Source organism: Streptomyces roseolus, from assembly GCF_014649855.1.
In the GTDB taxonomy this organism is placed as follows: domain Bacteria; phylum Actinomycetota; class Actinomycetes; order Streptomycetales; family Streptomycetaceae; genus Streptomyces; species Streptomyces roseolus.
In genome coordinates this window covers 72,658-129,237 of sequence record NZ_BMTV01000025.1, presented here as the reverse complement: position 1 = coordinate 129,237, position 56,580 = coordinate 72,658, and the positions used below count along the sequence as shown (strand labels likewise).

General features: G+C 74.2%; 47 protein-coding genes, 1 tRNA gene and 4 pseudogenes (1 of these 52 only partly in view). 18 read left to right on the top strand and 34 right to left on the bottom strand.

Features of this window, described 5'->3' with window-relative positions:
- Positions 1 to 227: 227 nt before the first annotated feature.
- Positions 228 to 872, bottom strand: coding sequence for a ScbR family autoregulator-binding transcription factor (locus IE245_RS27350; protein WP_229851559.1), 645 nt, complete (start codon positions 870 to 872; stop codon positions 228 to 230).
- Positions 873 to 1,014: 142 nt separating this feature from the next.
- Between IE245_RS27350 and IE245_RS27345 the strand changes: the two genes are divergently transcribed.
- Positions 1,015 to 1,947, top strand: coding sequence for a ScbA/BarX family gamma-butyrolactone biosynthesis protein (locus IE245_RS27345; RefSeq protein ID WP_189952220.1), 933 nt, complete (start codon positions 1,015 to 1,017; stop codon positions 1,945 to 1,947).
- 80 nt (positions 1,948 to 2,027) lie between these two features.
- Positions 2,028 to 2,100, top strand: a tRNA-Arg gene (locus tag IE245_RS27340).
- 68 nt (positions 2,101 to 2,168) lie between these two features.
- Here the strand turns inward: IE245_RS27340 and IE245_RS27335 are convergent.
- The 16 genes from IE245_RS27335 to IE245_RS27260 form a co-directional block, all read right to left on the bottom strand.
- The gene (locus IE245_RS27335; RefSeq protein WP_189952218.1) at positions 2,169 to 3,425 is read right to left on the bottom strand and encodes an ATP-grasp domain-containing protein; all 1,257 of its coding nucleotides are present in this window, start codon (positions 3,423 to 3,425) and stop codon (positions 2,169 to 2,171) included.
- A gap of 55 nt (positions 3,426 to 3,480) precedes the next feature.
- Positions 3,481 to 4,710: an ATP-grasp domain-containing protein gene (locus IE245_RS27330; RefSeq protein WP_189952216.1), complete on the bottom strand. Its 1,230-nt coding sequence runs from the start codon at positions 4,708 to 4,710 to the stop codon at positions 3,481 to 3,483.
- Positions 4,711 to 4,713: 3 nt separating this feature from the next.
- Positions 4,714 to 5,214, bottom strand: coding sequence for a flavin reductase family protein (locus tag IE245_RS27325; protein WP_189952214.1), 501 nt, complete (start codon positions 5,212 to 5,214; stop codon positions 4,714 to 4,716).
- A complete protein-coding gene (locus IE245_RS27320) occupies positions 5,211 to 6,647 on the bottom strand; it encodes an LLM class flavin-dependent oxidoreductase (RefSeq protein WP_308436633.1) in 1,437 nt (478 codons plus the stop codon). Before IE245_RS27320 ends, IE245_RS27325 begins: the two co-directional genes overlap by 4 nt.
- 178 nt (positions 6,648 to 6,825) lie before the next feature.
- Entirely contained in the window at positions 6,826 to 7,785 is a 960-nt protein-coding gene (locus tag IE245_RS27315) for a D-2-hydroxyacid dehydrogenase family protein (protein WP_189952212.1), read from the bottom strand.
- A 1-nt stretch (position 7,786) separates the two neighbouring features.
- Positions 7,787 to 8,794: a dipeptide epimerase gene (locus IE245_RS27310; RefSeq protein WP_189952211.1), complete on the bottom strand. Its 1,008-nt coding sequence runs from the start codon at positions 8,792 to 8,794 to the stop codon at positions 7,787 to 7,789.
- Positions 8,791 to 10,167, bottom strand: coding sequence for a DUF6025 family protein (locus tag IE245_RS27305; protein WP_189952209.1), 1,377 nt, complete (start codon positions 10,165 to 10,167; stop codon positions 8,791 to 8,793). Before IE245_RS27305 ends, IE245_RS27310 begins: the two co-directional genes overlap by 4 nt.
- Positions 10,164 to 12,704 carry an aconitate hydratase AcnA gene (gene acnA / locus IE245_RS27300; protein WP_189952207.1) on the bottom strand — a complete coding sequence of 847 codons (2,541 nt, stop codon included), beginning with the start codon at positions 12,702 to 12,704 and terminating at the stop codon, positions 10,164 to 10,166. The genes IE245_RS27305 and acnA overlap by 4 nt, the downstream gene beginning before the upstream one ends.
- Positions 12,701 to 14,167 (bottom strand): citrate/2-methylcitrate synthase, encoded by a 1,467-nt coding sequence (locus IE245_RS27295; RefSeq protein WP_189952205.1) that lies wholly within the window; start codon positions 14,165 to 14,167, stop codon positions 12,701 to 12,703. Before IE245_RS27295 ends, acnA begins: the two co-directional genes overlap by 4 nt.
- A gap of 85 nt (positions 14,168 to 14,252) precedes the next feature.
- Positions 14,253 to 15,815: an amino acid adenylation domain-containing protein gene (locus IE245_RS27290; protein ID WP_189952203.1), complete on the bottom strand. Its 1,563-nt coding sequence runs from the start codon at positions 15,813 to 15,815 to the stop codon at positions 14,253 to 14,255.
- A 205-nt stretch (positions 15,816 to 16,020) separates the two neighbouring features.
- On the bottom strand, positions 16,021 to 17,247 hold the full coding sequence (locus tag IE245_RS27285; RefSeq protein ID WP_189952201.1) for an MFS transporter: 1,227 nt from the start codon (positions 17,245 to 17,247) through the stop codon (positions 16,021 to 16,023).
- A 63-nt stretch (positions 17,248 to 17,310) separates the two neighbouring features.
- A complete protein-coding gene (locus IE245_RS27280; protein ID WP_189952199.1) occupies positions 17,311 to 17,988 on the bottom strand; it encodes a response regulator in 678 nt (225 codons plus the stop codon).
- Positions 17,985 to 18,776 (bottom strand): sensor histidine kinase, encoded by a 792-nt coding sequence (locus IE245_RS27275; protein WP_189952197.1) that lies wholly within the window; start codon positions 18,774 to 18,776, stop codon positions 17,985 to 17,987. The genes IE245_RS27280 and IE245_RS27275 overlap by 4 nt, the downstream gene beginning before the upstream one ends.
- Positions 18,777 to 18,873: 97 nt before the next feature.
- On the bottom strand, positions 18,874 to 19,602 hold the full coding sequence (lepB, locus tag IE245_RS27270; RefSeq protein WP_229851558.1) for a signal peptidase I: 729 nt from the start codon (positions 19,600 to 19,602) through the stop codon (positions 18,874 to 18,876).
- A 121-nt stretch (positions 19,603 to 19,723) separates the two neighbouring features.
- Positions 19,724 to 21,703 (bottom strand): DUF8823 domain-containing protein, encoded by a 1,980-nt coding sequence (locus IE245_RS27265; RefSeq protein ID WP_189952193.1) that lies wholly within the window; start codon positions 21,701 to 21,703, stop codon positions 19,724 to 19,726.
- A gap of 139 nt (positions 21,704 to 21,842) precedes the next feature.
- Positions 21,843 to 24,305, bottom strand: coding sequence for a D-alanyl-D-alanine carboxypeptidase family protein (locus IE245_RS27260; protein WP_444545745.1), 2,463 nt, complete (start codon positions 24,303 to 24,305; stop codon positions 21,843 to 21,845).
- Positions 24,306 to 24,467: 162 nt separating this feature from the next.
- Between IE245_RS27260 and IE245_RS27255 the strand changes: the two genes are divergently transcribed.
- The 3 genes from IE245_RS27255 to IE245_RS27245 all read left to right on the top strand — a co-directional run bounded on the left by IE245_RS27255 (position 24,468) and on the right by IE245_RS27245 (position 26,751).
- Entirely contained in the window at positions 24,468 to 25,166 is a 699-nt protein-coding gene (locus tag IE245_RS27255) for a GOLPH3/VPS74 family protein (RefSeq protein ID WP_189952191.1), read from the top strand.
- A gap of 226 nt (positions 25,167 to 25,392) precedes the next feature.
- Positions 25,393 to 26,253, top strand: a complete 861-nt coding sequence (locus IE245_RS27250; RefSeq protein ID WP_189952189.1) for a helix-turn-helix domain-containing protein — start codon at positions 25,393 to 25,395, stop codon at positions 26,251 to 26,253.
- Between the two features lie 297 nt (positions 26,254 to 26,550).
- Positions 26,551 to 26,751 (top strand): DUF397 domain-containing protein, encoded by a 201-nt coding sequence (locus tag IE245_RS27245; protein ID WP_189952187.1) that lies wholly within the window; start codon positions 26,551 to 26,553, stop codon positions 26,749 to 26,751.
- 136 nt (positions 26,752 to 26,887) lie between these two features.
- On the opposite strand, the gene IE245_RS27240 is transcribed toward IE245_RS27245, so the two are convergent.
- The 3 genes from IE245_RS27240 to IE245_RS27230 form a co-directional block, all read right to left on the bottom strand.
- Entirely contained in the window at positions 26,888 to 27,982 is a 1,095-nt protein-coding gene (locus IE245_RS27240; RefSeq protein WP_189952185.1) for an ADP-ribosylglycohydrolase family protein, read from the bottom strand.
- Between the two features lie 142 nt (positions 27,983 to 28,124).
- A complete protein-coding gene (locus tag IE245_RS27235) occupies positions 28,125 to 30,755 on the bottom strand; it encodes a bifunctional FO biosynthesis protein CofGH (protein WP_189952183.1) in 2,631 nt (876 codons plus the stop codon).
- 53 nt (positions 30,756 to 30,808) lie between these two features.
- Entirely contained in the window at positions 30,809 to 31,642 is an 834-nt protein-coding gene (locus IE245_RS27230) for a TIGR03619 family F420-dependent LLM class oxidoreductase (protein WP_189952181.1), read from the bottom strand.
- A 353-nt stretch (positions 31,643 to 31,995) separates the two neighbouring features.
- Here IE245_RS27230 and IE245_RS27225 point away from each other — a divergent pair, with 353 nt between their 5' ends.
- The gene (locus tag IE245_RS27225; protein WP_189952179.1) at positions 31,996 to 32,769 is read left to right on the top strand and encodes a GNAT family N-acetyltransferase; all 774 of its coding nucleotides are present in this window, start codon (positions 31,996 to 31,998) and stop codon (positions 32,767 to 32,769) included.
- On the opposite strand, the gene IE245_RS27220 is transcribed toward IE245_RS27225, so the two are convergent.
- Positions 32,735 to 33,052, bottom strand: coding sequence for a GNAT family N-acetyltransferase (locus tag IE245_RS27220; RefSeq protein ID WP_229851557.1), 318 nt, complete (start codon positions 33,050 to 33,052; stop codon positions 32,735 to 32,737). The genes IE245_RS27225 and IE245_RS27220 overlap by 35 nt on opposite strands.
- A gap of 148 nt (positions 33,053 to 33,200) precedes the next feature.
- Between IE245_RS27220 and IE245_RS27215 the strand changes: the two genes are divergently transcribed.
- Positions 33,201 to 33,416: a hypothetical protein gene (locus IE245_RS27215; protein WP_189952174.1), complete on the top strand. Its 216-nt coding sequence runs from the start codon at positions 33,201 to 33,203 to the stop codon at positions 33,414 to 33,416.
- An 88-nt stretch (positions 33,417 to 33,504) separates the two neighbouring features.
- On the opposite strand, the gene IE245_RS27210 is transcribed toward IE245_RS27215, so the two are convergent.
- The 5 genes and pseudogenes from IE245_RS27210 to IE245_RS27190 form a co-directional block, all read right to left on the bottom strand.
- Positions 33,505 to 35,070 carry an APC family permease gene (locus IE245_RS27210; RefSeq protein ID WP_189952172.1) on the bottom strand — a complete coding sequence of 522 codons (1,566 nt, stop codon included), beginning with the start codon at positions 35,068 to 35,070 and terminating at the stop codon, positions 33,505 to 33,507.
- Between the two features lie 293 nt (positions 35,071 to 35,363).
- Positions 35,364 to 35,754, bottom strand: a pseudogene (locus IE245_RS27205) (aldehyde dehydrogenase family protein); the annotation flags it as partial.
- Positions 35,755 to 35,964: 210 nt separating this feature from the next.
- On the bottom strand, positions 35,965 to 36,882 hold the full coding sequence (locus IE245_RS27200) for a TIGR03619 family F420-dependent LLM class oxidoreductase (RefSeq protein ID WP_189952170.1): 918 nt from the start codon (positions 36,880 to 36,882) through the stop codon (positions 35,965 to 35,967).
- Between the two features lie 202 nt (positions 36,883 to 37,084).
- Positions 37,085 to 38,398 (bottom strand): hypothetical protein, encoded by a 1,314-nt coding sequence (locus tag IE245_RS37285; protein ID WP_229851556.1) that lies wholly within the window; start codon positions 38,396 to 38,398, stop codon positions 37,085 to 37,087.
- 177 nt (positions 38,399 to 38,575) lie between these two features.
- Positions 38,576 to 39,800: pseudogene (locus IE245_RS27190) on the bottom strand (amidohydrolase family protein).
- A gap of 155 nt (positions 39,801 to 39,955) precedes the next feature.
- Between IE245_RS27190 and afsR the strand changes: the two are divergent.
- From afsR to IE245_RS27175, 3 genes are all read left to right on the top strand, one after another.
- Entirely contained in the window at positions 39,956 to 43,009 is a 3,054-nt protein-coding gene (afsR, locus tag IE245_RS27185) for an SARP-family global regulator AfsR (RefSeq protein WP_189952168.1), read from the top strand.
- 222 nt (positions 43,010 to 43,231) lie between these two features.
- On the top strand, positions 43,232 to 43,426 hold the full coding sequence (locus tag IE245_RS27180; protein WP_189952166.1) for a hypothetical protein: 195 nt from the start codon (positions 43,232 to 43,234) through the stop codon (positions 43,424 to 43,426).
- 305 nt (positions 43,427 to 43,731) lie between these two features.
- The gene (locus IE245_RS27175; protein ID WP_189952164.1) at positions 43,732 to 43,920 is read left to right on the top strand and encodes a hypothetical protein; all 189 of its coding nucleotides are present in this window, start codon (positions 43,732 to 43,734) and stop codon (positions 43,918 to 43,920) included.
- Positions 43,921 to 43,967: 47 nt separating this feature from the next.
- Here the strand turns inward: IE245_RS27175 and IE245_RS38145 are convergent, their stop codons facing one another.
- Positions 43,968 to 44,411 carry a hypothetical protein gene (locus tag IE245_RS38145; RefSeq protein WP_189952162.1) on the bottom strand — a complete coding sequence of 148 codons (444 nt, stop codon included), beginning with the start codon at positions 44,409 to 44,411 and terminating at the stop codon, positions 43,968 to 43,970.
- A gap of 68 nt (positions 44,412 to 44,479) precedes the next feature.
- Here IE245_RS38145 and IE245_RS37280 point away from each other — a divergent pair.
- From IE245_RS37280 to IE245_RS27155, 3 genes and pseudogenes are all read left to right on the top strand, one after another.
- Positions 44,480 to 44,638 (top strand): annotated as a pseudogene (locus IE245_RS37280) (DUF397 domain-containing protein); the annotation flags it as partial.
- Between the two features lie 387 nt (positions 44,639 to 45,025).
- A complete protein-coding gene (locus IE245_RS27160; protein WP_373305407.1) occupies positions 45,026 to 45,850 on the top strand; it encodes a hypothetical protein in 825 nt (274 codons plus the stop codon).
- A 28-nt stretch (positions 45,851 to 45,878) separates the two neighbouring features.
- A complete protein-coding gene (locus IE245_RS27155) occupies positions 45,879 to 46,202 on the top strand; it encodes a DUF2079 domain-containing protein (RefSeq protein ID WP_189952160.1) in 324 nt (107 codons plus the stop codon).
- Positions 46,203 to 46,230: 28 nt separating this feature from the next.
- On the opposite strand, the gene IE245_RS27150 is transcribed toward IE245_RS27155, so the two are convergent.
- Together IE245_RS27150 and IE245_RS27145 are read right to left on the bottom strand one after the other, a co-directional pair.
- On the bottom strand, positions 46,231 to 46,905 hold the full coding sequence (locus IE245_RS27150; RefSeq protein ID WP_189952158.1) for an LppU/SCO3897 family protein: 675 nt from the start codon (positions 46,903 to 46,905) through the stop codon (positions 46,231 to 46,233).
- 132 nt (positions 46,906 to 47,037) lie between these two features.
- Positions 47,038 to 47,211 (bottom strand): annotated as a pseudogene (locus IE245_RS27145) (AMP-binding enzyme); the annotation flags it as partial.
- On the opposite strand from IE245_RS27145, the gene IE245_RS27140 reads away from it, so the two are divergent.
- Positions 47,174 to 47,869 carry an enoyl-CoA hydratase/isomerase family protein gene (locus IE245_RS27140; RefSeq protein WP_229851555.1) on the top strand — a complete coding sequence of 232 codons (696 nt, stop codon included), beginning with the start codon at positions 47,174 to 47,176 and terminating at the stop codon, positions 47,867 to 47,869. The pseudogene IE245_RS27145 and the gene IE245_RS27140 overlap by 38 nt on opposite strands.
- On the opposite strand, the gene IE245_RS27135 is transcribed toward IE245_RS27140, so the two are convergent.
- On the bottom strand, positions 47,835 to 48,455 hold the full coding sequence (locus IE245_RS27135) for a hypothetical protein (RefSeq protein WP_229851553.1): 621 nt from the start codon (positions 48,453 to 48,455) through the stop codon (positions 47,835 to 47,837). The two genes, IE245_RS27140 and IE245_RS27135, sit on opposite strands and share 35 nt — an antisense overlap.
- 136 nt (positions 48,456 to 48,591) lie before the next feature.
- Between IE245_RS27135 and IE245_RS27130 the strand changes: the two genes are divergently transcribed.
- The gene (locus IE245_RS27130) at positions 48,592 to 49,236 is read left to right on the top strand and encodes a hypothetical protein (RefSeq protein ID WP_189952156.1); all 645 of its coding nucleotides are present in this window, start codon (positions 48,592 to 48,594) and stop codon (positions 49,234 to 49,236) included.
- On the opposite strand, the gene afsK is transcribed toward IE245_RS27130, so the two are convergent.
- Positions 49,233 to 51,605, bottom strand: a complete 2,373-nt coding sequence (gene afsK / locus IE245_RS27125) for a protein serine/threonine kinase AfsK (protein WP_189952154.1) — start codon at positions 51,603 to 51,605, stop codon at positions 49,233 to 49,235. The two genes, IE245_RS27130 and afsK, sit on opposite strands and share 4 nt — an antisense overlap.
- Before the next feature lie 125 nt (positions 51,606 to 51,730).
- The gene (locus IE245_RS27120) at positions 51,731 to 52,621 is read right to left on the bottom strand and encodes a VOC family protein (protein ID WP_189952152.1); all 891 of its coding nucleotides are present in this window, start codon (positions 52,619 to 52,621) and stop codon (positions 51,731 to 51,733) included.
- 244 nt (positions 52,622 to 52,865) lie between these two features.
- On the opposite strand from IE245_RS27120, the gene IE245_RS27115 reads away from it, so the two are divergent.
- The gene (locus tag IE245_RS27115; RefSeq protein ID WP_189952150.1) at positions 52,866 to 53,513 is read left to right on the top strand and encodes a TetR family transcriptional regulator; all 648 of its coding nucleotides are present in this window, start codon (positions 52,866 to 52,868) and stop codon (positions 53,511 to 53,513) included.
- Positions 53,514 to 53,627: 114 nt separating this feature from the next.
- Here the strand turns inward: IE245_RS27115 and IE245_RS37275 are convergent, their stop codons facing one another.
- The gene (locus tag IE245_RS37275; RefSeq protein ID WP_229851551.1) at positions 53,628 to 54,047 is read right to left on the bottom strand and encodes a nitroreductase/quinone reductase family protein; all 420 of its coding nucleotides are present in this window, start codon (positions 54,045 to 54,047) and stop codon (positions 53,628 to 53,630) included.
- Between the two features lie 91 nt (positions 54,048 to 54,138).
- Here IE245_RS37275 and IE245_RS27105 point away from each other — a divergent pair, with 91 nt between their 5' ends.
- Positions 54,139 to 54,801, top strand: coding sequence for a pyridoxal 5'-phosphate synthase (locus tag IE245_RS27105; protein WP_189952147.1), 663 nt, complete (start codon positions 54,139 to 54,141; stop codon positions 54,799 to 54,801).
- A gap of 31 nt (positions 54,802 to 54,832) precedes the next feature.
- On the top strand, positions 54,833 to 55,081 hold the full coding sequence (locus IE245_RS27100; protein ID WP_189952145.1) for an SCO4226 family nickel-binding protein: 249 nt from the start codon (positions 54,833 to 54,835) through the stop codon (positions 55,079 to 55,081).
- Between the two features lie 32 nt (positions 55,082 to 55,113).
- Here the strand turns inward: IE245_RS27100 and IE245_RS27095 are convergent, their stop codons facing one another.
- Positions 55,114 to 56,580, bottom strand: partial view of an AMP-dependent synthetase/ligase gene (locus IE245_RS27095; protein ID WP_189952237.1) — the 3' portion only. 417 nt of this gene lie beyond the right edge of the window; 1,467 of the gene's 1,884 nt are visible here — the last part of the coding sequence; its start codon lies beyond the right edge, outside the window — the gene reads right to left on this strand; its stop codon occupies positions 55,114 to 55,116.

Sequence of the window (56,580 nt, the reverse complement as noted above, 5' to 3'; positions counted from 1 at the left end):
CGGCACCGAAGAGCTCCGCGAGCTTCTCGTCCCACTGATCGGGAACGACCCCGCGGACGTCGTACGCCTTCACGATCGCGGCCAGCGAGGCAGCGGGGGACGACAAGACCTTCGACACGTCGAGCTCCTTCAGGCGGAGGGGAGGGACGCCGCCGGACGCTACCCGCGCTTCCATCCCACCCGCCCGCAGACCGCCGATTCACACGACGGCTATGGCACCTCGCGGCTCACCCCCCGACACGGACCTCACCCGACTCCGAATCCGACCCCGAATCCGTGTCCGTGTCCGACTCGGGAAGATCGAACCGCAGCGAGTCCCGGATCTCGGGCGCGGCCACCGCGGGCAGCAGGTATCGCCAGAGGGAGACGACCCGCTGGGGCAGGTCGCGCCGCTCGGACGACACCTGGGAGAACAGCTGCGCACCGGTGAAGGAGCTCACGAGCACCCAGGCGAAGTCCTCGTCGTCGAGGCCGGGCAGGAGCTCGCCCCTGGCGCGGGCGAACCGGAGCTGCTGCCGGAACTCCAACACCCAGGCCTGGTAGGCAACATCGTCCCGCAAACCGAACTCGCCCTGCTCGACGGCGAGTCGGACGCCGGCCCGCAGCAGCGGATTGCGCCGAAGCTCGACGGCCAGGTACAGGGTGATGTCGATGAGCCGCTGGAGCCCGTCCTCCCCCTTGGGGAAGTCGAGCCCCTCGCCCTGGCTGACCATCACGGAGTAGGCGAGCTCCTCCTTGGAGCCGAAGTGGAAGTACATGCCTCCCTGGGTGACTCCGGCCCGCTTCATGATCTTGCTGATGCTGGCCCCGCTGAACCCGAACTCGTCGAAGACCTCGGCCGCGGCGCGCAGGATCACCGCTCGGGTCTGCACCGCCCTCGGTTGCGGCGTCCTCTGCCGGTTCCCGTCTGCCACGTCCCGCTCCCCTCTCGACAAAAAAAACGAACATCCTCTATTTTAGGGCGTGTGCCCGGTCAGGGCCATCCACACAGCGCACGACACCTGGGGGAATCCGATGACTCCATACGTCGATCACACCGTCTTCGCGAACCACGCGGGTCTGAGCAGCGCGTTACCGAGGGAGTACGTGCACAAGAGCGCGCACTCCGAAGTCCTCCTCACCGGCTGGAAGACGGAAGGCCCCGACACCTTCACCGTCACCGCCCAGTGGCCCCGCACCCACGCGTTCTACGCGCCCACCGACGGCCGCCACGACCCGCTGCTGCTCGCGGAGACCGTCCGCCAGGCCGTCCCGCTGCTGAGCCACGTCGCCTACGACGTGCCCTTCGGCCACCGCCAGATCTGGAACACCTTCTCCTTCACGCTCGACCCCGACGCCCTCGCCGTCGGCGCCACTCCGGCCGAGGTCGACATGCACGTCAGGTGCACCGACGTCACCCGCCGCGCCGGCCGCCTGCACGGCCTCACGATGCACGTCGAGCTCACCCGCGACGGCGCCCCCCTCGGCACCGCCGAGGCCGCGTTCACCAACCAGCCGCCCCACCTCTACCAGCGGCTCCGCGGACCGTACGCCGACACGGCCCGCGCCCTCTCCACGGCCCTCCCCGCGCCGTCCCCGCTGCCTCCCCACCACGTCGACCGCGACCGCCGCACCGACGTCGTCCTGGCCCCCACCCCGGCGCCCCACCGGACCCAGCTGCGCATCGACCCGACGCACCCGGTGCTCTTCGACCACCCCGTCGACCACGCCCCCGGCATGCTCCTCATCGAAGCCGCCCGCCAGGCCGCCCACCACACCACCCCCGACGGCCACCCCACCGCCGTCCTCACCGGCCTCCACACCACGTTCCACCGCTACATCGAACTGGACGCCCCCTGCTACATCACCACCCGCCCGACCCCCACCCACACGGTCGAGATCCAGGCCACCCAGAACGACCACCTCTCCTTCGCCGCCGCCGCCACCCTCACCCCCCGCACCACCTGATCACCCCGCCTCCCCCCACCCCCCACAAACCGAGGCGCCCCCACCACCCCCCATCCGCTAGGCTGTGACCGGCCATCCCCGCCTCCGTAGCTCAGGGGATAGAGCACCGCTCTCCTAAAGCGGGTGTCGCAGGTTCGAATCCTGCCGGGGGCACACGGCGTGAGGACCCCTACCGGGCTCGGTAGGGGTCCTCGTCGTTTTCTCGGGGCGGCCGGGAGGGGTCAGATCGCCTCGGGGCGGTAGGGGGCGATCTTGAGGGTGAATTCGAGGTGTTCGGCGGCCGCCCTGGCCACGCGGGTGGCTTCTTCGGGGGTTTCCGCGACCGCTCGGGCGAAGGCCACGCGGGATTCGGAGGAGGTCAGGCCGCCCGCTTCGGTGCCGGGCTTGGCGAGGAGGGTGACCTGGGTGACGCCGGGAAGGGCGCGGGCCTCTTCGAGGCGGGCGACGTGGTCGAGGACGCCGGTGGTCTCCAGGGCGACGAACCAGACCGCCGAGCAGCGGGGCGGGCGGGGCTCGGCCAGGGTGGCGCGGACGGCCGGCAGGACGCTCTCGCCCAGGGTCTGGCGGGCCGCGCAGTCGTCGATGTCGACGCCGGTGGCGTCCCGGACCAGGGCGGGGATCTCGTCGCCGCCCATGCGCACGTGCGTCTCGATCAGGCGCGGGCCCTTCTCCGTGAGGCAGATCTCGGAGTGGGTGGGGCCGAACTCCACGCCGAGGGCGTCGAGTACGGCGCCGACGTAGGCGTGGATCCGGTCGCGGTCCCCGGCGGCGAGCGGTGCGGGCGTGACGTGGCCCAGTTCGACGAAGGTGGCCGGGTCGGAGAACTTCGCGGTGATCGCGACGACCTGGTGCTCGCCAGCCTCCGAGACGGCCTCGACGCTGAACTGCGGCCCGTCGAGGAACTCCTCGACGAGGACGCCCGCGTTCGGCAGGTCCCCGTAGCTGCCGTCGGCCCGGGCGAAGGCCTCCGCCAGTTCGCCCTCGTCGGTCACCTTGGTGATGCCGGCGCTGCCGGAGTTGGAGACCGGCTTCACCACGCAGGGCAGGCCGTGGCGGTGGACGAACGCGCGCAGTTCGTCGACGTCGGCGACGCGGGCGCCGGCGGTGGAGTCCACGCCCGCCTCGCTCAGCCGGGCCCGCATGGCGCGCTTGTCGTGCACCAGGTGGACGGTGTCCGGGTGGTGCGCGGTGAGCCCCAGCGCCTCGGCGATGAGGGCGTAGTGGTTCTGGTTGCGCTCGCCGAAGGTGCCGATCCGGGTGAACGGGTCCCGGGCGTGGACGGCCGCCGCCAGGTCGACCCACTCCTGCTCGGGGGCGTCGTCCCGGAGCCCCAGGACGCGGGCGTTGTCACCGGGGGTACGGACCCGGCCGACGGAGTCGAGGCGGCAGAACACCGTCGTGCGGGCACCCGGGTGGGCGGCGCGGATGCGGGCGGGGAAGTCGCGGCCGGTGCCGACGATCAGGACGTGCTCGGACAAGGCGGCTTGTCCCTTCCGGGTGGGAGGTGAAAGGGGAACGGGGGACGGGAGCGGGTCACTCCCAGCGGGCGTGGTGGTTCCACCACTCCGTCGCTTCGGCCAGGCGGGACTCCACGTCCTCCGTGGTGTCGGCCTCGACGAAGGCGCTGGCCACCGCGTCCGCGGCGGACTCCACGCCCCGGCCCGGCGTCCCGGCCTCGCGCAGCAGGGTCAGCTCCACGCCGGGGACCGGGCACGGGTCGGCCGGCGGGACGAAGACGCCGTGGCCGGGCGACAGCAGGACGTGGCCGACGGCCCGGGCCGGGGCGGCCGGCTGGGTGGTGAGGGTGAGGGGCAGCCCGCACTGCGCCCGGAGTCCTTCGCGCGCCAGGTGGACGCCGAAGGCCCTGATGTACTGGTCCGCGATGAGCCCGCCGCCGGCGCGGCTGGCGATCTCGCACAGCACGGGGACGCCGTCGGGGCCGACCCAGGCCTCCAGGTGGAAGGCCAGGGGGTGCGGCGCCGGGGGCAGGGCGGCGACGACGTCGGCGGCCAGGCGCTGGAGGGCGTGGGTGGCGGGGGCGTCCGGGGCGAGCAGGACGCTGCCGGTGTGGAGGTCCTCGCGGACGCGTTCGGCGAGGCCGCCGGCGTAGCGGGAGGGCCAGGAGTGGACGATCCGGCCGTCCCGCATGATGCCGTCCACGTGGTGGAAGTCGCCGTGGGCGAGGCTCTCCACCATCCACTGGCCGGGCAGGTACGGCACGTCGGAGCCGCGTTCGCGGGCGAAGAAGGCCGTGACGTCCGCGGGCTCGCGCAGGAACGCCACCCCTTCGGCGCCGGCGCCGGAGCGCGGCTTGACGACGACGGGCAGGCCGTGGGCGTCGACGAAGTCGAGGAGGTCCCGCGGGCTGTCGACGGCGGCGAAGTCCGGGACCCGGATGCCCGCGGCCCGCGCGAGCTCCTTCATGACGACCTTGTCGCGGTAGGCGGTGGCCGAGGCGACGTCCTGTCCGGGCAGGCCGAGCCGGGCCCGGAGGCGGGCGGACCGCAGGACGTCGCTCTCGCTGGTGCTGGCCACCAGGTCCGCCCCGTACGCGCGGGCGGCCTGCTCCGCGATCTCCTCCGTGACCCAGCCGTGGTAGTCGTCGACCAGCCGGTGGCGGGGGAAGGAGGCGGCCAGGACGTCCTCGGCGCCGGCGACCGCCTTGGGGGTGGTGATCAGGACGGCGTCCTCGGGACGGTCGAGCCACTCCTGGAGCGGGCGGCCGGTGAGCGGCTGGCGCGAGAACAACAGAACGGTGGGCATGTGTCAGGTCCTTGCTGGAAGAGGGGTCGTGACCGGCTGCAGGTCCCCGTGGCGGTGGACGAGGCCGTCGCCCCGCTCGCCGTGCTCGGCCTGCTCGACGGCGCCCACCAGCAGGTGGTGGTCGCCCAGGCGCACGGTGCTGTGGCGCGAGCACAGCAGCCGGCCCAGGCAGCCCGCCAGGTACGGGACGCCGTACGGACCGGGGTGCCAGGCGGTCGGCGGGGCGAAGCGGTCGGCGCCCGGGGTGGCGAAGCGGACGGCCGTGTCCGCCTGGCCGGCGCCGAGCAGGTGGATCGCGAAGTGCTCGCTGTGCGCCATCTTCCGCCAGGTGGAGGAGGTGTCGGCGAGGGCGACGGCGACCAGGGCGGGGTCGGCGCTGAGGGAGGTGAAGGAGGTGACGGTCACCCCCACCGGGGCGCCGCCCGGCCCGGCGGCGGTCAGGACCGTGACCCCCGACGGGTGGGCGCGCAGGACGGAGCGCAGGGCCGTCCCGTCGACGGTCATACGGCGCTCGCCGGGGCCGCGGAGGAGCCCGACGCGCCCGAGGATGAGCCCGCCGGGACCGGAGGGGCGTTCGTCGCCGCCGGGGAGGCGCTCGCCGGGGCCGGCGGGAAGGCGGGACGGGGCAGTCCGAGGTTGTCCCGGAGGGTGGTGCCCTCGTAGCGGGTGCGCACCAGGCCGCGGCGCTGCAGTTCGGGGACGAGGAGCTCGACGATGGCGTCCAGGCCGCCCGGGTGGTAGTCCGGCATGATGTTGAAGCCGTCGGCGGCCTCGTTGACGAACCAGTCCTCCAGCTCGTCCGCGATGGTCTCCGGGGTGCCGAGGAGGAAGCGGTGGCCGCGTCCGGCGGCGACCGCCAGGTACAGCTCGCGGATGGTCAGGCCCTGCCTGCGGGCCTGTTCGTAGATGACCTGCTGCTTGCTGGTGCTGCCCTCGATGGCGGGCAGTTCCGGCAGGGGGCCGTCCAGCGGGTGTCCGGTGAGGTCGACGTTGCCGAGCTGGTACGAGAGCATCCCGAGGCCGACCACCGGGTCGACGAGGGACTGGAGGGTCGCGTACTTGTCCTCGGCCTCCGCCAGGGTGCGGCCCACCACGATGAAGGCGCCCGGCAGGATCTTGACGTGGTCGGGGTCGCGGCCGTGGTCGGCCACCTGCTTCTTCAGGCCGCGGTAGTAGACCTGTGCCTGGTCCAGGGTCTGCTGGACGGTGAAGACGACCTCCGCCCAGCGGGCGGCGAAGTCCTGTCCGTCCGGGGAGGAGCCGGCCTGGACGATGACCGGGTGGCCCTGCGGCGGGCGGGCGACGTTCAGCGGGCCCCGCACGGAGAAGTGCTCGCCCTTGTGCCCGAGGATGTGCAGCTTCTCGGGGTCGAAGAAGCGGCCGGACTCCTTGTCGTAGAGGAAGGCGTCGTCCTCCCAGCTGTCCCACAGGCCGGTGACGACCTCCATGAACTCCCGGGCGCGGTGGTAGCGGGCCGCGTGCTCGGGTTGCCGGTCCAGGTGGTAGTTGCGCGCCTCGGCGTCCGTCGCGGAGGTGACGACGTTCCAGCCGGAGCGGCCGGCGCTGAGGTGGTCGAGGGAGGCGAACTGCCGCGCCAGGGTGAAGGGTTCGTTGTAGGTGGTGGACGCGGTCGCGGTGAGGCCGATGTGCCGGGTGTGCACGGCGAGCGCGGACAGCAGGGTCAGCGGCTCGAAGTGGACCATGCGGCCCTGGCGGCTCAGCTCGTCGGCGTCCTTGTACCTGGTCCGCACCCCCGCCCCGTCGGACAGGAAGACCATGTCGAACATGCCGCGCTCGGCGGTCTGCACCAGCGAGCGGTAGTAGTCGAAGTCCAGGCCGCCGTCGGGGCGGGCCTCGGGATGCCGCCAGGCGGCTATGTGGTGCCCGGGCGCGGGAAGGAAGGCGCCGAGCTTCATCATGCGGCGGTGCGGACTCACCAGGGGTTCTCCACGGTCGGCAAAGCAGGGGCGGGTGGGACGGGTGGGACGGGTGGGACTGGGACGAGCGGGACGGAAGGGAAGCCGCCTCGGCCGAGGAGGCGGAAAGACCTCGGCCGAGAAGGCGGAAGCGCTCCCGGCCGGGGCAGCGGCGGTGCTCCCGGCCGCGGCAGCGGTCTCAGCCGAGGAGGCGGACCGGCGCGCCGGCCAGGTAGGCCTCGATGTCCTCGACGGCGTGCGTGTAGTAGGTGCGGTAGTTGTTCTGGGAGACGTAGCCCAGGTGGGGGGTGGCCAGGAGCCGGGGCGTGGTGCGCACCGGGTGGTCGGCGGGCAGCGGCTCGACGTCGTACACGTCCAGGCCCGCGCCGGCGATGCGGCCCTCCCGCAGGGCCTCCAGGAGGGCGTCCTGGTCGACGAGGCCGGCCCGGGAGGTGTTGACCAGGTACGCGGTCGGCTTCAGGAGCGCGAGTTCGGCGGGGCCGATCAGGCCGCGGGTGCGGTCACCGAGGACGAGGTGCAGGGAGACGAAGTCGCTGGTGGCGAGGAGTTCCTCCTTGGAGGCGGCCCGTCGGACGCCGACCTCGGCGGCGCGCTCGTCGGTGAGGTTCTGGCTCCAGGCCTGGACGTCCATGCCGAAGGCGAGCGCGACCTGGGCGACCCGGCTGCCGATCTTGCCGAGGCCGAGGAGGCCGAGGGTCCGGCCGTGGAGGTCGGCGCCGACGGTGGACTGCCAGGGGCCGCCGGTGCGCAGCGCCGTGTTCTCGGTGACGATGCCCCGGGCCAGGCCGAGGAGGAGGGCCCAGGTCAGTTCGACGGGCGGGGTGGAGGTGCTGGCGGTGCCGCAGACGGTGACGCCGTTGCGTGCGGCGGCCGCGTGGTCGATGACGCTGTTGCGCATGCCGGAGGCGACGAGGAGGCGCAGGCGGGGCAGCCGGTCGAGGAGGGAGGCGGGGAAGGGGACGCGTTCGCGCAGGGTCACGACGATGTCGAAGTCGGCCAGCGCGGCGGCGAGTTCGTCCTCGGTGGCGAAGTGTTCGGGGAAGCTGACGACCTCCACCCGGTCCTTGAGGGGGCTCCAGTCGGCGGCGGTGGTGGCCACCTGCTGGAAGTCGTCGAGTACGGCGCAGCGAAGGCTCATGTCAGTCCTTGTCCCAGGTGATCGGGGTCGGATGGAGGGTAGCGGCGCCGATGCCCGGGCCGGTGGGGAGGGCGAGGGTGCCGTCGTCGACGCGTATCCCGGTGAAGGGGTCGTCGCGCAGGCCGACGGGGCCGTCCAGGTCGAGGTGGTCGGCGAGCGGGGCGAGCTGGGCCATGGCGGAGACGCCGAGGGCGCTCTCCACCTTGCAGCCGAGCATGGTCCGCAGGCCGCAGGCCCGGGCCAGCAGGATCATGCCGTGCGCCTCGGCGAGGCCGCCGCAGGTGACGAGTTTGATGTTGACGCCGTCGACGTGGCCGCGCAGGCGCAGGACGTCGTCGGCGGTGGCGCAGTCCTCGTCGGCGAAGACGGGGACGGGGGAACGCTCGTGGACGTGGCGCAGGTCGTCGAGGCGGCCGGGGGCGACGGGCTGTTCCAGGAGTTCGACGTCGTGGCGGTGGAGCTCCTCGGCGACCCGGAGGGCCTGGTCGCGGTCCCACGAGCCGTTGCCGTCGACGCGGATGCGGCCGGGGTAGACGGAGCGGAGGACCCCGGCGCGGCTGCCGTCGTCGCCCGGGGTGAGCTTGAGCTTGAGGACCGGCCAGTGGGCGAGCGCGCGGCCCCGGCGGGCCAGTTCGTCGTCGGGGCAGGCGCCGATGGACAGGGCGGTGGGCGGCACGGGCAGGCCGTCGAGACCGAGGAGGTGGCGCAGCGGGCGGCCGGTGGCCTTGCCGAGCAGGTCGTGCAGGGCCATGTCGACGGCCGAGCGGGCCGCCGGGCCGATGGCGGGCAGCGCGTCGAGGGCGGCGCGCAGCCCGTACGGGGAGGCGCCGGCGAGGGCGGGCGCGCAGGCGTCGAGTTCGTCGGGGTCGGCGTCGCGGGCGGTGCCGAGGCCGCGCAGTCCGCCCCAGGCGAGTTCGACGACGCGCTGGCGCACTTCGGTGGTGACGCCGGTGTTGCTGACGAACGGCTCGCGCAGGGCGATGACGATCTCGTGGTGGGCGAGCCTCATCCGAGGACCTCCTCGAACGCGGCGACCGCTCCGCACGCCTGACGGAAGGTCAGAGTCCGGAATCCGTCGGGTTCGACGGGGACGGCGGGTTCCCGGACGGTGCCGTCGGCCGGTACGCCGCTGCCGCCGGCGAACCGGCCGCGCAGGTACGGCGACAGCAGCTCGGCGTGGCCGTCCAGCCAGCGCAGGGTCGTGTCGTGGGCGTCCGCCGGGTCGGCGGCCGCGAGCCGGGCGAACAGGCCGGCCATCAGGTCGACGTCGCGGGGCGAGGTGCTGGGCGGGCAGAGCATGAAGGTCTGGGCGGGCAGCAGGACGAACGCCACGGGGCGGGCGGCCTCGAAGTGCTCGACCAGCGGGTCGGTGATGGCGCGCAGGGACCGCACGGTGGAGCGGCGCGTCAGGTAGCCGTGGCGCCGGGGCGGGCAGCCGGCCATGGCGCGGGCGCCCCAGTGCAGGTGGGTGATGAAGGGCTGTTCCGGCGGGCCGGGCGGGGCGTCGGGGTGGTGCATGTCGAGGAGCGCGAAGAGGACGTTGGTGAGCTGGAGCGACATCACCGGCAGCAGCGGCGGCAGTCCGGGCAGCCGGGCGAAGAACGCGGCCGGGTCGACGAGCGCGTGGACGGTCACCATGACCGCCTCGGCGAGCGCGCGGGCCGACGGGTAGTACTGGTCCTCCAGGAGGTAGCCGGGGCCTTCCGGGCGCACCCGGCAGCGGGCCACCTCGCCGTCCGCGCGGACCGCCTGGCTGATGAGTTCGGCGAAGGCCTGGTTGCGGCCCTGGGCGGCGGCCTGCTCCAGGAGCAGGGTGAGCATGTCGGTGACGAGGCCGGCGCGGTCGGTCAGGGCGGTGGCCCAGTGCCGGAAGCGGTAGCCGGGCAGGGCCTCCATCCGCTGCCGGTGCAGGTCGACGAGGGGGACGAGCTCCCCGTCGACCTCGGCCTGCACCAGGGGGCAGAACAGCGGGGCGGAGCGGTCGCGGCGCGCGTAGCGGGAGCCGTCCCAGGTGTGCAGCGGCAGGACGTGCCGCTTGCCCTGGTCGATGAGGGAGCCGGGCTGGTAGGCCTCGTCGCCGCCCTCGGTGTCGGCCTCGGTGCGGGTGAAGCCGTAGATCAGCGGGTAGCCGTGGCCGCCGCCGCAGATGGCGGTGTTGAAGTCCATCGGCCCGGCGCGGCCGGCCGCGATGTCCTCCCAGTTGCCCAGGTGGCCGGTGCGCGGCGGCAGCAGCGACAGGTCGTCGGCGAGGGCGTCCAGGAGGGTGCCGACGGGCAGGTCGTGGGTGCCGGTGTGGACGGGGACGAAGGTCTTGGCGCCCGCGGCGAGGGCGTCGGCCTCGACCGCGGCGCGCAGGCCCAGGGTGTCCAGGATGTGCGTCACGCGGGGTCCTCCGGTCGTGCGCCCATGGTCCGCAGGAGGTGGGGCAGGGTGCCGCCGGCGAGCAGGACGTCCCATTCGCCGGCCGACCGCACGTCGGCCCGTACGGCGAAGGCGGTGCCGTCGGCGGTGACGCGGGCCTCGCCGCTGTCGCGGACCCGCGACAGGTCGACGTCGAACTCCTCGCGGCCCGTCAGGCCGAGGTCGCGCCAGCTCCGCCCGGCGGGCAGGAGCAGCGGCAGGATGCCCATGGCGCACAGGTTGGCGCGGTGGATGCGCTCGAAGTCCTCGGCGAGGACCGCGCGGACGCCGAGCAGCCAGGGGCCCTTGGCGGCCCAGTCGCGGGACGAGCCCATGCCGTAGCCGCGCCCCGCCAGGACGATCAGGGGGGTGCCGCTCTCGGTGTAGCGCCGGGCGGCGTCGTACACGGGCAGCCGTTCGCCGCCGGGCAGGTGCAGGGTGGTGCCGCCGCTGTCGCCGTCGCCGACGAGCAGGTTGCGCAGGCGCGGGTTGCTGAACGTGCCGCGGGCCATCACCTCGTGGTTGCCGCGCCGGGAGCCGTAGGAGTTGAAGTCCCGTACGCCCCTGGCCCGCAGGTACTCCCCTGCCGGGGAGGCCGCCGGGACGGCGCCGACGGGAGAGATGTGGTCGGTGCTGACGTGGTCGCCGAGGGCCACCAGGGCGCGGGCCCCGGTCAGGACGGGCAGCCCGCCCTCGGAGTCGACGTACGCGGGCGGCCGGATGTAGGTGGAGGCGTCGTCCCACGCGTACACCTCGCTGTCGGGGGCGGTGATCGCCTCCCAGGCGGGCTGCGGCGTGGCGTCGGGCGCGAACACCTCGGGGGTGACGTACCGCTCCTCCAGTTCGCGCAGCTCGGCGGCGTGCGGCCACAGGTCCCGCAGGTGGACGGGGACGCCGTCGCGGTCGACGCCGAGCGGCCGGCTCTCCAGGTCGGTGCGGACGTCGCCGACGAGGGCGAGCGCCACGACCAGGGCGGGCGAGGCGAGGTAGCCGGCGCGGACCTGGCCGTGGACCCGGGAGGCGAAGTTGCGGTTGCCGCTCAGGACGGCGGCCACCGTCAGGTCGCCGCGGTCGACGGCCTCGCCGACGCCCTCGTTGAGGGGTCCGCTGCCGCCGTTGCAGGTCATGCAGCCGTAGCCGGCGACGTGGAAGCCGAGGGCCTCCAGGTCGGTGAGGAGCCCGGCGTCGGCCAGGTAGCGGGTGACCGCCCGGGAGCCGGGCGACAGGCTGGTCTTGACGTGGGCGGGGACCCGCAGGCCCCGCTCGACGGCGCGCTTCGCGAGGAGGCCGGCGGCGAGCATGGCCTTGGGGTTGGAGGTGCTGGTGCAGGAGGTGATGGCGGCGATGACGAGGTCGCCGTCCTGGACGCCGCCCTCGCTCCGCGGACCCTCCGGGCAGAGCGCGGCCAGCGAACCGGGCAGTTCGCCCAGGGAGATGCGCTGGTCGGGGCGGCTGGGGCCGGCGAGCCCCGGGCCCACCTCGCTCAGGTCGAAGGCGATGGTCCGCCCGAAGACGGGCTCGGCGGCCTCCCTGAGCAGGCGCTGCTCCCGGCAGTACTCCCGTACGCGGGTCACCGCCGGCTCGTCGCGGCCGGTGCGCCGCAGGTAGGCGAGGGTCTCCTCGTCGACGGGGAAGAACGCCGACATGGCGCCGTACTCGGGGGCCATGTTGGCCACGGTGCAGCGGTCGGGCGCGGAGAGTTCGTCGACGCCGGGGCCGGTGAACTCCACCATCAGGCCCTGGACGTCCTCCTCGCGCAGGCGGCGGGTGAGCGCCAGGACGACGTCGGTGGGCGAGGTCCCGGGGCTGGTGGTGCCGGTCAGCCGCACCCCGACGATCGCGGGGATGCGGATGGCCTGCGCCAGGCCGAGCATCTGCGCCTCGGCCTCCAGGCCGCCGACGCCCCAGCCGAGCACGCCCAGGCCGTTGACCATGGTGGTGTGGCTGTCGGTGCCGAGGACGGTGTCGGGCACGAGGGAGCCGTCGGGGGCCTCGGTGACGACGGTGGCCAGCTGCTCCAGGTTGACCTGGTGGACGATGCCGCGGCCCGGCGGGATCACGCGCACGCCGTCGAAGACGCCTTCGGCCCACTTGAGGAAGGCGTAGCGCTCGCGGTTGCGGTCCATCTCCAGGGCCTCGTTCAGGCCCAGGGCGTCGGGGCGGCCCGCCCAGTCGGTCTGCACCGAGTGGTCGACGACCACGTCGACGGGGAGGGCGGGGTTGACGCGGCCCGGCTCGGCGACCCGGTCGCGGAGCACGGCCAGGTCGACCAGGAGCGGGATGCCGGTGTAGTCCTGCACCAGGATGCGGGCGGGGCGGAACGGCATCTCCAGGGCCGGGTCCTCGCCGAGCGCCAGGCGCTTGCCGAGGACGGCGGCCTGCGCGGGGTCCCCGGCCCGCAGCAGCGATTCCAGCAGGACGCGGCCGGTGTAGGGGACGGCTCCGAGGTCGAAGCCGTGCGCGGCGGCGAAGTCCGGCAGGCGCGCCGGGGAGGGGGAGGGTACGGACGCGGGGCTCATCGCGCTGCTCCCGAGGGGTGGGTGAGGCCGCGCGGGCCCGCGTAGGCGAGCAGCGGGCGGATGAGGACGTTGTTGGCGTGCTGTTCCAGGGCCTGGGCCACCCAGCCGGCTGTCCGTCCGATGACGAACAGGGCGACGGCCAGGTCGTCCGGGAGGCCGAGGAGGCGGTAGGAGAGGCCGGCGTAGAGGTCGACGTTGGGGGCGACGCCGTGCCGCTGCCGGGGCCGCATCGCGGCGGCGACCGCGTCGAGGACGTCGAGGCCGGTGCGGTCGCCGCGCTCCTCGCTCAGCTCGACGACGCTGGCGCGCAGGTGGCGCATGCGCGGGTCCTCGGTGCGGTAGACGCGGTGGCCGAAGCCCATGACGGGCTCGCCGCGGCTCTGCAGGGCGGCGACGTGCGCCTCGGCGTTCTCGGGGGTGCCGACCTCGTCGACGAGGGTGATGGCCCGTTCGGCGGCGCCGCCGTGCACCGAGCCGGAGAAGGCGGCGATGGCCGCGGTGAGGGCGGCGGTGATGTCGGCGCGGCAGCCGATGGCGACGCGGGCGGTGAACGCGGAGGCGTTGGAGCCGTGGTCGGCGTGGACGACGAAGCCCTTGTCGATGACGCGGACGGCGGCCGGGGTGGGCTCCTCGCCGAGGAGCACGGTGAGGAACGCCTCGGCGTGGCCGGCGTCCTCGCGGGGCCGGAGCGGTTCGCGGCCGCTGCGGAAGGCGTGGTGCGCGGCGACGATCATCGGTACGCGGGCGATGAGTTCGATGCCGGCCTCGCGGGCCTCGGTGAGGCTCTCGTCGGTGCCGGCCGCCCGGCGGGGGGCGAACGCGCCGAGCGCCGAGACGCAGGTGCGCAGCGCCTCCATCGGGTGGGCGTGCGCGAGGGCGCGGGCGAGGTCCAGGACCGGTGCGGGCAGGGTGCGGGCCGCGCGCAGCTGCTTGGTGAAGATCTCCAGGGCGGCCGCGTCGGGGAGGTGGCCGTGGACCAGCAGGTGGGCGACCTCCTCGAAGGAGGCGTGCTCGGCGAGGTCGTGGATGCTGTAGCCCCGGTACTCCAGGGTGCCTTCGGCGCCGTCGATGAGGGTGACGGCGGTGTGGTCGAAGGTGACGCCCTCCAGGCCCCGGTGGACGGTGACGGCGGCCGCGGGCGCGGCGTCCCCGGAGGCGGTACCGGGCGCGGTGACCCCGGCGGCCGTACCGGGCGCGGAGACCCCGGCGGCCGTACCGGGCGCGGGGGCGCCGGCGGCCGGGTCGGCCAGGCCGTCGGCGAAGGCGCGCACCGCGTCGAGCGTGCGCAGTTCCAGCATGAGGTCGTCGTCGACCTCGACGCCGTACTCCTGCTCCAGGGCGACCATCAGCGCGACGTGGCCCAGCGAGTCCCACTCGCGGACGGACTGGTAGGCGAGGTCCGCGGTGAGGCGGTCCTCGGTGATGCCCAGGGTGCGGGCGACGAGCTGGTCGACTGTGCTCACGATGGGCTCTCCTCGGGTCGCGGATCGCGGGTCGGGATCGTCGGGGTCGTCGGGGTCGTCGGGGTCGCGGACAAGGGGGCGGCGGTCACAGGCCGGCCCGCAGGAGGTCGCGGAGCGCGCCCCGGTCGGTCTTGCCGTTGCCGTTGAGGGGCATCTCGGCCAGCACGTGGATCCGGGCGGGCGTCATGTAGGGCGGCAGCGCGGCCTCGCAGGCGGCGGTGAGCGCCGCGGGGTCGGCGTCGCCGCAGACGACGGCGGTCACGGTGTGGTCGTCGGGCCACCGCAGGGCGACCGCCTCCACGGCGCCGGCCCGCCGCAGGACGGCCTCGATCTCGCCGAGTTCGACGCGGTGGCCGCCGATCTTGACCTGCTGGTCGTTGCGGCCCAGGTGGACGTAGGCGTCGCCCTGCAGGCGCACCAGGTCGCCGGTGCGGTAGTAGGTGCGTCCCTCGTACGGGAAGTAGCGCTCGGCGGTGAGTTCGGGCGCCCGCCAGTAGCCGGGGGTGGTCTGCGGGCCCGCCATGCACAGTTCACCGGTCTCGCCGTCCGTGACGGGGGCGCCGTCCTCGCCGACGACCAGCGGGTGCAGGCCCGGGTAGGGGCGGCCGATCGGCACGTTGTCGTGGACGCAGGACGCGGGGCCGGTCACCGGGTCCCAGCGGTGGACCGTACAGGCGATGGTCAGCTCGGTGGGCCCGTACAGGTTCTCCACCACCGACCGCGGGGCGGCCGCCTGCCAGGCCTCGGCGGTCTCGCGGGGCAGCGCCTCGCCGCAGAACAGGCTCCAGCGGAGGGTGGGCATGGTGCCGGGGAGGAGTTTCCCGCGCCGCCGCAGGACGGCGGCGGCGGACGGCACGGAGAACCAGACGGTGATCCCGTTGCGCTCCAGGTACCTGAACGGCGACAGCAGCTCGATGGGGTCCATGGAGCAGACCCGGGCGCCGTTCTCCCAGGCCATGAAGAGGTCGAAGACCGACAGGTCGAAGGTCTGGTCGAAGGTCTGCGTCAGCCGGTCGTCGGGGGTGAGCCGGTAGCGCTCCTGGCTGGCGTCGAGGAACGCGCGGACGTTGCCGTGGGTGACGGGCACGCCCTTGGGCACGCCGGTGCTGCCCGAGGTGAACAGCAGGTAGGCGAGGTCGTCGGGCGCGACCGGCGGCAGCTCCTCCAGGGGCGCGGCGGCGGCCAGGTCCCGGGCGTCCAGGACCCGGACGTCGCCCAGGTCGCCCGCCTCGGCCCGCTCGGCGTCGGGGAGGAGCACGACCGGCTTGCGCGGCAGTCCCCGCAGGAGGCCGGCGAGGCCGGGCAGGGAGGCGGCGTCCACGACGAGCGCGTCGACGTCGGCGCGCTCCAGCATCGAGCGGGTCCGCTCGGCGGGGAACCTGCGGTTCAGCGGGACGAACGCGGCGCCCGCGTACAGCGCGGCGACGACTCCCAGGTAGGAGGCCTCGCTGCGGTGGGCGAAGACCCCGACCCGGGCGGGCCGGCCGCCCGCGGCCTCGACCAGCGGGGCGGCCCAGCGGCGCGCGGTGGCCGCGGCCTCGGCGTAGCTCACCTCACGGCGCCCCAGGGTCAGCGCGGTGCGGTCCGGCTGGACGAGCGCGTGCTCCAGGAGGCCCGCGCCCAGGCGTACGTCCGTTGCTGTGGTCATGTCTGTCCGAACTCGTCGACGGCGGATTGGCTCGAAGCTATCGACGGCCCGGGGGGCCGGTCCCGGTTGTGCGCACTGCCGCGCTAAACACCCTTGACCGGGGAAAAACGCGTTCTGCTCGTTTTCCCCGACGGAGGCCGGCCGACGACGCGACGGCGACGCGCCCCCGGCCGGGGGCGCGTCGCCGCGGGAAGTACAGGGGCGCTCAGACGGTGGCGGCGGCGTCCTTCGCCGGGGCCTCCGCCCTGCGGGCGCCGAGGGAGACGACGGCCGGGACGACGGCGCCGAGCACCGCGTAGGCGACGGCCAGGACGACCCAGCCGACGGCGCCGTGGCCGATGACCAGCCAGGCGAGGACGGCGGGGGCGAACATCTTGCCGATGTCCTGGCCCATCTTGTACGTGCCCTGGTACTGGCCCTGCGCGTGGTCGGGCGCCAGGTCGAAGACGATGGTCCAGCTGCCCGCCGCCTGCCGGATCTCCCCGAACGCGTGCAGCAGCGCGCCGGCGCCGAGGAGCAGGCAGGCGGCGACGACCTCCGCGCCGTCGGTGAGGGCGAAGAGCAGGCAGGCGGCCGCCACGCAGCCGGCGCCCTGGAGGCTCGCGAAGGACGCGGACCTCGGGCCGTCGACGCCGCGCGCGGCCCGGGTCTGGAAGGCCACCACGAGGATCGTGTTCAGCAGGAGCAGGGCCGCGCTGGTCCAGCGGGGCGCGTCCGTGTGGTGGACGACCCACAGGGGCAGGACGAGGTCGAGCAGCAGGGCGTGGGTGGCGAGGGCGCCGTCGAGGACGGTGAACGCCAGGAACGGCGTGTCCCGCAGCACCGAGAAGGCGGCGCCGGGCGTGGCGGGCGCCGGGGGCACGGGGCGCTCCTTGAGCGTGAGGAGTCCCGTGACCAGGAAGCACAGGGCGGTGAAGAGGACGGCGCTCTGGTAGCCGACGCGTTCGTCCCACACCAGGACGAGGCCGGCCAGGCAGGCGCCGACCGCGAGGGTCGCGTTGACCGCGGCCCGGATGTACGCCATGACGTGGACCCGCTTCTCCCGGGGCACGTTGGCCGCGATCATCGCCTTGCGGGCGTTGTTGCCGGCCCGGTAGGCGAGGCCCTGCACGGAGGTGACGACGAGGTACGACCAGAAGCCCTGCGCCGCGACCAGGGCCGCGGTCAGCGGGGCCAGGGCGAGGAACGACCACAGCTGCACGGTGCGGGGTCCCGCGCGGTCGGCGAGGTGGCCGAGCGGGATGCTGGACACCAGGACGAGGACGGCCGTCACGCCGAGGGCGACGCCCAGCTCGCCGGGCGACATGCCGACGACCGTCACCGCGTAGAGGGCGCTGAGGGCCATCCACAGCCCCTGCCCCAGGCTCATCACCATGGTGATGAAGGTCAGCAGCCGGGTGGGGCCGGGCTCGGGAAGTATGCGGATCGGCACGGTCGGCTTCCTGTCGCGTGGTGGGTGGTGCGGGGGACGTGCGGAAGGGGGCGGACCGCCGCTTCACGCCCGGGAGTAGAGGTGCTCGGGCCGGCCGCTGGTGCCGTACCTGAGGGTGAGCCGCAGCCGCCCGCTGTCGGCGAGGTGCTTCAGGTACCGCTGGGCGGTCGAGCGGCTGATGCCCGTCAGCTCGGACACCTCCTGGGCGGCGAGCTCCCGCCCGGCTCCGTGCTCCTCGACCATGCGGGAGACGAGGTCCGCGGTGCGCTCGGAGAAGCCCTTGGGCAGGTCCCGCGCCGCGTCCGGCGGGGAGCCGCCGCCGAGGGTCCGGTCGACGGCGTCCTGGTCCATCTCCGTGGCGTCGGTGAGCGCGGCGCGCGTCCGGGCGTACGACTCCAGGCGTTCGCGGAGGCTCTCGGGGGTGAACGGCTTGACGAGGTAGTGCAGGACGCCCGCGCGGCGGGCCGCGCGGACCGACTCGGGCCTGCGGTCGGCGGTGACCATGAGGACGTCGACGTCCAGGTCGAGGGCGCGGAGGCGGCGGGTGACGGAGAGTCCGCTCTCGTTGGGGAGGTGCTGGTCGAGCAGGACGAGGTCGATGCCGCCGCGCTCGACGGCCGCCAGGGCCGGGGCCGCGCTGTGGGCGATGCCCGCCACCCGGAAGCCGGGCGTCTCGGACACGTAGTGGGCGTTGATCCTCGCCACGTAGAAGTCGTCGTCGACGACGAGCACGTCGATCACCGGCCCTCCCGCGGCCGGCCCGGCGTGTCCGCCTCCCCCTGGCACGCCGTCCGTCGGCGGGCGTCCCGGCGCTGTTCGCCGGCGCGCATCCGGACGGTGAAGACGGCGCCGCCGCCCCGCCGGTCCCGCACCTCGACGGAGCCGTCCCGCGCCTCGGCGACGGCCCGGACGAGCGCGAGGCCGATGCCCCGGGGGCGTTCGGGCGAGGCCGGTTTCGTCGAGGTGCCCCGCTCGAAGACCCAGCCGCGCAGATGGGGTGCCACGCCGGGCCCGTTGTCGTGCACGGAGAGGTCGACGGTGCCCCGCTCGTACCGGAGCGCGACCTCCACGCGGGGCTCCGGCCGGCCGGCGCCGGCGACGGCGTCCAGGGCGTTGTCGACGAGGTTGCCGAGGACGGCGCCGATCTCCCCCGCCCCCTCCAGGCCGTCGGGCAGCCGGGAGGCGGGACAGAGCCGGAGGTCCACGCCGCGCTCGGCGGCGGCGATGAGCCTGCCCACGGCCTGGGCGCGGACCAGGGGGTCGGCGATCCGGCGGGTGATCGCCTCGACCGTGGCGACCGGCACCCCGTGGGAGGCGGCGAAGGCGTCCGCCCGCTCCTCCGCGAACCGGGCGAGCACCTGGAGGCCCCTCAACGTGTGGAGCGCGTTGCGCCGTTCGTGCCGCCGCACCTCGGCGTCGACCAGATGACGGGCGCTCTGGAGGCCGGCGAGCCAGGCGCGCTCCGCCGCCGTGGGAAGCGCGACCCGGGGCTGCGGGGCGGTCGCGTACATCTGGCTGGGGTGGGTCATGACGGACTTTCCGTGGTCCTCGCACCGGTGAAGGTGAACCATTGGACCCGATCAAGCCGAACACTTCAACGAATGTGGCGTGAATAGATCACCTCGCTCACTTCTCCGGTGTGAAGGCGTCCGGGACCGGCAGGGTCGACCAGTTCGTCAGCGGCCAGGCCACGACGACGGCGCGGCCCACCACGTCGTCGAGGGGGACCATGCCGGCGTGCGGGTCGTCCTGGTGGTAGCGGGAGTCCTGGGAGGCCTGGCGGTGGTCGCCCATGACCCAGAGGTGCCCGGCGGGGACGGTGACCTTGAACCGGCCGCCCTCGTCGTCGCTGCACGGGGTGTTGCCCGCGTACACGTACGGCTCCGTGAGCGGCTCGCCGTTGAGCCTGAGCGGCCCGGTGCCGGAGCATTCGACGGTGTCGCCGGCGACGCCGATGACCCGCTTGATCAGGTGCTGTTCGTCGGCCGCGGGCATCAGGCCGACGAAGCCGAGGGCCTTCTGGACGGTGCTCGGGGGCTTCGCCTCGTGGCCGGCGAGCCAGTCGGCGGGGTCGCGGAAGACGACCACCTCGCCCCGGTCGGGTTCCGAGCCGAACCACGGGGTGAGCTTGTCGACGAGGACCCGGTCGTCCTCCTGGAGGGTGTTCTGCATGGAGCCCGAGGGGATCAGGAACGCCTGGAGCAGGAAGGTCTTGATCAGGAAGGCGAGGCCCAGGGCGACCACGGCGAGGAGGGGGTACTCCAGCCACGGGGAGAGCTTGCGGCGCTTCCGGGGGGACTCCTCCGGTTCCGGGGCCGGCCTCGTCTCCGTCGACACGTCCGTGCTGTCCGTCATCTCCGCCCGCCCCGATTCAGTTGGTTCCTGCCGCATGGGTCGACCCTAGGGCCCGTACTCCCCGGCGAGCAGTCCCCCGGCGGGTTCGCCCTCCTTACGGGTGACCCGCCGGGGGACGGGCTCAGCGCAGTTCCTCCGGGCAGGCCGTGCCGCGCGGGAAGAGCTTGTACGGGGCCGCCAGGCGGTAGGTGCCCGCCTTCGGGGCGACCAGTTCCGTCCACTCGTCGCCCTGTTCGTCCGGCTCGGCCTTCACCAGGCAGCCGTTCTCGTTCGCGAAGACCTTCGGGAGCTCCGTCTCGGACTCCTCCCGCGCCCGCTTGGACTCCTCCGTCTCCTGCGGGGGCTCCAGCTTGCCGCCGTTCTCGTCCATCAGCGCCAGCCACGGCGAGTAGGGGACGCGGATCCTCACCCGGGCCGGCCGGTCCAGGCGGAGGACGACCTCGTTCTCGGCGGCGCGCTCGACCTGCGCCGGGGCGTCGGCGAGCGGGGTGGCGCCGGCGACCTCGTACAGCCGCCAGTTCGCGTCGGACCACACCTGGTTCAGGTACGGCAGGCCCTGGCCGACCAGCTCGGCCTCGCGGGCGGCGCCCGAGTCGGGGGCGCCGGTCGGGAGGACGACGTACCGGACGGCCCAGCGGTGGAGCCATTCGCGGTAGTTCACGGCGTTGAGGGTGTCGTCGTAGAAGAGCGGGTTGCGCTCCATGTCCGCCTGGCGGTTCCAGCCGCGCGCGAGGTTGATGTACGGGCTGAGCGCCGAGGACTCGCGGTGGCTCGACGCCGGCACGACCTCGACGCGCGCCTTCCGCGCCTCCCGGACCTGGAGCTGGTTGATCAGCGGCGCCACCTCGAAGGCCCAGGAGGCGTCCGGGCGGGTGCGGATCACGTCGTCGACGCCCTTGAAGCCGATCCAGAAGTTGAGGCCGAGGAAGGCGACGGCCAGCGCGTACCAGCGGCGCGACCGCGGGCGCGTGTAGGGCAGCGCCGCGAGCAGCGCCACGCCCGCGAAGAGCATCGGGAGCCGCGAGATGTTCGACCCGATCTGGGAGTCGATCAGCCAGGTCAGGAACGTGCCGACGGTGTAGCAGGCGGCGGCCGTGCGGACGGTGCGCCAGTCCCTCGGCACGAGGACGAGGACGAGGATCCCGAAGAGCAGCGGCAGCGACGTCGACCCGAAGGACATCGGCTGGGTGCCGGAGAAGGGGAAGAGCCAGGAGGAGAGCGCGACGACCGCGACCGGGGCGAGGCCGATGGCGTACGCGCCCGGCCTCCGCTTGTTCAGGAAGAGCGCCGCCGCGACGACGCCGAGGAACAGGCCGGCGACCGGGCTGCACGCCGTCGCGAGCCCGGCGAGCGGCGCCGCGACCGCGGCCTTCGCCCACCGTTTGCGGCGCCAGCGGTGCGGCCAGCAGAAGACGGCGGCGACCGCGCCGAGCGCGAACATCATGCCGAGGCCGAAGGTCACCCGGCCCGACAGCGCGTTGCAGAGGAAGGCGAAGACGCCCGCGAGCGAGCAGGCCATCGGGTTCCGGACGGCCGGCACCCGCACCAGGATCAGCGCGGTCAGCGCGGCGGAGAGCGTCCCCGCGATCATCATCGTGGAGCGGACGCCGAGCACCGACATCACGTACGGCGACACGACGCTGTACGAGACCGGGTGCATGCCCCCGTACCAGGCGAGGTTGTACGCCGAGTCGGGGTGCCGTCCGACGAACTCCGCCCAGGCGTCCTGCGCCGCGAGGTCGCCGCCGCTGTTCGCGAACCAGAAGAACCAGAGGACGTGGAGCAGCGCGGCGACGCCCGTCGCCACCATCACGGGGTAGCGGCGCTTGCGGCGCCGCGGCGGCGGCGCGGCGGCGGCCGGGGGCCGCTCGGGGGCGGAGCGCTGGTTCGGGAGCACGATGCGCGGCGGTGGACCGGGGGTGGGGGGCGGGACGGTGCCGGGGGCCGGGGAGGCCTCCTGGTCGCCATCCTGCGCGACGGGCGGCCCGGCGTCCTGCGGAGGGCGCGGCCGGGGGTCCGGACGCGTGGCGGTACGGTCCGTGGCGGCCCCGTCCGCGGCGGCCTCGCCGCGGCCCGCGCGTGTCGGCTCGACGGTGGTCACTGCGGCCCTCTCCCGTGCTGCTTCCGTGCTGTCCTGTGTGGGTCGTCCCTCTCGCGGGGGCGCGGCCGGCACCCCGAAGACGCTAACAGCAGGGCGCCCCGGTCGTCCGGGGCGCCCTGCTGTCCGTGCGGCCGGGGGCTCAGCCCACGCGGGTCAGCTTCTTGTCGAAGCCGGGCTCCACCAGGTCGGACCGGAGCGCCACCGGGGCGCTGATCCTGCCGGCGCCCTCGCCGACCGAGACCGTGCCGACGACGTCCCCGGCCCTGCCGGAGTGGGGGACGGCCTTGCCGCCGTCGGTCAGCTCCAGGTCGACCTTCAGTCCCGGCCAGCCGACGGCCTTGATCTCCTTCGTCGCCACGACGGGTGTCTGCCCGCCGAGGCCGTCGTCGATGTATCCGACGACCTGGCCCTTCTTCACGACGACGGCGGAGGTGGCGTCGGCCTGCGCCTTCTTGATCAGCTCGTAGCTGTAGTCCAGCGACAGCTCCAGCTTCTTGTTGAGCGACTCGGCGTTCTGCGCGCCCATCACGATGCCCAGGATGCGGTGGACCTTGCCGTCGACGATCGTGTTCGCCGACCAGAGCAGGTTGCCGCCCGCGGGGGTGGAGGAGCCGGTCTTGATGCCGCTCACGCCCGGCTTGAGCAGGAGGCGGCTGTTGTTGTTCTCGATGTAGCCGACGCCCTCGATGGTGGCGTTCGGCATGTCCACGATCTCGCGGAACACGTCGAACTTCATGACCGCCTTCGCCAGCTTCAGCTGGTCCTGCGGCGTGGAGACGGTGGAGTCGAGCAGGCCGGACGGGTCGGTGTACCGGGACTGGGTCATGCCCAGCTCCTTGGCGGCGGCGTTCATCTTGTCGACGAACGCCTGCTCCGAGCCGGCGTCCCAGCGCGCGAGCAGCCGGGCGACGTTGTTGGCCGACGGGATCATCAGGAGCTGCAGCAGCTCCTTCTCCGTGTAGGTCTGGCCCTTCTTCACCGGCGCCGTCGACTCGTGCGCCGCCTTCGCCTGGTCGGCGGCCTTCTGGTCGATGGTGATCTCCGGCCCCTTCTGCTTCCCCTTGAGGGGGTGGTCGCGGAGGATCACGTACGCGGTCATCGTCTTCGTCACGGACGCGATGGGGGCCGGCTTCTGCGCGCCGTACGTGCCCATGGAGCCGACGCCCTCGATCTCCACCGCGCCCTGGCCCTCGCCGGGCCACGGCATCTTCAGCGGGCCGCCCGCGAAGGTGTACGTCGGCGTCCCGGAGAGCTTCAGGGCGGGCGCCGGCAGCGGGCGGACCATCTGCGCGATCGCGAAGACGATCAGGAGGAGCAGGACCAGCGGGGTCCAGATCCGGATCCGGCGCAGGGTCGTGCGCCAGGCGTTCGGCGGCGGGGGCGGGGTGTTCGTCAGCTCGGCGAGCAGATCGAGCGGCGGCAGCGGGGGCAGGGGCTGCTGCCGCGTCCGCTCGGGCTCGGCGAGGGCGGGGGACGGGGCGGGGGCGGGGGTCTCCGCCTTCGGCTGGGGCTCGGGGGCGGCGGCTTGGGCCTTCGCCGCCTTCCGGTCGGCCGGGACGTCCGGACGCAGCGGCACGAAGGTGCTCGTCCGCTCGCTGTCGGAGTCGGGGCCCGCGAGGTCGCGCGGCAGCTTGAGCGCGGTCGTCGGCTGGTCCACGACCGGCGGCCGCACGGCCCGGAACATGGTGGTGGGCTGGTCGACGGGCCCCTCGGAGGCGGCCGGCTTCGACGCGGCGGCCTTCGGCGCCCCGGCCTCCGGCGCGGCGGGCCGGGGCACGTCGGCCTGGGGAGCGCCGGACGTGGAAGCGTCCGCCTCGGGCGCGGCGGACTTCGGCGCGGCGGGCGCCGGGACCTCGGACTTCGGGGCGTCGGGCTTCGACCCCTCGGACTTCGACGCCTCGGGCGCGGACGGCGCGGGCTCCGACGCCTCGGCTTCGGCGGCACCGGACGTCGCCGACGCCGACCCGGGAGCCTCGGACCGCGGCTCGGCGGGCTTCTTGGCGGCGAACCACGACGGCTCCACCGCCTTCGGCGCCCCCGCGGCCGCCCCAGGGGCCGCCACGGGCTCGTCGGCGGCCTCGGCGGCCTCCGAGCGCTCCTCGGGCCCGGAGGGCGCGGAGACGGGCCCCTCGGCCTCCGAGCGCTCCTCGGACACCTCGTCAGCCTCAGGCGTCCCGTCGCCCTCAGGCGTCCCGTCGCCCTCGGGCGTCCCGTCGCCCTCGGGCGTCTCGTCATCGGTCTCGGGCGACTCGTCGACGGGACCGGCGGGACCGTCTTCCTTCTCCGCCGTGGCGACCCACGCCGCGACGGCCTGCTTCAGGCGGTCGCCCTCGGGCGCGGCGCCCTCACCGGACTCCGGAATCGATTCATCAGCCCGGCCGGCCGGCTCCGCCGGCTCCGCGTCGTCCTCCGGGACGCGCGGCGCCAGGGTCTTGAAGACCGCCGTCGGCTGGTCCACCGGCGTCGGCGCGGACGCCGCGGACGCCGGGGAATCCGAGGAGGCAACCGCCGACGAGCCCGACGGCGTCCTCCCCTCCGACGACCCCTGCTGCTCCGCCCTGTCGGGGGACTCGCCCGCCACCGTGCCTCCTCCATGCGTCATGCGTACGTCCGAACCGTCTACCAGTGTCCTGTGTGAACCCCTTGGCTCCCGTGCTAGACGAGAACGACATACCTACCGGTTCCCGGACGAACCGCACAGGCACTCTCGACAGATGAATGTGAGAGGGGTCACCCTGTCATTCATCCACGCGGGGAGGCATGGATGGGCAGGAGCCGCAGAACACTTCCGGAGGAGCTTCTGCTGCTCGCTCTGGACCCGACCACGGGTACCACAGCGCAGCCGCAGTCGCTCGATCTGGGCCTGGCCGGAGCACAGCTAGTAGAGCTGGCCCTGGCAGGACGGATAGCCCCTGACGGGGATCGTATCGCCGTGGTGATGCCACGGCCGACCGGAGATCCGACTCTGGACTCCGCACTGGAACTGCTGCGCAGGCGCGGCAGTCCGGTCCGGGCCGTCCACTGGATCGGCGGACCCCGACTGGGGCTCCGCCAGACGTATCTCTCGCATCTGGAGCGATGCGGCATGGTGCATGCCGTGGAGGGCCAGATGTGCGGGGTGCTGCCGACGACTCGCTACCAGGCGACGGACACGGCGATCAGCCGGGAGATCAGGGCCCGGCTGGACAGTGCGATCCGCACCGGGGTACCCCCGGACCCGCGGACCGCGGCGCTCGCCGCACTGGCCCACGCGGTCGGTCTCGGCAAGCACCTGTACCCCGGCAACGAAGGACGGTCGTCGCGGTCCCGGCTGCGCGACCTGATCCGGCACGACCCCATGGGCGGTCTCGTGGCGCACGCCGTGATGGACGTCCAGAACGGCGCGGCCGCACAGCCGCGCCGCGGCGGTCAGGGCGTACCCGCCCAGCCGCGCGGCCCCATGGCCCGCGCCGCCGTCCACTGAGGCGGACGCACGGCCCGGGGCACCGCACCACACCGCACCACCGCACCACGACCCTTCCGGGAGCCGCACCAGGTGTGCGGGGCGCCTCCGGGCGTCCCGCACATCGGCGTCCCCGCCCCCGGGTTGTCGGGTTTTCCCAGCGCACCCGGCACCTTTGGTGGCAGTCTGCCAAGCAGTAGGTACTCACAGCTACGCATCGCAGACAGCAGCCGGAGGTGCAGTTTCCGTGGCGTCCAGTGTCAACCCCACCGTCAGGCGACGCCGATTGGGGCAGGAGCTGCGCAAGCTCCGCGAGGGCAAGGGCATGACGGCCGAGCAGGTCGCCGAGCGCCTCCTCGTCTCCCAGTCCAAGATCAGCCGGCTCGAGAACGGCCGCCGTTCCATCAGCCAGCGCGACGTGCGCGACCTGTGCGGGGTGTACGAGGTCGAGGACGAGGCGATGGTCAACTCCCTCATGCAGATGGCCAAGGACTCGCGGCAGCAGGGCTGGTGGCACGCCTTCGGCGACATCCCCTACAGCGTCTACATCGGCCTGGAGACGGACGCGCAGAGCCTGCGCGTCTACGAGCCGCAGATCATCCCCGGACTGCTGCAGACCCGTGCGTACGCCACCGCCGTCATCTCCGGCGCGCTGCCCGAGTCGACGGCGGCCGACATCGAGAAGCGGGCCACCGTCCGCACCCGCCGCCAGGAGCGGGTCCGCGACGAGGAGCGCCCGCTGCGGCTCTGGGCGGTCATCGACGAGGCCGCGCTGCGCCGGGTCGTCGGCAACCGGCAGGTGATGGCCGAGCAGTTGGAGCACCTCGTCGAGCAGTCGCACCTGCCGCACGTGACCGTGCAGGTGCTGCCCTTCGACACGGGCGCGCACCCCGGCATCAGCGGCCAGTACTCGATCCTGGAGTTCCCGGACGCCTCCGACTCCAGCGTCGTCTACATCGAGGGCGTGACGAGCGACCTGTACCTGGAGAAGGGGCCGGACGTCGCGAAGTACAGCTACATGTACGAGCACCTGCGGGCGCAGGCGCTGGGCGTGGAGCAGACGCGGGAGTTCGTCGCCGGCATCGCGAAGCGGTACGCGGAGGGCTGAGCCCCCCGGCGGGCGCCGCCCGCCGGCCGCGGCGCGGGCAGGCCGGAAACGGCCGTCGGGCCCCGACGGATCCGACAGATCCGGCGCGTCCCGCGGACCTGACAGGTCCGCGCCACAGGGGGAAGGCACGGTACACCCCCGTCTCGACCTGACGGAAGCCCAGTTGGAATATGCCACCCGGTCGTGTGAACGCCGGTCCCGCCGCTCGGGACCGGCGAGTAGCGTCGATCAGGCCGGTGGAGATCACGCCGGCACCGACTCTCACGCCCTTCGGGCAGAACCGGAGCTGAGCACATCATGGCCATCATCCAGGGTGCCACCGAAAACTGGACCAAGTCCTCCTACTCCGGCGGCAACGGCGCCTGCGTCGAGGTGAAGTCCCCGGTCGTCGCCACGATCGCCGTCCGCGACTCCAAGGCCCCCGAGGGTCCGTCCCTCTCTTTCGGACCGGGCTCGTGGAACGCCTTCGTCGGCCGGGTGAGCGACGGGGCCCTCTGAGCCCCGCAGCACCGCACGCAGTACCCGCAGAGCGCCCTCTCGTCCGGTCCGCCGTCCTGGCCGAGAGGGCTCCCTCATGTCCGGGCCGGGACGCGCAGCGGAAGCGACCGGCTACCGCCCCGGCCGAAACGCGGCGTCAGGGCGTGGGGTAGCGGGTGTGCCAGGTGGGGGTGTGGAGGGTGGGGGACTGGGTGAGCTCCATGGCGAAGTCGTCGGCGAGTTCCAGGATCGTCCCGCGCCCCTCCACCGCCGCCAGCCACGCCGGCGGCAACGCCGTCTCCCCGTGCTGCGCCCCCAGCAGCGCCCCCGCCACCGCCCCCGTGACCGCGGACGGCCCGTCGTGGTTGACGGCCAGCCGCAGCCCGTGCCGGACGTCCTCGCCGACGAGCGCGCAGTAGACGGCCGCCGCCAGCTGCCCCTCCGCCCGGTCCTCGTCCGCCCCGAGCGCCGTGACGCGCTCCGCGTCGGGGACGCCCTCGCGGACCGCCGCCAGCGCGCGCGTCAGCGCCTCCGTCACCGGCTCGTGGCCGGGACGCGCGGCCAGCAGGCCCAGGGCCGTACCGGCGGCGGCCTCGACGGAGGCGCCGCGGGCCACGCCGTGGACGGTGACGGCGAGCGCGCCGGCCGCGAGCGTCGCGGCGGGCGCGCCGTGCGTCTGGGCGGCGCACTCGACGGCCAGCTGGCAGACGAGCTGCGGCTCCCAGCCGACGAGCAGCCCGATCGCGGCGGAGCGGGCGAGCGTGCCGGAGTCGTCCGCCTCGGGGTTCTTGGGCCGGTCGGGCGTGCCGAGGCGTTCGTCGCCGAGGCCGGTGAGGCAGGCGCGGGGCGCGTCGCGGCGGGCGTACAGCCACTCCTGGCGGCCGAGCCAGCCGTTGTCGTGGCGGCGTTCGTCGGGGCCCCAGTCGCGCTGGGTGGCGGCCCAGCGCAGATGGGCGCGGTGGATCTCGGTGGGCGGGTGCCAGACGCCGCCGTCGCGGCGGACGTGGGCGCGGATGAGGCCGTCGACGGTGAACAGGCCCATCTGGGTGGCGGCGGTGACGGGCAGGGTGCCGTCGGGGGGTTCGACGAGGCCCGTGTCGCCGTGCTCCGTCCGGATCTCCTTCAGCGTCCGCCGGTGGACGCCGGCGCCGAGCGCGTCGCCGACGGCCGCGCCGAGCAGACAGCCGCGGACGCGCGCGCGGAAGTCCTGTTGTTCGGTGCGGCCCCACACGGCCGCGGCAGTGGTGGTCACGACGTGCCCTCCCCCGTCCGAGGTCCTGCTCTCTCGCCGTTCTGACACCGGTCTGCGCAGCACTCTAATCGACGGGGTGTGTCCGTTCGGGGGTCGATTCCTTATGTGATCGGACGCCCTTCAGGCCGCTTTTGACCACAGTTCAGTCGCCGATCACCGGCAGCAGTTCCGGCAGGTGGCCGTCCGAGGCGCGGGCGGCCGCCTGCCGCTCGGCGGGCACCCGCCCGTACAGGGTGGTGCGGGGGCGGGACGGGCGGCCGGCGGCCTCCGCGATCGCCTCCAGGTCGCGGATCGACCGGTACGAGCCGTAACTCGACCCGGCCATGCGGGAGATGGTCTCCTCCATCAGCGTCCCGCCGAGGTCGTTCGCGCCGGAGCGCAGCATCTCCGCCGCGCCCTCCGTGCCCAGCTTCACCCAGCTGGTCTGGATGTTCGGGATGTGCGGGTGGAGGAGGAGACGGGCCATCGCCGTCACCGCGCGGTTGTCGCGGACCGTCGGACCGGGGCGGGCGATGCCGGCGAGGTAGACGGGCGCGTTGGTGTGGATGAACGGCAGGGTGACGAACTCCGTGAAGCCGCCCGTCCGCCGCTGGAGGGAGGCGAGGGTGCGGAGGTGGCCGAGCCAGTGGCGGGGCTGGTCCACGTGCCCGTACATCATCGTCGAGGACGAGCGCAGGCCCAGCTCGTGCGCGGTGGTGACCACCTCGATCCAGGTGGCGGTGGGCAGCTTGCCCTTCGTCAGCACCCAGCGGACCTCGTCGTCGAGGATCTCGGCGGCCGTGCCGGGGATCGAGTCGAGCCCGGCCTCCTTCGCCGCCGTCAGCCACTCGCGGATCGACAGGCCGGTGCGGGTGGCGCCGTTGACGACCTCCATCGGGGAGAAGGCGTGCACGTGCATGCCGGGGACGCGTTCCTTCACGGCCCGGGCGATGTCGAAGTACGCCGTGCCGGGCAGGTCCGGGTGGATGCCGCCCTGCATGCACACCTCCACCGCGCCGACCTCCCACGCCTGCTGGGCGCGGTCGGCGACCTGGTCGAGGGAGAGGGTGTACGCGTCGGCGTCGGTGCGGCGCTGGGCGAAGGCGCAGAAGCGGCAGCCGGTGTAGCAGACGTTGGTGAAGTTGATGTTCCGGGTGACGATGTACGTCACCTCGTCGCCGACCGCCGACTTCCGCACGTCGTCCGCGACCGCGCACAGCGCGTCGAGCGCCGGTCCGTCGGCGTGGAAGAGGGCGAGGGCCTGCGCGTCGGTGAGGCGCGTCGGGTCGTCGGCGGCGACGGCGAGCGCCGCGCGGACGTCGGCGTCGATCCGCTCGGGGACGGCGTCGGGCACGAGTCCGGGCGCGGCGGCCTCCCGCAGCGCCTCCCAGTCGCCGTACACCTCGTCGAAGTCCTCGCGCCGGTCGCCCGTACGGCCCTCGGTGTCGATGGTCGCGTGCAGGTCGGTGCGGCCCGAGGCGGTGAAGGACTCGTCCGGCTCCTGCCACGGCAGCCCGCGGACGACCGCGTCGGGGTTCGCGAGACCGGTCTCCGGGTCGGCGAGGGCCCGCACGTGCGGCACGATCCGCGGGTCCAGCCACGGCTCGCCGCGGCGCACGAACTCCGGGTACACGCAGAGCCGTTCGCGCAGCTCGAAGCCCGCGGCGCGGGAGTGGGCGGCGAGCTCGTCGATCCGCGGCCAGGGGCGCTCGGGGTTGACGTGGTCGATGGTGAGCGGGGAGACCCCGCCCCAGTCGTCGACGCCGGCCGCGATCAGCCGCCCGTACTCGGCGTCCACGAGGTTCGGCGGCGCCTGGAGGCAGGCGGACGGGCCCATGACGAGCCGGGCCACGGCCACGGCGGCGACCAGGTCGTCGAGCTCGGCGTCGGGCGCCGCGCGCATCGCCGTGTCCGGCTTGGCGCGGAAGTTCTGGATGATGAGTTCCTGGATGCCGTGGTACGCCCGCGCGACCCGGCGCAGCGCGAACAGCGACTCGGCCCGCTCCTCGTACGTCTCCCCGATCCCGAGGAGCAGCCCGGAGGTGAAGGGCACGGAGGAGCGCCCGGCGTCCTCCAGGACCCGCAGCCGCACCGTCGGCTCCTTGTCCGGGGAACCGTGGTGCGGGCCGCCGGGCTCGGACCACAGCCGGGTGGCGGTCGTCTCCAGCATCATCCCCATCGACGGCGCGACCGGCTTGAGCCGCTGGAAGTCCGTCCACGACATCACGCCCGGGTTCAGGTGCGGCAGGAGCCCGGTCTCCTCCAGGATCCGCACCGACATGGCCCGTACGTACGCGAGGGTGTCGTCGTACCCGTGCGCGTCCAGCCACTCGCGCGCCTCGGGCCACCGGTCCTCCGGCTTGTCGCCGAGCGTGATCAGCGCTTCCTTGCAGCCGAGCGCGGCGCCGCGCCGGGCGATGTCCAGGACCTCGTCCGGCGACAGGAACATCCCGTGCCCCGCGCGCCGCAGCTTCCCCGGCACGGTGACGAAGGTGCAGTAGTGGCACTTGTCCCGGCACAGCCGGGTCAGCGGCACGAACACGCTCTTCGAGTACGTGATCACCCCCGGCCGCCCCGCCGCCTCCAGGCCGGCGTCCCGCACCCGCCCCGCGACCGCCACCAGCTCGTCCAGGTCCTCGCCCCGCGCCCGCAGCAGCACCGCGGCCTCGCCGACGTCGAGCGCGACCCCGTCCCGCGCCCGCCGCAGCGCCCGCCGCATCGCGTTCCGCGTCGGGGGCGCCGTCGAGCTCTCGGCCTGCTGGTCGGCCTCCCGGCCGGTCTGGTGGTCCGTCATGCCCCGAGCATACGAGCGACGGCGGCGCGCGGAGGACGGGTCCCCGCCGCTCGTCACCGCACGTGCTCCGCGTACGCGTCGAGGACCCGCAGCACCTCGTCCTCCCCCGCCGGCGGGAGCTGGAGGACGGTCTCCGCGCAGCCGAGGTCCGCGTAGTGGGCGAGCTTTCCGGGGTTCGGCAGGACGCCGTACGGGACGACCTGGAGGGCCTCGGGGTCGCGCCCCGCGTCCTCCCAGGCCCGGCGCAGCACCGGCAGGTGCTCGGTGAGGCCGCGGCCGCCGATCGGCATCCAGCCGTCGGCCCGCCCGGCGACCGCGGCGAACAGCTTCGGCCCCGCCGCGCCGCCGAGGAGGACGCGCGGCGCCCCGCCGGCGGGCTTCGGCCAGGCCTCCGAGGCGCGCACGGAGTACCCGAACCGGCCCTCGTACGCGGTCGGTTCCGGCGCCCACAGGGCCCGCATCAGGGCGAGCCGGTCGTGCACGAGGTCCCGGCGGGTGGCCCAGGCGACGCCGTGGTCGGCGGCCTCCTCGCGGTTCCAGCCGTAGCCGACCCCGAGGGTGAAGCGGCCGCCGGAGAGGTGGTCGAGCGTCGCGATCCGCTTGGCGAGCGCGATCGGGTCGTGCTCCGCGAGCAGCGAGATGCCGGTGCCGAGCCCGAGCCGCCCGGTGACGGCGGCGGCCTGCGCGAGCGCGACGTAGGGGTCCAGGGTCCGCCCGTACTCCCGGGCGGCCTCGCCGCCCGCCGGGTGCTCGGTGTCCCGGGAGACGGGGAGGTGGGTGTGCTCCGGCAGGTACAGCCCGTCGAAGCCGCGCGCCTCCAGCTCGCGGGCGAGCCGCACGGGGGAGATGGTCTCGTCGGTCAGGAAGATCGTGGTCGAGATCCGCATGACGGCACGGTAGGGGGCGCGGCGCGGGATTCCGAGGGCCACGGCACCGCCGCGCGGCCACGCGTCGGCACGGCGTCGGGACGCGGCCACGCGAGGGGGCACGGCGTCGGCACGCGGCCACGCGTCGGCACAGCGTCGGCACGCGGGAGCACGGCGTCGGCGACCACGCCACCCTGCTCGGCGACCGGCTCTCCGCCCGCGTCCTCGCGGGCGACGGCGGCCTGTTCGTCTCCGGCGGACGGACGGAGACGAGTCCGTCCGCACCGCCGACGGACGGCGGCTGACCCGGGCCGACCCTCGCGTCGCCCGGAAGCGGGGAAATCCCCCGGTGCTCCCGTGGCCGGCCTGCTTGGATGGCCCGCGTGCTGACGCGAATCGAGACGTACTACGACGCCGTGCCCCGCTCCGCCGCCCGCGCGGAGGACTTCGGCCCGCTGACCTTCTTCGTGCGGGAGGGCGCCGACGGGTGGCCGTTCTACGCGCGGCCGGCCCTCGGGCACGCCGGCGGGGTGACGGTGGCGGACGTGGAGAGGGTCCGGGCCCGGCAGCGCGAGCTGGGGCTGCCGGAGGCGTTCGAGTGGGTGGCGGAGACGACGCCGGGGCTGCGGGCGGCCGTGGAGGCGAGCGGCCTCGTCGTGCACGAGCACCCGCTGATGGTCCTGGACGGGGCGCCGCCGCCCGTGCCGGAGCCGGCGGGCGCGGTCGTACGGACGCTCGGCGCGGACGACCCGGACCTCGCGGCCGCCGTCGCCGCCCCGTACGCGGCCTTCGGCGCGACGCCGGGCCCCGGTGACGCGCGCCGGGTCGCGGACCGGATCGCGGCCGGCCTGACCGTCCTCGCCGCCGCCTTCGACACGGCGGGCGGGGAGGCGCTGGCGGGCGGCCAGGTCCAGCCCGTCGGGGACGTGGCGGAGGTCGTCGGCGTGGGCACCCGCCCGGAGGCCCGCCGCCGGGGCCTGGGCCTCGCGGTGACCGCCGAGCTGGTGGCGCGGGCCCGCGCGGCGGGCGTCGAGGTGGTCTTCCTGACGGCCTCGGACGCGACCGTGGAACGCCTCTACGCCCGCCTCGGCTTCCGCACGGTCGCCACCGCCCTCATCGCGGAAGCTCCGGAGGCGCCGGCGTCCTGACCATGAAGACGTCCACGCCGTCCTCCGCCTCCCGCACGAAGCCCGCCCGCTCCAGCAGGTGGCCCAGGACGGCGGTGCCCAGGCCCCGGCCCCGGAGGGCGGGGTCCAGGGAGAAGTGCTCCGGACGGAGGCCGCCCGCGGGGTCGGGGCGGAGCGTGACGCGTCCCGCCGTGCCGCCCCCGGCCTCGACGACCGAGGTGTACGCGGGTGAGAACCCGTCCCTCGGCCGCTGCCGCACCCGGTGCGCGTCGTACCGCCCGAGCCGTTCCAGGTCGGCGCGCATCACGACCGCCCGCGGCTCGGCGACGGCCTCGACGTCCTCGGGCCGCCCCGGCCGCAGCCGCGGGCCCCCGCCTCCGTACCCTCGCCCCTGGCGTGATCGTAGGGAGCGGGGACGTAACCGCTCGTGCCCGCCCCGCGTTGGAGCGGGCATGAAGAAGCTCCTCACCGCGGCCGCCCTGACCGCCTTCGCCGCCACCGGCGGCCTCGCCTCCGCGGGTTCCGCCGTCGCCGACACCGGCGGCATGAACCTGCCCTCCGTCGTCCCCCTCAGCGGCGTCCTGGACCCGAAGCCGATGCCGCCCCAGGCCGCCGACCTCCCCGAGGCCAACCAGGCCGTGAACAAGCTGCTGCCCGGGCGGGGCTAGCCCCGGGCGCGACGAAGACGAAGGCGGCGGTACCCCCCACGGGACCGCCGCCTTCGCGTTCTGGTGACTCGGATGGGTGTGCGTGTGGTCAGTCGGGGACCACCAGGGACGGGGTCTCCTTCGTCAGGACCTCGCCGCGGAAGAAGGCGGGGCTGCGGCGCTGCATGACGAGCATGATGACGGCGCCGAGGACGAGGAGGCCGACCGCGATGACGAAGACGGAGCCGACGCCGAAGACCGCGGAGCCGGAGCCGTAGGCCGGGTCCCACATGTCGTAGAGGGTCTTGCCGAAGACCGCGGTGAGCATGAGGCCGCCGAGGGCCGGCATGAGGCCCTTGAAGGCGAAGTCGCGGAAGGAGCGGAAGAGCTCGGCGCGGAAGTACCAGACGCAGGCGAAGGCCGTGATGCCGTAGTAGAAGCAGATCATGAGGCCGAGCGCGTAGATGGTGTCGACCAGGACGTGCTCGCTGACCAGGGTCATCACCGTGTAGAAGGCGCCGGTGGCGACGCCGGCGACGACGGTGGCCTTGCCGGGGGTCTTGAAGACCGGGTGGACCTTGGTGAAGGACTTCGGCAGCGCCTCGTACGCGGACATGGCGAGGACCGTGCGGGCGACCGGGATGAAGGTGGTCTGGAGGCTCGCGGCGGCGGAGGCCAGGACGGCGACGAAGAGGAAGACGCCGAGGACGGGGCCCATGACGGGGCCGGCGAGGGCGGCGAAGACGTTGTCGGAGGTGTCCGGGTTGGCGAGGCCGAGGCCCTGGTCGCCGGAGCCGACGGCCATCTGCGCGGCGATGCCGGTGGCGAGGTAGGAGCCGACCAGGACGACCATCGCGATGAGCGCGGCGCGGCCGGGGGTCTTCTCGCTGCCGGTGGTCTCCTCGTTGGTCGCCATGCAGGCGTCCCAGCCCCAGTACATGAAGATCGAGAGGGAGAGGCCGGCGGTGAAGGCGGCGAAGGACTGGACCGCGAAGGGGTTCATCCAGGACCAGGAGAAGTCGACCGAGGTCTCGAAGGAGCCCGCCTTGGAGAGGGCGAGGGCGACGAAGACGGCGAGGACGACGAGCTGGAGGCCGACGAGGGTGTACTGGACGCCCTTGGTGGCCGTCATGCCGCGGTAGCTGATCGCGGTGGCGGTGGCGATGAGGGCGAGGCAGGTGACGATGTGGACGGCCTTGTTGTCGTCCAGTGCGGCGATCGAGTCGCTGCCGGTGATCTCGCCGGCGAGGAGCCAGAAGTACGAGGTGGCGACGCCGGCCAGGTTGGAGAGCACGATGATCGTGGCGATCACCAGGCCCCAGCCGCACATCCAGCCGATCTTCGGGCCGAAGGCCTTCACCGTCCAGGTGAAGGAGGTGCCGCAGTCCGGCATGGCCTTGTTGAGCTCCCGGTACGCGAAGGCGACGAGGAGCATCGGGAGGAAGCCCGCGAGGAACACGGCGGGCATCTGGAGGCCGACCTCGCCGGCGGTGGAGCCGAGGGTGGAGGTCAGGCAGTACACCGGGGCGACGGTGGAGACGCCGATGACGGCGTTGCCGAGGAGGCCGACGGAATTGCCGCCGAGGCCCTTCTTGCGGACGCCTCCGGCGTCGAACGGCGCGGTCGCGCCCCTTACCGTGTCTCCGGCCTGGGGCCGCGCTTCCACCTGAGTCATGAACAGGACGTTAAGTGCTGCGGTTTCCTTATCCGGAGGGTTGAACTCCGCTCAGCTGATCGATCACCGCCTTGCATTGCGAGGGCAGATCGGGGCACTCGCCAATGATTGAAAGATCGACCAACCCGGTGGACCGACCAACTGGTAGGTCGGTCGCCGGACGTCCGATATGCGAGAACCGCAGCGAAGGGCGAAATGTCCGTTTCTAAATTTTCCCCGGGAATTTTCCCGGACGCCCCCGAGAGGGCCGGAACCCTTGGGAGGACTGGGCTCCCGTCTTTTGTACCGGCCGGTCAGCCGGGCCAGACCACCGTCTGCGTCTCGCTGTAGGCGTGGAGGGCGTAGGAACCCGCGTCCCGCCCCGCCCCGCTCTTCTCGAAGCCGCCGAAGGGCGCCTCCATGTTCCGGCCGACGGCGTCGATCCCGACCCCGCCGGTCCGCGGTCGGGCCGCGATCCGGAAGGCACGGGAGACGTCCCCGGACCACACGTAGTCGATCAGGCCGCAGCCGCTGTCGCCGGCCGGCGCGATCCCCGTCCTCCTCGTCGCCGAAGGGGACGACCACGACGACCGGGCCGAAGATCTCCTCCCGCACCACCCGCATCTCGTTCGTGCAGTCGGCGAGCAGCGCGGGCGCCGCGTAGAAGCCCTTCGCGAGGTCCGGGCGGCCACCGCCCCCGCCCACTCCTCCTCGCGGGTCACGTCCAGGTGGACGTACGCGGCCCGCTCCTCCCCCGGCTCCCCGGCGAGGGCCTCCCCGGGCCCGTCGAGCACGTCGGCGAGGACGACCCGCGCCCCCTCGGCGGCGAAGAGCCGCGCCTCCTGCTCGCCCTGCCCCCCCGCGGCCCCGTGACGATCACGACCCGCCCGTCCAGCTTGCCCATGCGCACACTCCCTACAGGAGGGGGGCGACCTCCGACCCGAAGGCCGCCATCTGGTCGATGAGTTCGGTACGGCTCCGGCCGCGGAACCGCACCTGGACCTGGCCGACACCCATCGCCCCGTACTCCCGGAGCGAGGCCGCCAGCTCCTCCGGCGCGCCGGAGAGGGTGTGCCGCCCGGCCTCCCAGCCGGGGGAGCCGACGTACAGCGGCTCGGCGATCGCGCCGAAGACGAAGGGCGCCGCGGTTCCGGCCTCCTCGCGCAGCCGCCGGATCCGCCCGATCCGGCGGGCGAGCACGTCCCGGGGGTCGCCCTGCGGCAGCCGGCCGTCGCCCTTGAGCGCGGCGCGGCGCACGGCCACCGGGGAGGAGCCGCCGACCCAGACGGGGACCCGTTCCCGCGCGGGCCGGGGCCGCTGCCCGAGGTCCTTGAAGGCGAACCGCTCGCCGAGGTGTTCCGGGTACTCCTCCGGGCCGAGCGCCGCCCGCAGCGCGTCGAGCGTCTCGTCGAGGACGGCGCCGCGCCCCGCGAAGTCGGCCCCGACCGCCTCGGACTCCTCCCGCACGTGCCCGGCGCCCACCCCGAGGACCAGCCGGCCGCCGGAGAGGTGGTCGACGGTCGCGTACGCCTTGGCGGTGACCAGCGGGTGCCGCAGCCCGACGACGGCGACGCGCGAGAGCAGCCGGACCCGCCCGGTGGCGGCGGCCAGGAAGGAGAGGGGGGCGACGGGGTCGTACCAGACGGTGCCCGTCGCGACGGCGAGCCGGCGCGGGACGGCCACGTGGTCGCAGCAGGCGACGCAGTCGAAGCCGTGCGCGTCGGCGGCGCGGGCGACGGCGAGCAGATCGGCCGGCCCGGCGGCGGCCTCCCAGGCCTCGGCGTAGAGCGTGGACCGGGACTGGACGGGCAGCTGCATTCCGTAGACCATCATGGGACCCCCACTTACCTGACAATTCGTCAGTTATGGCGTCGGGACCATGCTGTCGCCTGACGGGGCGTCAGGCAAGGGACGGGAGTGGGCCCTTCGACGGCGCGGGCTTCCCGGGCCCGCACGCGCCTCCGCCCGCACGCGCCCCCGCCCGGGCGGCCGAAGCCACCCGGGCGGGGGAACCGCTGTCGCGCTCCGTCGACCGTCAGGCGCCGTCCGGCGCGGCCGCCGCCTTCGCGTGGCGCACGATCGCCGAGCCGGCGAGGAAGACGACGGCCATGGCGCTCAGCAGCGCCAGCGCCCTCGCCCAGGCGAAGGTGGTGCCGAGACTGGGCGCCAGCAGGTCGACGGCGCGGGCGCTGGCGACTCCGTGGAGCGCGATGACGACGACGGCGAGGCCCGCGGAGGCGGCCCAGGCGATCAGGGTGTCCCGGGAGGCGAGCCACACGGCACACACCAGGGAGAGCACGCTGACGACCACGGACAGCGTCTGCGCGTCGCCGCCCGACCGCAGGCCGGCGAGGTCCGTCGGCAGGTGGACGAGGCCGCAGACGAACAGCGCCCCCGCGGCGGGCCAGCGCAGTGCCGAGCGCAGCGCGGGCGAGGCGTCGTGGCTGCCGGGGCCCGTCGCCAGGGCGCCGTCCAGGACCGATCGCCGCCGTTCGGCGGTGCCTCCGGCGCCCTTCGGTTCCGCGGCCGGCCCGGCGCCTCCGCCGGCCCGCGTGCCGTCCTCCCCGCCGGACCCGGCCTGCCGTGCCGCGACGTCCCCGCCCGGGGTGGGCTGCCAGTCGCTGCTGTCGGCCCCGAGGATGCCGACGAGCTGGACCACGTCCTCGATGGGCCGGCCCACCGCCGCGGCACGCAGCGTGGTCTCGGCCTGGTGGAGGTCGTACCCCGACGCGTTGAGCAGCGCGAGGAGCTGGCGCACCTCGCCCAGGGGACGGCTGACGGCTGCGGCGCGGAGCGCCACGTCCGCCGGGCTGGAGAGCTCACCGGTCTCCTGGAGACGGGCCACCAGCGCGGCGACCTCCTCCACCGGGCGCTCGGTCGCCGCCGTCCGCAGCAGCGTGTGGACCGCCTCGTCCCCGGAGCCGTCCTCGCCCCCGGAGCCGTCCTGGTCCGGTGCGCCCGGACCGGCCTGCGCCTCCACGACGGCCGGCGCCTCGGGAGCGGCCGACGCCTCGGAAGGGGCCGGCACCTCGGGAGCGGCGGGCGTCTCGGGGACGACGGACCGCTCAGGGGCTTCCTGCGGCTCGGGGGCAGCGGCCGCCTCGGGGGCAGCCGCCGTCTCGGGGGCCTCCTGCGGCGCGGGGGCGTACGCCGGGGCGGCCGGAAGCACCGTCACGGCCGGGTCGGCCGGTACGGAGGGGGGCAGGGCGGGGCGATCGGGGAAGGACGCCGCGCCTGGCGCCCCGGACGGATACGGGGAGACAGCGGGCCGGTAGGACGGCCGTCGGGTGGGTCCGGTGGGCTCCAGGTCGTCGTCCGCCGGTGGGATGTGCGGAAGGTCGGTGGTCATGTCACAGGCTCCGTTCGTGAACATCCCGGAGGGTGTCCACCATGGCTGTCTCACGTATGCATGGATCACACACTTGACCACTATTAGTGCGCATGTGTTCGCGTTCGGCCATCAGGAAGCGGCGCCATTGGGCCGGTGAGGTGACGGGGTGCCGCCCCGGACGTGCGGGAGCGGGACCTAGGGCCGCCAGAGGCCTTCCGGGGTCAGCCCCAGCAGGTCGATGGCGTTGCCGCGCACGATCCGCTCGACGACGTCCGGCGCCAGGTGCCCCATCTGCGCCTCCCCACCTCCTTGGACTTCGGCCAGGTGGAGCCCGAGTGCGGGTAGTCCGTCTCGTAGAGGACGTTCCCCGCGCCGATCGCGTCGAGGTTCGCAGCCCGAAGGCGTCGTCGAAGAAGCAGCCGAAGACGTGCCCGGCGAAGAGCTCCGACGGCGGCCGGGTGACCTTGTCGGCGACCCCGCCCCACGCGCGGTTCTCCTCCCAGACGACGTCCGCCCGCTCCAGGATGTACGGGATCCAGCCGATCTGGCCCTCCGCGTACATGATCCGCAGGTTCGGGAAGCGCTCGAACTTGCCGCTCATCAGCCAGTCGACCATCGAGAAGCAGCAGTTGGCGAAGGTGATGGCGGAGCCGACCGCCGGCGGGGCGTCCGCCGAGGTGGGCGGCATCCGGCTGGACGAGCCGATGTGCATCGCGACGACCGTGCCGGTCTCGTCGCAGGCCCGGAGGGACGGGTCCCAGTGGTCGGTGTGGACCGAGGGCAGCCCCAGGTGCGGCGGGATCTCGGAGAAGGCGAAGGCCCGGACGCCCCGGGCGGCGTTCCGCCGCACCTCGGCGGCGGCCGGCTCCGGGTCCCAGAGCGGGACGAGGGCGAGCGGGATCAGCCGCCCCCGCGCCTCGGGCCCGCACCGCTCCTCGACCGTCCAGTCGTTGTACGCGCGCACGCAGAGCAGCCCGAGCCCGCGGTCGGACGCCTCGGTGAAGGTCTGGCCGCAGAAGCGCGGGAAGGTCGGGAAGCAGAGCGCGGACTGGGCGTGGTTGACGTCCATGTCGGCGAGCCGGTCCGGCACGGAGAAGGAACCCGGACGCATCTGCTCATATGTGATCACTTCCAGGCGTATCTCGTCCCGGTCGTAGCCGACGGCCGTGTCGAGCCGGGTGAGGGGCCGGTGAAGGTCCTCGTACACCCACCAGTGGCCGACGGGCCCGTCATCGCCCTTCGCGCCCATGACGGGCGCGAACCTGCCGCCGAGGAAGGTCATCTCCCTCGGCGGGGCGCGGACGATCCGCGGGCCGGTGTCGCGGTACCGCGACGGGAGCCGGTCCCGCCAGACGTGCGGGGGCTCCACGGTGCGGTCGTCCACCGAGATGACCCTGGGGAAGGTCTCCTGGGCCTCCATGCCCCTCACGGGAGCATCGATCTGACAAACCGTCAGCTATCGTGACGCCCGGCCCCGGTCACAGCTCCTCCACAAGGACGCCCCGATGCTGACGCGCTCCCTCCGGACAAGGCAGACTGTCCGGGGCGATACCACCGGTAGGGGCAGGGGGAGCCATGGGTCAGGACAAAGGGCCGCGCGTCCCGGCGCAGGCCCTCGGCACACACGACGCCGGGGCCGCCCTCGGCGTACCCCGACGGCGGCCGGACGGCACACCGGCCGGCGCACCGGACGACGGCGGCACGGCCCCCGGCGACGCGGCCGCCCCGGCACCCCCCGCCCCCGGCCTCCGCTTCGGCGTCCTCGGCCCCGTGCGGGCCTGGCGGGGCGAGGAGGCCCTGGCCACCGGGTCCCCGCAGCAGCGGGCCGTGCTGGCCGCGCTCCTGCTGCGCGGCGGACGGACGGCGACCGCGGCCGAGCTGATCGACGCGCTCTGGGGCGAGGAACCCCCCTCGCAGGCGCTCGCCGCGCTGCGCACGTACGCCTCCCGGCTGCGCAAGGCGCTCGGCGCCGAGGTCCTCGTCAGCGTGGACGGCGGATACGCCCTGCGGACCACCGCCCTCGACCTGACCCGGGCGCGGGAGCTCGCCGCCGAGGCCGAGCGGCTGCGGACGGCCGGCGACCGGGCCGGCGCGCGGGCCCGGCTCGCGGAGGCGCTCGACCTGTGGGACGGCGAGGTGCTGGCCGCCGTACCGGGGCCGTACGCCGAGAACCAGCGGACCCGCCTGGAGGAGTGGCGGCTCACCCTCCTGGAGACCCGGCTCGACATCGACCTGGAGGTCGGCGCGCACGCCGAGGCCGTCTCCGAACTGACCGCGCTCACCGCCGCGCACCCGCTCCGCGAGCGGCTGCGCGAACTCCTCATGCTCGCGCTCTACCGCGGCGGCCGGCAGGCCGAGGCGCTCGCCGTGTACGCCGACACCCGCCGCCTCCTCGCCGACGAGCTCGGCGTCGACCCGACCCCCGAGCTCTCCCGCCTCCAGCAGCGCATCCTCCAGGGCGACGCCGAACTGGCCCGCCCCGTCGAGGAGCAGGCCCCGGCGGCGGCGCCGGTGGCCCGCCCCGCCCAACTCCCCGCGACTGTGCCCGACTTCACCGGCCGCGCCTCCTTCGTGCGGGAGCTGGGCGACCGGCTCGCGACCGCCGAGGGCTCGGTCATGGCGGTCTCGGCGCTCGCCGGCATCGGCGGGGTCGGCAAGACGACGCTCGCCGTGCACGTCGCCCACGAGGCGCGCCCGCACTTCCCCGACGGGCAGCTGTACGTCGACCTCCAGGGCGCGGGCGCGCAGTCCGCGGCGCCGGAGACGGTCCTCGGCTCCTTCCTCCGCGCCCTCGGCACCCCGGACTCGGCGATCCCGGACTCCCTCGACGACCGCGCCGCCCTCTACCGCTCGACCCTGGACGGCCGCCGCGTCCTGGTCCTCCTGGACAACGCCCGGGACGCCGCCCAGATCCGCCCCCTCCTCCCCGGAACGGCGGGCTGCGCGGCCCTGGTCACGAGCCGGATCCGCATGGTCGACCTGGCGGGCGCGCACCTGGTGGACCTGGACGTGATGTCCCCGGAGGAGGCGCTGCAGCTCTTCACCAGGATCGTCGGCACCGAGCGCGTCCAGGCGGAGCGGGAAGCGGCCCTCGACGTCGTCGCGGCCTGCGGCTTCCTGCCCCTGGCGATCCGCATCGCGGCCTCCCGCCTGGCGGCCCGCCGCACCTGGACGGTCTCGGTCCTGGCCGCGAAGCTCGCGGACGAACGCCGCCGCCTCGACGAGCTCCAGGCCGGCGACCTCGCCGTCAAGGCCACCTTCGAGCTCGGCTACGGCCAGCTCGAACCGGCCCAGGCCCGCGCCTTCCGCCTCCTCGGCCTGGCGGACGGCCCCGACATCTCCCTCGCGGCGGCGGCGGCCGTCCTCGACCTGCCCCTCTGGGACACCGAGGACCTCCTGGAGGCCCTGGTGGACACCTCCCTCCTGGAATCCGCCGCCCCCGGCCGCTACCGCTTCCACGACCTGGTCCGCCTCTACGCCCGCGCCTGCGCCGACCGCGACGAGCACCCGCCGACGGAGAAGGCCGCGGCCCTCTCCCGCCTCCTCGACTTCTACCTCTCGACGGCGGCCCGGGTGTACGCCATCGAACGCCCCGGAGACCGCCTGGTCGACCACCTGGAACGCACCGCGTACGAAGGCCTCGCCTTCACCGACCGCCACCAGGCCCAGGACTGGCTCTACGCCGAGTCCCACTGCCTCCTCGCCTGCGTCCGCCACTCCGCCACCACCCCCGCCACCCTCCGCCGCGCGGTGGACCTGCTGTGGGCGTCGCTGGACCTCGCGGAGTCGGGCGCCAACTCGAAGGAGTACGAGGCGGTGGCGACCCTCCTGCGCGAGGCGGCGGCAAAGGCGGGCGACGTCCGCGCGGAGGGCCGCGCGGCCAACACCCTGGCGTACGTCCACCACTACCAGGGCCGGTTCGACCAGGCGGAACACGAGGCGGAGGCGGTGATCGCCGCCGCGCAGTCGGTCAGTGACCCTCTGCCGGTCTGCTGGGCGCTGAACGCCCGGGGCGCCATCGCCCACTACCGAGCCCGCTTCGCCGATGCCGACCGGTATCTGACCCTGGCCATCGAGCAGTTCCGCGCAGCCGGCGACCGCGCGGGCGAAGCGGCCGCGCTCTGCAACCTTTCCCGTATCCGCCTTGCGACGGGACGTACGGAGGACGCCGTCCGCATGGCGCGGCAGGGGGCCGACATGTACGAGGAGATGGGCCATTCCCTCAAGGGTGCCAACGGACGCTACGCGCTGGGCCTCGCGCTCACCGAGGACGGACAGCTGGACGCGGCGCGCGACCAGCTCCGGGGGGCTCTCGGCGTGTTCGCCGACAGCCGCCAGCGCCTCTGGGAGGGCATGACGCTCTTCAGGATCGCCGAGGTCGATATCGCCGGCCAGCGCTTCGGCGCCGCGGCCGCCGGCGCGGAGAAGGCCCTGACCCTGCTCCGGGACATCGGCGGCGAGTGGCGTCGCGGCAACGTCCTCACCGTGCTCGGGCGGGCGCTCGACAGCATCGGGCAGTCGGGCCGTGCACAGGTCTGCTGGCAGGAGGCCCTGGCCCTCTACGAGGAGTTGGACGCACCGGAGGCCGCCGAGGTGAAGGGGCTGCTGAGCCGGACGTTCGCCGCCTGATCCAACCCCCGTGAAGGTCGTTCATCATTCGTTTATCGCCGCCCGGCAGAGTGTTCCTCAACGATCCGCCGCGTCGGGGGGCAGACGGGTCGGGAAGAAGGTCGTCGCCCCCACGCACTAGGGTGAGCGATCCCGAGGCGCCCGTCCCGCCGTCCATGGGGGAACAGTCGGGCAGGGCACCACGAACCAGCACGCGAAGCCATCCATCTGGAGGGGACAGACATGGGCGACATCGACGCCACCGACCCGACCACCAAGCCCGACAACCTGCACATCACGGGTGAGGGCGCCGAGGCGATCGGCACCAAGAACCTGCACATCACCTCCGAGCCGGCCGACGCCATCGCGGACAAGGTCCTCGGTGAGGGCGGAGCCTCGACGAACAACCTGCACATCACCTCGGAGCCGGCCAAGTAAGCCACTCCCCACGGGGATGACGGCACCGGCGGCGACTTCGGGGGAGCTGCCGGTGCCATCCACAGGGGGCCGGTCGACGGGGGAGCACGCGGTCCGGGGACGTCCGGCGGGACCAGGGGGGAACCGTCCGGACAGCGACCGCGCGCAACGCGACCAGGCCACCGCACAGGAGGGGCCGGGCAGACGCCCGGCCCCTCCTGCCGTTCCCGCACCAAAGTGACGGAGTATCGACCTCCATTTGCACAACAGTTCGATATCGGAGAGGCTCGATTTCGCAAGATCCTTACAGACACAGGGAGTTGAACGTGTCCAACGCCAAGCGCCTCTTCGCCGCCGCTGCCCTCGCTGCGGCCGTCGCCGTCGGCGTGGCCTCCCCCGCCATGGCCAACATGCACGCCACCAGCGACACCCCGGGCAACGTCCACATCACCAGTGACACCACGAACGACATGCACGCCACCAGCGTCACCACGAACGACATGCACGCCACCTGATCTCCGCAGTACCGCTGAGGGCCCGAACCGCTTCCCGGTTCGGGCCCTCAAGTGCTTGTCGCCGACCGACCGCCACGCTGCACGCAGTGAGCCGCAGAGGCCGGAGTGCGCAGTCCAGGCTGCTCGCGCAATGCGGGACCGCGCGGATGATCTCCATGGCTCCGCCCCGGATGACGATCAGCGCGTCCGCCCCCCCCGGCGGGCAACACCACCTCAAGCGGCAGGACTTCGCTGCTGCAGCCCGCCGCTCCGATGCGCCCCAGGCCGGACACGGCGAGGAGGAGTGCGTCACGCTCGCCGGCGTCGAGTTTCGTCAGACGGGTGTGGACGTTGTCCCGGATGGCCCTGGCATCCAGGCGGGGTGGGACAGGGCCAGTTGCGCAATACGCCGGACCGACGACGGCTCCCTCGGGTAGTCGGTCGAGAGTACGACCGCCGGGCGCCACGAGCGCGTCGTGCGGAATGTCGCGGCGGAGGCGGGCGGTGAACACCGCCCCCCGGCAACCGGCACATTGTCGACGCCTCCACCCTGTCCGTCATCTGAGGGAAGTCGACACACTCGGACACCACCGCACAGTGCGCCGAGCGCGGCCTCGTCGATGCGGACATCATCACCGTCCGGGACAGCAAGGCCCCGACCGGGCGTGCCCTGTGCCGGACCCGGCTGTCCCCGTTCGTCGGCGCAGTCGCGGCCGGTGAGCTCGGCGGCGCCGCGTAATGCCTGCACCGACACGGCCCGCGGGCCGAAAGCCGGGGCGAGATCCACGGGTTCGGGAAGCGGGCGGCCGGCCGGGCGCCGGCGTCTCCCGTCGGTCTTCGCGCCGGCCAGGTCCGCACGCGACGCGCGGTCGCGTCGCCCCTGTAGCCCCGAAGCTCAAGCTCCGACCTTCGAGCCGTCTTTCTGGGGAACGGGTACGGGCCTGGACTTAACCCGCCCTACCACCCGGCGAGTTGACCAGCGAATACGAAGCGTCGCCGACTTGCAACGGAGTGTCATATGCCTCTACCGTGCCCCTGAACCTGCGAAAACAGGCGACCCCCGCAAGGTGCTGGAACACCTGCGGGGGTCTCGCCACAAGCCCAAACTCTCCAGAGGAGTCGACCCATGGCTGACGCCAATCTTAGTGACGCCGCACACCCCATGGCCAATCCCGGCTACGGCAAACGGACCGCGCCGTACCAGGAGCCGCGCGGCCCGCGGGACTTCGCCCATCTCCCGGCCCGCGAAGCCGCCGTCGCCGCCTACGTGGACCGCCTGCCCGAGGGCAGCGACATCTCCGTGAAGACGCTGGCCAAGCACCTCCCCTACGGCCAGTGCGCCCTGCGCACCTCCCTCGACCGCATCCAGCACGCCGGCCATCTGCGCCGGGGACGCGAGCACCTCGACGGCAAGTGGATCACCCGCACCTGGTTCTCCCGCGCACCCCGCGACAGCGCCTGGTGGGCCGCCTTCCAGCAGGGCGACGTGCCCCGGGAGGCCACGAGGCGGACCCGTTCCCGCGCCTACATCCTCCTCGCCGCTCTCGGACGCGAGAACTCCGCTCTGTCCCTCTCCCACGCCGAGTGCCGCTCCCTCGCCCCCCTCGTCGAGGAGTGGTTCGCCCGGGACTCCGACGAGACGTACATCCTGCGCGCCCTGACCAGCGGCCTCCCCCAGCCCGTCCACCACCCCGCCGGCCTCGTGCGCCGCCGTCTCACCGACAAACTCCCGCCCCTCCCCCTCCGCCGTGAACCCGCGCCCCCGCGCATCCTCGAATGCGGAAAATGCGGCGCCCCCGGCTACACCGACGCCCTCCACGACGGCGACTGCGCCCCCTGCAGAGGCGAACGCCCCGCACTCCCCCGCCCCCGTCCGGCCACCCTCTCCGACCCCCGGGTCCGCGTCCGCGCGGCCGAGATCCGAGAACGAATGGCAGCCAGACGGGGCTGAACCACACCCTGCCCGTCATCCCGTTCCCGTGGTGTCAGCAGCCGGCCCGGCACCCGCGGCACGGCGCGGGCCGGCCTCGGCGCGGGCGGCGGTGGGTCTTGTGCCGGACGGGGTGCGGGTGGCGGCGAGCAACACGCTGTCCCCGCACCTCACGGACCGGACGGTGGTGCGCCTCGCGGCGCCGGGGCTGCTCGGTCGGGCGCCGGCCGTGGAGTGGCTGGTCCTCGACCGGGCCGACGGGTTTCCCGCGGGCGCGACGGAGGGCGTGCTGCGGGAAGTGGCCGCGGACCCGTCGTGGCGAGTGGTGCGGGAGGAGGCCGGCATCGTCCTGCTGCGCCGCGGACGGGGCTAGCTCCGGGCGGGGCCAGCTCCGGGCGGGGCTAGCTCCGGGCGTAGGAGCCGAGGCCGACGAGGCAGTAGACGTATTCGCTGATGGTGGTGCCGTTCATCGTGTAGCGGTGCGAGAAGGCGTACTCCGTCTTGGGGTTGGCGTTGCACCTGTTCATGTCGGAGGTCATGGGGAAGGTCTGGATGACCTTGTAGTGGGCGTCCGAGGCCGAGCAGGGGACCTCTTCGACCCCGCTGACGGACTGGGCGGTCTCGGAGTCGGGGAGGGTGCCGTTGAGGCAGGTGCCCTTGTCGTACGGGTCGGGCTCCTCCTCGGTGGGGGTGGCGGTCGCGGTGGGGGCGAGGTCGCCGAGGTCGAGGCTGGGGAAGGGCGAGACGGAGAAGGTGGGGATGGTGGGGCGGGCGTCGGGCGTGTCCGTCTCGTCGTTGGCGTCGAGGAGGTACGCGCCTCCGATGATCGCGCCGATGACGAGGAGGGGGACGAGGCAGCCGGCGACGCCGGACCTGCGCTGCCGCGGGGCCGGGCCGCCGGCGACGGTGATGCGGAGGAGGACGGTCCCGCCGGCGAGCTGGACCGGGACGAGGTCGCCGTGGCGGCAGGGCGGGACGTGGAGCTGGGTGGGGCCGGTCGGCAGGGTGACCGGGATGACGACTCCGGTGGCGGCCTGCTGCGGGGTGAGGGTGAGGGGGATCTCCTGGGTGGACACCTGCTGCTCCTCGGTTCGGAGGGGGACGGGGAGTGCGCGCCTCTATGACGTGTACACGTGGCGGACCGGTTGCGTCCGCGGCGGACTTTCTGTAATCGGATTCCAATCCTCCGGAAAGGGCTCCCGTCCGCCTCAACCCCGCTTCCGCAGCTCCCCCTTGACCACCTTCCCGCTCGCGTTCCGCGGCAGCTCCGCGACGAACTCGACCTGCCGCGGCACCTTGTAGTGGGCCATCTCCCGCCGCGACCAGACGATCAGGACGTCGGCGGTGACCCGCGCGCCCGGACGCCGTACCGCGAAGGCGCGGGGGCTCCGGTACGAGGACGGGATCCGGGCGATCGTCGTCACCGGCGCCGGCGGGCGGGCCTTCTGCACCGGCATCGACCGCGACGACGCCGGCCGGGTGCCGCAGCCCTCGTCCCCGTACGCCCTCGACGACCCGCTCCTCGCGATCGGCCCCAAGGCCGACGACCTGTGGAAACCGGTGATCGCCGCGGTCGAGGGCATGGCCTGCGGCGGCGCCTTCTACCTGCTCGGCGAGGCCGAGTTCCTCGTCGCGGGCGAGACCGCCGCCTTCTTCGACCCGCACACCACCTACGGCATGGCCAGCGCCTTCGAGACCGTCCACATGGCGCAGCGGATGCCCTTCGGGGAGGTCGTCCGGATGGCCCTCATGGGCTCCGCCGAACGCGTCTCCGTCCGCCGGGCGTACGAGACGGGCCTGGTCAGCGAGGTGACGCCGGCCGGCGGGGCGCTCGCCGCCGCCCGCGCGGCGGCGGCCGTCATCGCCTCCTACCCGACCGGCGCCGTGCAGGGCACCGTCCGCGCCCTCTGGTCCGCCAAGGAGGCCGTCAGGTCCCAGGCCCTCGCCCAGGCCCCGCACCTCGTCACCCTCGGCAGCCTGCCGGCGGAGCGGCAGGCGGAGCTGCTCAGGAGGCGGGCGACGGGGTACCGGACGCGGTAGGGACGACGACCTCGGTGGCCTCGGCGACCACGCACTTCCTGACCTTGCCGACGAGCTTGGGCTTCGTCATCCTCACGTCGAAGTCCTTCCGCTCCCCGGCCCCCACGGTCACCGTCGTCACCGCCCTGTCGACCGCGAGACCCGAGGCGTCGCGGAACTCCAGCGTCACCCGGTAGCTGTCGGTGGTGCTGTACAGCCCCTCGTTGACGATCCGGAGCGTCGCCGTGGTGTCCGCCTTGCGGGCGGGCTTGCCCTTGCGCTTCTTCTGCTCGGGCTTCACGCAGTCGACGACGAGCACGTCGACACCCGGGCCGTACGTGGCCGTCGCCGTCGGCTCGGCCGTGTACTCGCTGCCGCTGCCGCTGCCACTGCCGCTGTCGTCGTGGCCGCTGCCGCTCGACCCGGACCCGCTGTAGTCGTCGTTGTCCTTCTTGTCGCTGGAGCAGCCGCCGCCCCCGCCGCTGCTCTTGCTCTTGCCGCTACCGCCCTTGCCGCCGCCGCTGCTGCTCGTCTGGAAGCCGGTCAGCGCCAGCACCACCACCGTCAGCGTGGCCGCCATCTTCAGCCGGGTCCGTACCACCGTCACCGTCTCCCCGTCGTCCGTCCGTCATGTGCGCGCCACACCCTAACGGGGCACCGGGATCCCGCCTGGCGGGCCCCCGGCACCGGGCGTAGCGTCGGAAACGGGAGAGCAGGACCGCACAGCCCGAGGAGGCCGATCGATGATCCGCAACGTCGTCGGCTCGGTCCTGGCCCTCGTCGGAGCGACGGCCGCCGTCTGGAGCCCCTTCCGTGCCTGGTACGACGGCCGTCACGGCAGCGACTACCGGATCGGGGACCTCTTCACCGGCATCACCGGCTCCGGCGGCGGGGTGATCGGCTCGATCCTGCTGCCGTTCGCCGTCGCCGCCCTCGTCACCCTGCTCGGGGTGGTGCTGCGCTCGCGGCTGCTCGTCGCGGTCGCCGGAGTGATCGTCCTCGGCTTCACGGTCCTGTGGATGGTGCGGGTCGGGCAGGCCGAGGGCAGCCTGGTGGTCTCCGGGGACGGCCGCGGCCTCGGCGACGGCGTCGCGAACGCCCTCGGCGGCGGACTGCTGCTCCTGCTCGGCGCGCTCGTCATGGCGGGCCGCCCGCGGCGCCACCGCCTGGAGCCCGCCGCCGGCCGGCCGCACCCGACGCCCGACGAGGGCCCGCCACCGGAGCCGTACGGCACGGGGCACGGGACGACGGACCACGGAACCGGGAACCCGTACGACACCGAGACCCGGTCCATGCCCTACGCCGCCCCCGGCCGCTTCGACGTCCCCGCGGAACCGCCGCGCGACCCGGGGGACCGCGACCAGAGGGGCCGCGACCCGAACGCCTAGCGGGCCGCCGCCGCGCCCCGGCCCGCCGTCGCCGTGCCCTTCGCCGCGTCGAGCGCGTACACGCAGCGGTCCTTGCTGCACGCGTACACGACCCCGCCCTTCGCCACCGGCGAGCCGGTGATCTCGCCGCCGGTGGCGAGCTTCCAGCGGAGCTGCCCGCCGGTCGCGTCCAGGGTGTAGAGGACGTGGTCGGCGGAGCCGAAGTGCACCCGGCCGTCGGCGACGACCGGCGTGCCCACCAGCTCGGCGCCGGCCGCGAACCGCCACCGGGGGGTGCCGGTGACCGCGTCCAGGGTGTAGAGCGCGCTGCCGCTGCCCACGTGCACGTTGCCGTCCGCGACGAGCACCGGCTCGGACGACTGGCGCTGCTCGGTCGCGATCCGCCAGCGGTCCTGGCCGGTGGTGGCGTCGAGGGCGTACACCGTGCCGAGGTGGTCGGCGAGGTAGACGCCGCCGCCGGTGACGGCCGGGCCGGGCGCGAACGCGGGCGGGGAGAGGAAGACGGCGGGCGCCTCGAAGTGCCAGCGGACGTGCCCGGCGGCGATGTCGATCGACAGGACGCGGGTGCCGGCGGAGACGTACACCCAGCCGTCCTCGGCCGGGGCGACCCGGACCGGCACGTGCCCGCAGGAGGCGGCGTCGCCGATCGGGTACGACCAGCGCTCGACGCCCGTCCGGGCGTCGAGGGCCTTCAGCCGGGCGTCCTGCCACACGTACACGGTGTCGCCGTGGATCGCCGGGCCGGCCTCGGGGGTCTCGAAGTCCGTCTGGCAGCCGGTGACCTCCCACAGCTTGGCGCCGTTGGACGCCTCCCAGCCCTGCGCGCCGCCGCCCCGGGTACCGGTGACGACGGTCCCCCGGTCGACCTTGAGGGAGTACACCCAGGCGTCGGTGCGCAGCCGCCAGCGCTCGCTGCCGTCGGTGGCGTCGAGCGCGTACAGCGTCGGGCCGTCGGAGGCGTGGATGCGGCCCTGGGCCACCGCCATCGACCAGGCGACGTCCCTCGTCTTGAACTGGCGCCGGCCCGAGCCGGTGTCCAGGGCGTGCACCTCGAAGGAGGTCACGTACAGCAGGTCGCCGTCGACGACCGGCGTCCCCCACACGTCGTTCGACATGCGGAAGCGCCACGGCCGCCAGGGCCCGGGCCCCTGCTCGGGCTGCGCCGCCTGCGGGGGCACGGGCACGGGCGCGGAGGCCGGCGCGGCCTCGCCGCCGGGCGGCCGGACCCAGCCGGTGGCGTGCGGGTCGGCGGCCTGGCCGAGGCGGAGCGCCGCCCGGGTGTCGGCGACGCGGGGACCGGGCCCGATCGGCACGGTGGCGCCGCCGAGCCGCACCGGACCGCCGGACTCCGCCGCGGGCCCCGCGTGCCGGCCGCCCGCGGGGGCCGGCTCGGGCGCGCGCGGGTCGCCGCCCTCGTACGGGACGGGCGGGCGCGGCGGCATCGGCGGCGGGGAGACCGGCGGCGACGGGGCCGGGCGCCCGCCGCGCCGGGTCTCGATCATGGTGACGGCGGACTCGGGCAGCCACGCGGAGGCGGTGCCGCTGTCGTCGCTGCCCGGACCGAAGAGATGCGGGGCGAGCATGGCCTGGAGGTCGGCCGGGGTGGGCCGCTGGGCCACGTCCATCTGCATGCACGCGTCGATGAGCGGCCGCAGCTCGTCCGGCAGGCCCTCCAGGTCGGGGCCCTCGCGCAGCAGCATGAAGACGGTCTCGACCGGGTTGGCGCCGTGGAAGGGGGCGTGCCCGGTCGCCGCGAAGACGAGCATGGAGCCGAGCGAGAAGACGTCGCTGGCGCCGGTGACGCTGCGCGAGTCGCGGGCCTGCTCGGGCGACATGTAGGCGGGGGTGCCCACGGCGACGTTGGTCATCGTCAGCCGTGTGTTGGAGACGCCGGACGCGATGCCGAAGTCGATCACCCGGGGCCCGTCCTCGACGACGAGCACGTTGGACGGCTTGAGGTCGCGGTGGACGAGCCCGGCGCCGTGGATGGACTGCAGCGCCTCGGCGACGCCGGCGGCGAGCCAGCGGACGGCCTGGGCCGGGAGCGGCCCGCACTCGTTCACTATCTCTTCCAGCGAGGGCGCCGGGACGTACGCGGTCGCCAGCCACGGCACGGCGGCCCGCGGGTCGGCGTCCACCACGGCGGCCGTGTAGAACCCGGACACCGCCCGGGCGGCCTCCACCTCACGGGTGAACCGCACCCGGAACAGCTGGTCCTCCGCGAGCTCGGTGCGCACGGTCTTGATCGCCACGCGCCGGCCGGACGCCGAACGCGCGAGATAGACCAGACCCATGCCGCCCGCGCCGAGCCGGCCCAGCACCTCGAAGGGCCCGATGCGTCTCGGGTCGTGCTGCGTCAGCTGTTCCACTTGCCTGCCACCTCCCCGTACGGGCCACGACGATACGGCCCCGGGCCCTGATTCTTCCTGTCCGAGGCCCCGGTTGCGAACCCGGGGGCGGATCGGGGTGTCACGGGTCGCGCGGAGCGGATCGCTCACGGCTCGGCGGTGGGCTCCGAGAGGGTGGACACGGTGGGGGCGGGGGTCTCGAGGGGGGTGGTGTCGGTGGAGAGGGCGGCCGGTTCCCCGGGGGCGTCGAGGGGGTCGGCGGGGGTGGGTTCGGCGAGGACGGCGAAGCGGGCGCCCTGGTTGTCGTGGAGGACGGCGATGCGGCCGTAGGGGGTGTCGACGGGGGGTTCGGCGACCCGGCCGCCGAGGCGGACGGTGGTGGCGCAGGCCTCGTCGCAGTCGCGGACGGCGAAGTAGACCAGGACGTGGCCCGGCATCTCGGCGGGGAAGGCGTCGGTGATGACGGCCCGGCCACCGAAGGCGGTGTCGTCGCCGGGGCGGGAGCCGGGCGGGGACCAGACGCGGTAGTCGAAGCCGGCCTCCTTGCCCTCCTCCTCGGGGTCGGCCTGGCGGCCCAGCCAGCCGAAGACGGAGGCGTAGAAGGTGTCCACGGGGCCGGGGCGGCGGGTGTACACCTCCATCCAGCAGAAGGAGCCCGGCTCGTTGATCACTTCGAAGCCGTCGTCCTCTCCCGACTGGCGCAGGCCGAGGACGGCGCCGCCGGGGTCGGCGGCCAGGGCGAGGACGCCGAAGGGGCCGACGGGGTACGGCTCCATGACCATCTGCCCGCCGGCGGCCTTCACCCGGGCGGCGACGGTGCCGGCGTCCCGGGTGGCGAGGTAGACGGTCCAGGTGGTGGGCATGCGGCCGTCCCGCTTGGGGAGGAGTCCGGCGACCCTGCGGCCGTCGAGGAGGGCCTCGTCGCGGTCGTCGTCGAAGGTCCAGCCGAACAGCTCGCCGTAGAAGCGCTTGCCCGCCTCCAGGTCGGGGAGCTGCGCGTCCACCCAGCAGGGGGTGCCTTCCGTGTATACGGCCATGGCCCCACGCTAGGGCGGCGGTGGCGGGGCCGCGCTCCGGTGTGCGCCGTCCGGGGCGGGGCCTTCGCGGGGGCCGTCCCCGGGCCGTGCGTCCGGGGGGCCGGCGGGGGGGACGGCGGCGGGCCCTGGCGCGATCCCGTCGCGCGACGCGCCGGGGAGACCCCCGCCGACCTCGGAGAACGGTGTGCACCCCATTTGCAGTCGGCCGAATCGCGCGCTGACCCCCCCTCGGTAAGCTGACGGCATGACAGGACAAGTACGCACCGTCGACGGCCGCGTGGCCGGACGACGCGGCCAGGCGACGCGGCAGAAGCTGCTCGACTGCCTCGGTGAGATGCTCAGCTCCTCGCCGTACCGGGACGTCAAGGTCATCGACGTGGCCCGGAAGGCGGGTACTTCACCCGCGACGTTCTATCAGTACTTCCCGGACGTCGAAGGCGCCGTCCTGGAGATCGCGGAGGAAATGGCGAAGGAGGGCGCCGGATTGACCGAGCTGGTATCCGGCCGCTCCTGGGTCGGCAAGGCCGCCTGGCAGACCTCCGAGGAACTCGTCGACGGCTTCCTCGACTTCTGGCGGAAGCACGACGCGATCCTGCGGGTCGTGGACCTCGGCGCCGCGGAGGGCGACAAGCGGTTCTACAAGATCCGCATGAAGATCCTGAACTCGGTCACCAACTCCCTGACGGACGCGGTGAAGGAGCTCCAGACCAAGGGCAAGGTCGACAAGGAGGTCAGCGCGGCCGCGATGGCCGGCTCGCTGGTGGCGATGCTGGCCTCGGTCGCCGGCCACCAGAAGGGCTTCACCACCTGGGGCGTGAAGCAGGCCGAACTCAAGCCGAACCTCGCGCTGTTGGTACATCTGGGCATCACCGGCAAGAAGCCGGTCAGATAGGCCCGGAACCGTACCGGAGCCCGTTCCTTCACCGTCCTGTCGTCGACGCCGACGCCGGTCACCGTCCCCCGCGCGGGGCGGGACCGCCGTCGGCGTCGTCGTGTCCGGACCCGGTCACCCGCGGGTGAGCCGGAAGAGCCGGATCTCGCGCTCGACCCGGGCCTGGTAGGAGGCGTACGGCGGCCAGAGGGCGAGGGCCGCCTTCCAGGCCGCCGCCCGATCCTCCCCCGTCAGCCGCTCGGCCCGCACGGGGATCGTCTCGCCCGTCCCGGCCGGCGCCGGGTCGCCGTCGCCGGCGTCGCGCTCTCCGACTGCGGCCGGGTCGACGGGGCCACCCCCCACGCGCTCCACGCCCAGGCCGCCCGGCGCGCCCTCGCCGACAGCGGACTCGACCGCTCCCTCGTCGACGGCCTCGCCTCCGCCGGACTCGGCGCGCTCGCCCCCGTGGAGGTCGCCGAATACCTCGGCCTGCGCCCCACCCGGATGGACTCCACCACGGTCGGCGGCGCCACCTGAAAGGTCATGGCCACCCACGCGGCCGACGCGATCGCCGCGGGGCGCGCCGAGGCGGTCCTCCTCGTGTACGGCTCCACCGCGCGTGAGCACCCCCTCCTAGGCTCTCCCCATGAGCGACTTCCACCACGCCCTGCGCTCGCTGCGCGTCTGGGATACCGAGCTGCCCGCCTTCGACCCGGCCGCCGCCCCCGCCGACCCCCTCCCCCTCTTCCACTCCTGGTTCCTCGACGCCGTCGCCGCCGGCCAGAGCGAACCGCACACGCTCTCCCTCGCCACGGCCGGCCCGGACGCCCGCCCCGACGTCCGCACCGTGATGCTGCACGACGCCGACGACCGCGGCTGGCACTTCGCCTCGCACGCCACCAGCGCGAAGGGCCGGCAGCTGGCCGCCAACCCGGAGGCCGCGCTGGGCTTCTACTGGCCGGTCCGGGGCCGCCAGGTCCGGGTCAGGGGCCGCGTCGCCACCGCGAGCCGCGAGGAGGCGTACGCGGACCTGCACGCCCGCACCACCGGCGCCCTCGCCGCCGCGCTCACCGGCCGCCAGAGCGAACTCCTCGACTCCCTCGAGACCCTCGCGGAGGCGAGCGCCGCCGCGTGGGCGCGCGCGGAGGCCGAGCCGGACGCCGACGCCCCCACCTGGACCCTGTACGTCGTCGAACCGGCCGAGGTCGAGTTCTTCCAGGGCGACGCCCGCCGCCGCCACCTCCGCCTCCGCTACCGCCGGACCCCCGACGCCCCCTCCGGCTGGGCCAAGGAGCTGCTCTGGCCCTGAGGGCGCACCATGGAGAGGAGGTGTGAGAACCATGGCGACCTACATGGACGTGCACCGCGGCATGGTCGGGATCACGGCGGACCAGCTCCTCGAAGCCCACCGCGCCGACCTCGCCATCGAGAAGGAGGAAGGGGTCCACTTCCAGCAGGCGTGGGCGGACCCCGAGTCCGGCACCGTCTACTGCCTGTCGACGGGCCCGTCCGCCGACGCCGTGCAGCGGATCCACGAGCGGACCGGCCACGCGGCCGACGAGATCCACGAGGTGCCCCTCACGGTGTGAGCGCGATCCCGGGCGCCCCCGGCGGGGCGCCCCTACGCGTACTCCCCGCCCCCGGGCCCGTACATCTCCTCGACTTCCCGCGCGAAGTCCCGAAGCACCGCCCGCCGCCGGAGCTTCAGCGAGGGGGTGAGGTGGCCCGAGGCCTCGGAGAACTCGGTGGTCAGGAGGCGGAAGGCGCGGATGGACTCGGCCCGGGAGACGAGCCGGTTGGCGTCGTCCACCGCCTTCTGCACCACCGCCAGCAGCTCGGGGTCCCGCGTCAGCTCCCACAGCGCCAGGTGGTCCTTCTGCCGCATCCGCCGCCAGTGGGCGAGCCCCTCGTGGTCGAGGGTGATCAGCGCGGAGACGTACGGACGGTCGTCGCCGACGACCATGCACTGGGCGACCAGCGGGTGGGCGCGCAGCCAGTCCTCCAGCGGGGCCGGGGCGACGTTCTTGCCCGCGGAGGTGATGAGGAGGTCCTTCTTGCGGCCGGTGATGGTGAGGTAGCCGTCCTCGTCCAGCGCACCGAGGTCGCCGGTCGGGAACCAGCCCCCGTCGGTGTGGGGGACGGCGGTGCCGCGCTGCGCGTCCCAGTACCCGGCGAAGACGTGGGGGCCGCGCAACCACACCTCCCCGTCGTCGGCGATCCGCACCCCCGTGCCGGGCAGCGGCAGCCCGACGGTGCCGGTGCGGGGCGCGAGCGGCGGGGTGACGGTGGACGCGGCCGTCGTCTCCGTCAGGCCGTACCCCTCGAAGACCTCGACGCCCGCGCCCCGGAAGAACTCCGTGAGCCGGACGCCCAGCGGCGAGCCGCCGCAGATCACGTACCGGACGCGTCCGCCGAGCGCCGCCCGGATCCGGCGGTAGACCAGCGGGTCGTACAGGGCGCGCGCCGCCCGCACCGACAGCGAGGGCGTCTCGGTCCGCCCGAAGCGGCGGGCGGCCCGCGCGGCCCGGTCGAAGGCGGCGCCCCTCCCGGAGCGTTCTGCGGTGGCCCGGGCCCGGTCGTAGACCTTCTCCATCACGTACGGGATCGCGAGGAGGAACGTCGGCCGGAAGCCGGTCAGGTCGGCGAGGAGGCCGTCGCCCTCCACGGACGGCGCGTGCCCGACGCGTACCCGTGCCCGGACGCAGCCCACCGCCACCATCCGCCCGAAGACGTGCGAGAGCGGCAGGAAGAGCAGGGTGGACGGCGGTTCGCCGCCCTCGGGGGCGAAGACCGGGTGGAGGAGCCTGACCGCGTTGTCGACCTCGGCGAAGAAGTTGGCGTGGGTGAGGGCGCAGCCCTTGGGACGGCCGGTGGTGCCGGAGGTGTAGACGAGGGTGGCGAGGGCGTCCGGGGTGAGGAGCCCGCGCCGGGCCGTCACCGTCTCGTCCGGGACCCGCGCCCCGGCCCGCCGCAGCTGTTCGACGGCGCCCGCGTCGAGGACCCAGAGGTGGCGGAGGCCGGGCAGTTGGCGGCGCTCGGCGGAGACGAGCCGCGCCTGTCCGGCGTCCTCGGCGACGCAGGCGACGGC

Bases quoted from the DNA above. Each gene is read 5' to 3' on its own strand.
- IE245_RS27345 (WP_189952220.1), top strand. From the start codon at position 1,015: ATGACTCCATACGTCGATCACACCGTCTTCGCGAACCACGCGGGTCTG.
- IE245_RS27330 (WP_189952216.1), bottom strand. From the start codon at position 4,710: ATGCCCACCGTTCTGTTGTTCTCGCGCCAGCCGCTCACCGGCCGCCCG.
- IE245_RS27325 (WP_189952214.1), bottom strand. From the start codon at position 5,214: ATGACCGTCGACGGGACGGCCCTGCGCTCCGTCCTGCGCGCCCACCCG.
- IE245_RS27315 (WP_189952212.1), bottom strand. From the start codon at position 7,785: ATGAGCCTTCGCTGCGCCGTACTCGACGACTTCCAGCAGGTGGCCACC.
- IE245_RS27310 (WP_189952211.1), bottom strand. From the start codon at position 8,794: ATGAGGCTCGCCCACCACGAGATCGTCATCGCCCTGCGCGAGCCGTTC.
- acnA (WP_189952207.1), bottom strand. From the start codon at position 12,704: ATGAGCCCCGCGTCCGTACCCTCCCCCTCCCCGGCGCGCCTGCCGGAC.
- IE245_RS27290 (WP_189952203.1), bottom strand. From the start codon at position 15,815: ATGACCACAGCAACGGACGTACGCCTGGGCGCGGGCCTCCTGGAGCAC.
- IE245_RS27275 (WP_189952197.1), bottom strand. From the start codon at position 18,776: ATGACCCACCCCAGCCAGATGTACGCGACCGCCCCGCAGCCCCGGGTC.
- lepB (WP_229851558.1), bottom strand. From the start codon at position 19,602: ATGACGGACAGCACGGACGTGTCGACGGAGACGAGGCCGGCCCCGGAA.
- IE245_RS27260 (WP_444545745.1), bottom strand. From the start codon at position 24,305: ATGACGCATGGAGGAGGCACGGTGGCGGGCGAGTCCCCCGACAGGGCG.
- IE245_RS27255 (WP_189952191.1), top strand. From the start codon at position 24,468: ATGGGCAGGAGCCGCAGAACACTTCCGGAGGAGCTTCTGCTGCTCGCT.
- IE245_RS27245 (WP_189952187.1), top strand. From the start codon at position 26,551: ATGGCCATCATCCAGGGTGCCACCGAAAACTGGACCAAGTCCTCCTAC.
- IE245_RS27235 (WP_189952183.1), bottom strand. From the start codon at position 30,755: ATGACGGACCACCAGACCGGCCGGGAGGCCGACCAGCAGGCCGAGAGC.
- IE245_RS27230 (WP_189952181.1), bottom strand. From the start codon at position 31,642: ATGCGGATCTCGACCACGATCTTCCTGACCGACGAGACCATCTCCCCC.
- IE245_RS27225 (WP_189952179.1), top strand. From the start codon at position 31,996: ATGGCCCGCGTGCTGACGCGAATCGAGACGTACTACGACGCCGTGCCC.
- IE245_RS27220 (WP_229851557.1), bottom strand. From the start codon at position 33,052: ATGCGCGCCGACCTGGAACGGCTCGGGCGGTACGACGCGCACCGGGTG.
- IE245_RS27215 (WP_189952174.1), top strand. From the start codon at position 33,201: ATGAAGAAGCTCCTCACCGCGGCCGCCCTGACCGCCTTCGCCGCCACC.
- IE245_RS27210 (WP_189952172.1), bottom strand. From the start codon at position 35,070: ATGACTCAGGTGGAAGCGCGGCCCCAGGCCGGAGACACGGTAAGGGGC.
- IE245_RS27200 (WP_189952170.1), bottom strand. From the start codon at position 36,882: ATGATGGTCTACGGAATGCAGCTGCCCGTCCAGTCCCGGTCCACGCTC.
- IE245_RS37285 (WP_229851556.1), bottom strand. From the start codon at position 38,398: ATGACCACCGACCTTCCGCACATCCCACCGGCGGACGACGACCTGGAG.
- afsR (WP_189952168.1), top strand. From the start codon at position 39,956: ATGGGTCAGGACAAAGGGCCGCGCGTCCCGGCGCAGGCCCTCGGCACA.
- IE245_RS27180 (WP_189952166.1), top strand. From the start codon at position 43,232: ATGGGCGACATCGACGCCACCGACCCGACCACCAAGCCCGACAACCTG.
- IE245_RS27160 (WP_373305407.1), top strand. From the start codon at position 45,026: ATGGCTGACGCCAATCTTAGTGACGCCGCACACCCCATGGCCAATCCC.
- IE245_RS27130 (WP_189952156.1), top strand. From the start codon at position 48,592: ATGATCCGCAACGTCGTCGGCTCGGTCCTGGCCCTCGTCGGAGCGACG.
- IE245_RS27120 (WP_189952152.1), bottom strand. From the start codon at position 52,621: ATGGCCGTATACACGGAAGGCACCCCCTGCTGGGTGGACGCGCAGCTC.
- IE245_RS27115 (WP_189952150.1), top strand. From the start codon at position 52,866: ATGACAGGACAAGTACGCACCGTCGACGGCCGCGTGGCCGGACGACGC.
- IE245_RS27105 (WP_189952147.1), top strand. From the start codon at position 54,139: ATGAGCGACTTCCACCACGCCCTGCGCTCGCTGCGCGTCTGGGATACC.
- IE245_RS27100 (WP_189952145.1), top strand. From the start codon at position 54,833: ATGGCGACCTACATGGACGTGCACCGCGGCATGGTCGGGATCACGGCG.